General features: G+C 61.5%; 44 protein-coding genes (2 of these 44 only partly in view). 21 read left to right on the plus strand and 23 right to left on the minus strand.

Annotation, left to right across the window (positions count from 1 at the left end):
• The 3 genes from Q0Y02_RS10550 to Q0Y02_RS10560 form a co-directional block, all read left to right on the plus strand.
• On the plus strand, nucleotides 1-661 hold the end of the coding sequence (locus tag Q0Y02_RS10550; protein ID WP_297767778.1) for a hypothetical protein. It extends 941 nt beyond the left edge of the window; 661 of the gene's 1,602 nt are visible here — the last part of the coding sequence; its start codon lies beyond the left edge, outside the window; the stop codon is at nucleotides 659-661.
• A gap of 836 nt (nucleotides 662-1,497) precedes the next feature.
• Entirely contained in the window at nucleotides 1,498-4,767 is a 3,270-nt protein-coding gene (locus tag Q0Y02_RS10555) for a carboxyl transferase domain-containing protein (protein ID WP_297767781.1), read from the plus strand.
• A 410-nt stretch (nucleotides 4,768-5,177) separates the two neighbouring features.
• The gene (locus tag Q0Y02_RS10560) at nucleotides 5,178-6,503 is read left to right on the plus strand and encodes a Na+/H+ antiporter NhaC family protein (protein WP_297767783.1); all 1,326 of its coding nucleotides are present in this window, start codon (nucleotides 5,178-5,180) and stop codon (nucleotides 6,501-6,503) included.
• Here the strand turns inward: Q0Y02_RS10560 and msrB are convergent.
• A complete protein-coding gene (gene msrB / locus Q0Y02_RS10565) occupies nucleotides 6,486-7,547 on the minus strand; it encodes a peptide-methionine (R)-S-oxide reductase MsrB (RefSeq protein ID WP_297767786.1) in 1,062 nt (353 codons plus the stop codon). The genes Q0Y02_RS10560 and msrB overlap by 18 nt on opposite strands.
• A gap of 193 nt (nucleotides 7,548-7,740) precedes the next feature.
• Here msrB and Q0Y02_RS10570 point away from each other — a divergent pair, with 193 nt between their 5' ends.
• Complete coding sequence (locus tag Q0Y02_RS10570) at nucleotides 7,741-8,589, plus strand: DNA ligase (RefSeq protein WP_297767789.1); 849 nt, start codon at nucleotides 7,741-7,743, stop codon at nucleotides 8,587-8,589.
• Here the strand turns inward: Q0Y02_RS10570 and Q0Y02_RS10575 are convergent, their stop codons facing one another.
• The gene (locus tag Q0Y02_RS10575; protein WP_297767792.1) at nucleotides 8,590-10,590 is read right to left on the minus strand and encodes a bifunctional 2',3'-cyclic-nucleotide 2'-phosphodiesterase/3'-nucleotidase; all 2,001 of its coding nucleotides are present in this window, start codon (nucleotides 10,588-10,590) and stop codon (nucleotides 8,590-8,592) included.
• 66 nt (nucleotides 10,591-10,656) lie between these two features.
• Nucleotides 10,657-12,519: a hypothetical protein gene (locus Q0Y02_RS10580; protein WP_297767795.1), complete on the minus strand. Its 1,863-nt coding sequence runs from the start codon at nucleotides 12,517-12,519 to the stop codon at nucleotides 10,657-10,659.
• Nucleotides 12,520-12,732: 213 nt separating this feature from the next.
• Between Q0Y02_RS10580 and Q0Y02_RS10585 the strand changes: the two genes are divergently transcribed.
• From Q0Y02_RS10585 to Q0Y02_RS10595, 3 genes are all read left to right on the plus strand, one after another.
• The gene (locus Q0Y02_RS10585) at nucleotides 12,733-14,127 is read left to right on the plus strand and encodes a phospholipase D family protein (RefSeq protein WP_297767797.1); all 1,395 of its coding nucleotides are present in this window, start codon (nucleotides 12,733-12,735) and stop codon (nucleotides 14,125-14,127) included.
• 162 nt (nucleotides 14,128-14,289) lie between these two features.
• Nucleotides 14,290-14,730 (plus strand): thioesterase family protein, encoded by a 441-nt coding sequence (locus tag Q0Y02_RS10590; protein WP_297767800.1) that lies wholly within the window; start codon nucleotides 14,290-14,292, stop codon nucleotides 14,728-14,730.
• 205 nt (nucleotides 14,731-14,935) lie between these two features.
• Nucleotides 14,936-15,379 carry a thioesterase family protein gene (locus Q0Y02_RS10595; RefSeq protein ID WP_297767803.1) on the plus strand — a complete coding sequence of 148 codons (444 nt, stop codon included), beginning with the start codon at nucleotides 14,936-14,938 and terminating at the stop codon, nucleotides 15,377-15,379.
• Nucleotides 15,380-15,526: 147 nt separating this feature from the next.
• Here Q0Y02_RS10595 and pta read toward each other — a convergent pair whose 3' ends face one another.
• The 7 genes from pta to Q0Y02_RS10630 form a co-directional block, all read right to left on the minus strand.
• Entirely contained in the window at nucleotides 15,527-17,602 is a 2,076-nt protein-coding gene (pta, locus tag Q0Y02_RS10600; protein WP_297767806.1) for a phosphate acetyltransferase, read from the minus strand.
• A complete protein-coding gene (locus Q0Y02_RS10605; RefSeq protein WP_297767809.1) occupies nucleotides 17,602-18,801 on the minus strand; it encodes an acetate kinase in 1,200 nt (399 codons plus the stop codon). The genes pta and Q0Y02_RS10605 overlap by 1 nt, the downstream gene beginning before the upstream one ends.
• 245 nt (nucleotides 18,802-19,046) lie before the next feature.
• Nucleotides 19,047-20,027 (minus strand): NADPH:quinone oxidoreductase family protein, encoded by a 981-nt coding sequence (locus tag Q0Y02_RS10610; protein WP_297767813.1) that lies wholly within the window; start codon nucleotides 20,025-20,027, stop codon nucleotides 19,047-19,049.
• A gap of 203 nt (nucleotides 20,028-20,230) precedes the next feature.
• Nucleotides 20,231-23,320 (minus strand): penicillin acylase family protein, encoded by a 3,090-nt coding sequence (locus Q0Y02_RS10615; protein ID WP_297767816.1) that lies wholly within the window; start codon nucleotides 23,318-23,320, stop codon nucleotides 20,231-20,233.
• Nucleotides 23,321-23,689: 369 nt separating this feature from the next.
• Complete coding sequence (locus tag Q0Y02_RS10620) at nucleotides 23,690-24,535, minus strand: MerR family transcriptional regulator (RefSeq protein WP_297767819.1); 846 nt, start codon at nucleotides 24,533-24,535, stop codon at nucleotides 23,690-23,692.
• A gap of 168 nt (nucleotides 24,536-24,703) precedes the next feature.
• A complete protein-coding gene (locus tag Q0Y02_RS10625; RefSeq protein WP_297767822.1) occupies nucleotides 24,704-26,449 on the minus strand; it encodes an SDR family oxidoreductase in 1,746 nt (581 codons plus the stop codon).
• Nucleotides 26,449-27,132: a hypothetical protein gene (locus tag Q0Y02_RS10630; protein WP_297767826.1), complete on the minus strand. Its 684-nt coding sequence runs from the start codon at nucleotides 27,130-27,132 to the stop codon at nucleotides 26,449-26,451. The genes Q0Y02_RS10625 and Q0Y02_RS10630 overlap by 1 nt, the downstream gene beginning before the upstream one ends.
• 242 nt (nucleotides 27,133-27,374) lie before the next feature.
• Here Q0Y02_RS10630 and Q0Y02_RS10635 point away from each other — a divergent pair, with 242 nt between their 5' ends.
• On the plus strand, nucleotides 27,375-29,672 hold the full coding sequence (locus Q0Y02_RS10635) for a mechanosensitive ion channel domain-containing protein (RefSeq protein WP_297767828.1): 2,298 nt from the start codon (nucleotides 27,375-27,377) through the stop codon (nucleotides 29,670-29,672).
• A 284-nt stretch (nucleotides 29,673-29,956) separates the two neighbouring features.
• Here Q0Y02_RS10635 and Q0Y02_RS10640 read toward each other — a convergent pair whose 3' ends face one another.
• The gene (locus tag Q0Y02_RS10640; protein WP_297767831.1) at nucleotides 29,957-30,802 is read right to left on the minus strand and encodes a metal-dependent hydrolase; all 846 of its coding nucleotides are present in this window, start codon (nucleotides 30,800-30,802) and stop codon (nucleotides 29,957-29,959) included.
• Between the two features lie 86 nt (nucleotides 30,803-30,888).
• Here Q0Y02_RS10640 and Q0Y02_RS10645 point away from each other — a divergent pair, with 86 nt between their 5' ends.
• On the plus strand, nucleotides 30,889-31,869 hold the full coding sequence (locus Q0Y02_RS10645; protein ID WP_035245589.1) for a hypothetical protein: 981 nt from the start codon (nucleotides 30,889-30,891) through the stop codon (nucleotides 31,867-31,869).
• A 154-nt stretch (nucleotides 31,870-32,023) separates the two neighbouring features.
• Here the strand turns inward: Q0Y02_RS10645 and Q0Y02_RS10650 are convergent, their stop codons facing one another.
• Nucleotides 32,024-34,903, minus strand: a complete 2,880-nt coding sequence (locus Q0Y02_RS10650; RefSeq protein WP_297767835.1) for a GGDEF domain-containing phosphodiesterase — start codon at nucleotides 34,901-34,903, stop codon at nucleotides 32,024-32,026.
• Between the two features lie 183 nt (nucleotides 34,904-35,086).
• Between Q0Y02_RS10650 and uvrD the strand changes: the two genes are divergently transcribed.
• Both uvrD and Q0Y02_RS10660 read left to right on the plus strand, forming a co-directional pair.
• Entirely contained in the window at nucleotides 35,087-37,249 is a 2,163-nt protein-coding gene (uvrD, locus tag Q0Y02_RS10655; RefSeq protein ID WP_297767838.1) for a DNA helicase II, read from the plus strand.
• A gap of 110 nt (nucleotides 37,250-37,359) precedes the next feature.
• Nucleotides 37,360-38,505 (plus strand): TRAP transporter substrate-binding protein, encoded by a 1,146-nt coding sequence (locus Q0Y02_RS10660; RefSeq protein WP_273009165.1) that lies wholly within the window; start codon nucleotides 37,360-37,362, stop codon nucleotides 38,503-38,505.
• A gap of 222 nt (nucleotides 38,506-38,727) precedes the next feature.
• Here the strand turns inward: Q0Y02_RS10660 and Q0Y02_RS10665 are convergent, their stop codons facing one another.
• The 3 genes from Q0Y02_RS10665 to Q0Y02_RS10675 form a co-directional block, all read right to left on the minus strand.
• Nucleotides 38,728-39,123, minus strand: a complete 396-nt coding sequence (locus Q0Y02_RS10665; RefSeq protein WP_035249705.1) for an acyl-CoA thioesterase — start codon at nucleotides 39,121-39,123, stop codon at nucleotides 38,728-38,730.
• Between the two features lie 62 nt (nucleotides 39,124-39,185).
• The gene (locus Q0Y02_RS10670) at nucleotides 39,186-40,556 is read right to left on the minus strand and encodes a TRAP transporter large permease subunit (protein WP_297767844.1); all 1,371 of its coding nucleotides are present in this window, start codon (nucleotides 40,554-40,556) and stop codon (nucleotides 39,186-39,188) included.
• On the minus strand, nucleotides 40,556-41,101 hold the full coding sequence (locus tag Q0Y02_RS10675) for a TRAP transporter small permease subunit (protein ID WP_297767847.1): 546 nt from the start codon (nucleotides 41,099-41,101) through the stop codon (nucleotides 40,556-40,558). The genes Q0Y02_RS10670 and Q0Y02_RS10675 overlap by 1 nt, the downstream gene beginning before the upstream one ends.
• Nucleotides 41,102-41,402: 301 nt before the next feature.
• On the opposite strand from Q0Y02_RS10675, the gene Q0Y02_RS10680 reads away from it, so the two are divergent.
• The 9 genes from Q0Y02_RS10680 (at nucleotide 41,403) to arsH (ending at nucleotide 49,986) form a co-directional block, all read left to right on the plus strand.
• On the plus strand, nucleotides 41,403-42,449 hold the full coding sequence (locus Q0Y02_RS10680; RefSeq protein WP_035249897.1) for a substrate-binding domain-containing protein: 1,047 nt from the start codon (nucleotides 41,403-41,405) through the stop codon (nucleotides 42,447-42,449).
• Nucleotides 42,450-42,585: 136 nt separating this feature from the next.
• Nucleotides 42,586-43,974: a phosphate ABC transporter permease subunit PstC gene (pstC, locus tag Q0Y02_RS10685; RefSeq protein WP_035249711.1), complete on the plus strand. Its 1,389-nt coding sequence runs from the start codon at nucleotides 42,586-42,588 to the stop codon at nucleotides 43,972-43,974.
• Nucleotides 43,975-43,990: 16 nt separating this feature from the next.
• Nucleotides 43,991-45,259, plus strand: a complete 1,269-nt coding sequence (gene pstA / locus Q0Y02_RS10690; RefSeq protein ID WP_035249713.1) for a phosphate ABC transporter permease PstA — start codon at nucleotides 43,991-43,993, stop codon at nucleotides 45,257-45,259.
• 25 nt (nucleotides 45,260-45,284) lie between these two features.
• Entirely contained in the window at nucleotides 45,285-46,178 is an 894-nt protein-coding gene (gene pstB / locus Q0Y02_RS10695) for a phosphate ABC transporter ATP-binding protein PstB (RefSeq protein WP_035249715.1), read from the plus strand.
• Nucleotides 46,179-46,202: 24 nt separating this feature from the next.
• A complete protein-coding gene (gene phoU, locus Q0Y02_RS10700; RefSeq protein ID WP_084573518.1) occupies nucleotides 46,203-46,916 on the plus strand; it encodes a phosphate signaling complex protein PhoU in 714 nt (237 codons plus the stop codon).
• Between the two features lie 367 nt (nucleotides 46,917-47,283).
• Nucleotides 47,284-47,604 carry a metalloregulator ArsR/SmtB family transcription factor gene (locus Q0Y02_RS10705; protein ID WP_297767856.1) on the plus strand — a complete coding sequence of 107 codons (321 nt, stop codon included), beginning with the start codon at nucleotides 47,284-47,286 and terminating at the stop codon, nucleotides 47,602-47,604.
• A gap of 1 nt (nucleotide 47,605) precedes the next feature.
• Complete coding sequence (locus Q0Y02_RS10710) at nucleotides 47,606-48,103, plus strand: arsenate reductase ArsC (protein ID WP_297767859.1); 498 nt, start codon at nucleotides 47,606-47,608, stop codon at nucleotides 48,101-48,103.
• A complete protein-coding gene (gene arsB / locus Q0Y02_RS10715) occupies nucleotides 48,103-49,131 on the plus strand; it encodes an ACR3 family arsenite efflux transporter (RefSeq protein WP_297767862.1) in 1,029 nt (342 codons plus the stop codon). The genes Q0Y02_RS10710 and arsB overlap by 1 nt, the downstream gene beginning before the upstream one ends.
• 144 nt (nucleotides 49,132-49,275) lie before the next feature.
• Nucleotides 49,276-49,986 carry an arsenical resistance protein ArsH gene (gene arsH / locus Q0Y02_RS10720; protein ID WP_297767865.1) on the plus strand — a complete coding sequence of 237 codons (711 nt, stop codon included), beginning with the start codon at nucleotides 49,276-49,278 and terminating at the stop codon, nucleotides 49,984-49,986.
• Nucleotides 49,987-50,109: 123 nt separating this feature from the next.
• On the opposite strand, the gene Q0Y02_RS10725 is transcribed toward arsH, so the two are convergent.
• From Q0Y02_RS10725 to Q0Y02_RS10745, 5 genes are all read right to left on the minus strand, one after another.
• A complete protein-coding gene (locus Q0Y02_RS10725; RefSeq protein WP_297767868.1) occupies nucleotides 50,110-51,198 on the minus strand; it encodes an alanine/ornithine racemase family PLP-dependent enzyme in 1,089 nt (362 codons plus the stop codon).
• Entirely contained in the window at nucleotides 51,195-52,409 is a 1,215-nt protein-coding gene (locus Q0Y02_RS10730) for a DUF1611 domain-containing protein (protein ID WP_297767871.1), read from the minus strand. Before Q0Y02_RS10730 ends, Q0Y02_RS10725 begins: the two co-directional genes overlap by 4 nt.
• A gap of 178 nt (nucleotides 52,410-52,587) precedes the next feature.
• Nucleotides 52,588-53,508, minus strand: a complete 921-nt coding sequence (locus Q0Y02_RS10735; RefSeq protein WP_297767874.1) for a glutathione S-transferase family protein — start codon at nucleotides 53,506-53,508, stop codon at nucleotides 52,588-52,590.
• Nucleotides 53,509-53,577: 69 nt separating this feature from the next.
• Nucleotides 53,578-54,132 carry a YaeQ family protein gene (locus tag Q0Y02_RS10740; RefSeq protein WP_297768095.1) on the minus strand — a complete coding sequence of 185 codons (555 nt, stop codon included), beginning with the start codon at nucleotides 54,130-54,132 and terminating at the stop codon, nucleotides 53,578-53,580.
• 100 nt (nucleotides 54,133-54,232) lie between these two features.
• Nucleotides 54,233-54,784, minus strand: a complete 552-nt coding sequence (locus Q0Y02_RS10745) for a TMEM165/GDT1 family protein (protein ID WP_297767877.1) — start codon at nucleotides 54,782-54,784, stop codon at nucleotides 54,233-54,235.
• Between the two features lie 617 nt (nucleotides 54,785-55,401).
• Here Q0Y02_RS10745 and Q0Y02_RS10750 point away from each other — a divergent pair.
• Nucleotides 55,402-55,611, plus strand: coding sequence for a SlyX family protein (locus Q0Y02_RS10750; protein WP_035249734.1), 210 nt, complete (start codon nucleotides 55,402-55,404; stop codon nucleotides 55,609-55,611).
• On the opposite strand, the gene Q0Y02_RS10755 is transcribed toward Q0Y02_RS10750, so the two are convergent.
• The 3 genes from Q0Y02_RS10755 to Q0Y02_RS10765 form a co-directional block, all read right to left on the minus strand.
• Nucleotides 55,605-56,000: a hypothetical protein gene (locus tag Q0Y02_RS10755; protein ID WP_297767882.1), complete on the minus strand. Its 396-nt coding sequence runs from the start codon at nucleotides 55,998-56,000 to the stop codon at nucleotides 55,605-55,607. The two genes, Q0Y02_RS10750 and Q0Y02_RS10755, sit on opposite strands and share 7 nt — an antisense overlap.
• A gap of 77 nt (nucleotides 56,001-56,077) precedes the next feature.
• The gene (locus Q0Y02_RS10760; protein WP_297767885.1) at nucleotides 56,078-56,503 is read right to left on the minus strand and encodes a TM2 domain-containing protein; all 426 of its coding nucleotides are present in this window, start codon (nucleotides 56,501-56,503) and stop codon (nucleotides 56,078-56,080) included.
• Between the two features lie 137 nt (nucleotides 56,504-56,640).
• Nucleotides 56,641-57,671, minus strand: partial view of a PilT/PilU family type 4a pilus ATPase gene (locus Q0Y02_RS10765; protein WP_297767888.1) — the 3' portion only. Its footprint extends 91 nt past the window's final position; 1,031 of the gene's 1,122 nt are visible here — the last part of the coding sequence; its start codon lies beyond the right edge, outside the window — the gene reads right to left on this strand; the stop codon is at nucleotides 56,641-56,643.

The following is a 57,671-nucleotide window of genomic DNA, read 5'->3' on the forward strand; positions in this document are numbered from 1 at the left end:
TCTGTTGCAGCGATCACTTGCCGAGCGGCGTGCGGCTTGTGAAAGTAACGGTGGCGTCTTGTTTGCAGAAGAGGGTATCTGCTGGCGTGGTACTGTTGGCGGTAACGCTTATGTGTCGGAAAGTATCGAGCGCACGGCAAATGGAGAGTTGACGGGTAGCCGTACAATGCCAGATGTTAAAGTAAGAGGGAGTGGTGGCGGAAATAATGTTGCCTTGTCTTCGTCTGGTATGTCTCAATCCTCGTCAAAACGAGGCGGCGATGCGGCTGGTGCCACCGTAGGCGCTGATTGTGAGCCGATTAACCAGCAGGGAGTACGCATTCCAATGAAGCGAATTCCCAAACGCTATCATTGTTACAAATTTTCTGATGAGCGTCTGCTGGCTTGGCAAAAGGCGGATATGAGTGCCGGTGCCTTCTTTTATGAAGCAAGTAGTGAGCAGCGTGCGCGCAGTGATGCTTTGAATCGGTTGCAGGACAAGGCAATCAAGCAATGCAAATCGATGGGATTTGGTAGTAGTGTTAGTCTGTTCGATGAACAATTCAATGCCGGTGGACTTGTTCGGGGAAAGGCTAAAAATTGCTATAGCAATAACCGTATGGGAACAACGTTCTGGATGTGCGAAGCGGAAGGAAGTTTTCGCTGCGGTGAGCGGCAATGACGACACAAGCGTATGAGGGGGGCTTTACCTCATGCGCTCTTTTCTGACCTAAACATAGCTAACCGTTCCCATCCACCCGAATATTTCTGCCGATTGATAAGCCCCGCTCGTGCTCGACTCGAGTTCAGGTCTGAATGGCACTTACTTAAGTCCAAGCCTTTCATGCTGCTGACCGGTTCCATTCCCGTTGCTTTGGAGGATGGCCGTTCTTGCGTATATCGGCTTGTGCTTCATGTCTGGGCCGCGTCAGTAGTGGTGTAGGCTTTGGCCGTCGTTTGACCGCTCTCGGTTCAACTCTTCCCGAGCGAGGAACCTTGAGGGTCAAGTCTCCCATTTCCCATCATGGTTCTAGTTAGGGGCTCGTGGAGCCGTAGATTCTGGTTCAAGTAGTCCTGCCTCTTGTGCTTTTCTTGTGCCCAGCAACAGAGCCGCTTATTCCCAGCCCTATCATCCAAATAGTGAAACACCAAACAATTAGCTGTTTAACCCTCCTTGCACACCACTACATCAAGGCTTAGAAATGAATCTCTGATAACGAATAATCGGGGACACGCCGAGCGCCGGGCAAAGCTGGCGATAAATCAAGCGGTGAAAGTCCGCTGTTCGGTAAGGGCGATAGAAACAAGGGACACGCACCAATTTAACCAAGCTAAACCCTGACTTGCCGCCTCGCTAGACTTCGGTATACGGACTCAATGCTGACTTGATGGCCTTTTGAGCCAGCGAATCAGCATTAACCCAATGCATACATCTCCATGCACCCCGATCAATGCCATCGATAACCCCAACTGGCTACACTGTGGTCTTTGCCGTCGAATCTAAGACTGGAGTCCGCCGTGCCCGTCCCGTTTGCTGCCATCCTGATTGCCAACCGTGGCGAGATTGCCATTCGTATTGCCAATGCCTGTGCGGATCTGGGAATTCGTTCCGTGGGGGTGTTTGCGGAGGATGATCAGCACTCTCTGCACACTCGCCAGGTGGATGAGGCGGTAGCGTTGCTGGGCCGGGGTGTGCCGGCCTATCTGGATGGGGCGCAGTTGATCGCGGTTGCCAGGGAGCAGGGTTGTGAGGCGATTCACCCCGGCTACGGCTTTCTGGCCGAGAATGCGGAGTTTGCCGAGCAGTGTGCCCGGGCCGAGCTGACGCTGATCGGGCCGGGGGCGGAGACTCTGCGGTTGTTTGGCGACAAGGCGTCCGCCCGGGCGTTGGCGGCCCGTTGCCGGGTGCCGTTGGTGCAGGGCACGGAGCAGGCGGTGACGCTGGAGGAAGCCCAAGCATTTATGGCGTCGCTGGAAGGCAGTGGTGTGATGATCAAGGCCCTGAGCGGTGGGGGCGGGCGCGGTATGCGAGCGGTTACTGACTTGGTAGGGCTGGAGGCGGCCTTTCAGCGTTGTCAGTCGGAGGCGAAGGCCGCGTTTGGCAACGAGGCGGTCTATGTGGAGCAGTTGGTACCCGCCGCCCGCCATATCGAAGTGCAGGTGCTGGGCGATGGCAGCGGGGCGGTGAGCCATCTGTGGGAGCGCGACTGCACCTTGCAGCGCCGTCACCAGAAGCTGGTGGAGTTCGCCCCGGCGCCGGGTCTCGATGCTGGCCTGCGCGACCGCATCATCGATAGCGCGCTGACATTGGCTAGAGCGGTGAACTATCAGGGCATCGGCACCTTCGAGTTTCTGGTGGAGCCGGCGCAGAACCGTTTCTATTTCATGGAAGCCAACCCCCGGGTGCAGGTGGAGCACACGGTCACCGAGCAGGTCACCGGGGTGGATTTGGTGCAGAGCCAGATTCGGCTGGCGGCGGGGGCCAGTCTGGCTGACCTGAATCTGCTTACCCCACCGGCCTGTGATGGCATGGCGGTACAGCTGCGTCTCAACCTGGAAACCCTCAAGGCCGATGGCAGCACCGCGCCTTCGGCGGGCACCCTCACCGCCTATGAGCCCGCCAGCGGGCCGGGGATTCGGGTGGATGGGTACGGCTATGCCGGTTACCCGGTCAGCCCGGCCTACGATTCCCTGCTGGCCAAGTTGATCGTCACCGGCGCGGACTATCCCACGGTGCTGCAACGGGCCCGCCGGGCCCTGAAGCAGACCCGCATTGAGGGCGTGCAAAGCAATCTGCCGCTGCTGCAGGCCTTGCTGGCCAGCGATGCGGTGCAGGCCAACGCGGTGACCACCCGCTATGTGGAAACCCACCTGCCAGAGCTGTTGCGGGCGCTGCCCACTGACGTGACCCCGGACTTGCCGTCTGCCGACCCATCACCACAGACCGGCACCCTTGCCACCCCGGCGGGTTGCGAGGCGCTGACCAGCCCCACCACCGGCGTACTGGTGTCCCTGCTGGTGCAGCAGGGCGACACGGTGCAGGTGGGCCAGGTAGTGGCGGTGCTGGAAGCCATGAAGATGGAATTCGAGGTACGCGCCGCCATCGCCGGCCAGGTGCACAGCCTGGCCGCCCAGGAAGGTGATGCCCTGAATGAGGCGTCGCCGTTGTTGTTTGTGGAACCCGGTGAGGTGGCAGGGGACGCCATCGCCACGGAAGAAAGCGTGGACCTGGATCATATCCGCCAGGATCTGGCGGAGGTGCTGGATCGCCATCAGGCCATCAGCGATGCGGGCCGCCCCCAGGCGGTGGAAAAACGCCACAGCAAAGGCAAGCGCACCGCCCGGGAAAATCTCGACGATCTGCTTGATGCGGACAGCTTCCAGGAATACGGCGCCATGGCTCTGGCGGCCCAGCGACGTCGTCGCAGTGCCGAAGAGTTGCAGGCCATGAGCCCGGCGGATGGCCTGATCGGTGGCACCGGCACCGTCAATGCCGACCAGTTCGGCGACGAGGCCGCCCGGGTGCTGGCCATGAGCTACGACTACACCGTGTTCGCCGGCACCCAGGGGATGATGAACCACAAGAAGACTGACCGCCTGCTGCAGCTGGCCGGCCAGTGGAAGATGCCGCTGGTGCTGTTTGCCGAAGGTGGTGGCGGGCGTCCCGGCGATACCGACTTTGTCGGTGTGGCCGGGCTGGACTGCCATACCTTTGCCGCCATGGCCCGCTTGTCCGGGCAGGTGCCGCTGGTGGGCATCGGCTCCGGCCGGTGCTTTGCCGGCAACGCGGCCTTGCTGGGTTGCTGCGATGTGATCATCGCCACCAAAGACGCCAGCATCGGCATGGCCGGCCCGGCCATGATCGAAGGCGGCGGCCTGGGCCGGTTCACCCCGGAGCAGGTGGGGCCGGTGACGGTGCAGGCCCCCAATGGGGTGGTGGATGTGGTCGTGGAGGACGAGAAGGCTGCGGTGGCAGTGGCCAAACAGTACCTGTCCTATTTTCAGGGCCGGGTGAGCGACTGGCAGGCCGCCGACCAGCGCGAGCTGCGTCATCGTATCCCGGAAAAACGCACCCGGGTCTACGACATCCGCCAGGTCATCGACACCCTGGCGGACCGTGGCTCGGTACTGGAACTGCGCCGTGAGTTCGCCCCGGGGATGATCACCGCGCTGGTACGCATTGAAGGGCGCCCCTTTGGGCTGATCGCCAATAACCCGGGCCACCTGGGCGGCGCCATCGATGCGGTGGGCGGCGACAAGGCCGCGCGCTTTATGCAGCTGTGCGAGGCCTTTGGCCTGCCCATGGTGTCCCTGTGCGATACCCCCGGTTTCATGGTGGGGCCGGAGGCGGAGCAGCAGGCCACGGTGCGCCATGTGTCACGGATGTTTGTCACCGCCGCCAGCCTGACGGTGCCGTTCTTCACCCTGGTGCTGCGCAAGGGCTACGGTCTGGGCGCCCAGGCCATGGCGGCGGGCAGTTTCCATTCGCCGTTGTTCACCGCCGCCTGGCCCAGCGCCGAGTTCGGCGCCATGGGCCTGGAAGGGGCGGTGCGACTCGGCTTCGCCAAGGAACTGGCCGCCCAGCCCACAGCGGAGAAACAGCAACGCCTGTTCGACAAGCTGGTGGCCAAGGCCTACCAGCAGGGCAAGGCCCTGAACATGGCCAGCTTCCTGGAGATCGATGCGGTGATCGATCCCGTGGAGAGCCGCCAGTGGTTGCTGCGCGGGCTGAATGCGTCCGGGCATCGGGGAGGGAAGGGTGGTCGGCCGTTTGTGGATACGTTTTGAAAAGGCCAGCAGCGAGGTACGAGTTTCGAGTTGCGAAAACATGGCTACGAAGCCGCTGTAGGAGTTCCCTTCCAGGGGACGAACCGAGCGTAGCGAGGCGACAGAGATTCGAGCGGCAGCAATCATTTTGAAACCTGTCGAGCTCTGCCGTCCCTGATCGCCCTGCGGCCGATTCCGCGTTCGCACGCGGTTCGCGCCTCAAGAGGCGTTATTCGCTTTGCTCACCCTTCGGGCCGCACGGAACTACGTGCGTTACTCCGCTGCGCTCCGTTCCTACAGCGGCTTCGTAGATGACACCGGGATATCCTCCGTCTTTCGCTTGCAGGCAAGCTCCTACAGGTAGCGCAGGTACCGCCCCCGGCCGGGAATCTCTACACTGTTCGGAAATTACCGCTGATCCGGACTGATCCATGACTCAAGCCCCTGCCCGCGCCTGGCCTTTGTTGCCGCTGCTGTTTTTTATGGCGGTGTTTTTCGGTAGCGGGATCTATTACAGCCTGCAGGGCACCGAGTTCGCCTTTTACCAGATCAAGGCGCCGGTGGTGGCCATGGCGGCGATCGTGCTGGGCTGTGTGCTGGCGCGCCAGGCATTGAGCCGCAGTGTGGAGCGCCTGCTGGCAGGGATCGGCCATCCCAATATTATCCTCATGTGTTTGGTGTTCCTGCTGGCCGGGGCCTTTGCCAGTGTCAGCGACAGCATCGGCAGTGTGGATGCCACCGTGCAGTTTGGTCTGCGCATTATTCCTTCCGACTGGGTGTTGCCCGCCCTGTTTCTGATTGCCGGTTTTATTGCCACGGCCATGGGCACCTCCATGGGGACCGTCGCCGCCACCGCGCCCATTGCCGCCGGGTTTGCCCAGGCCACCGGGCTGCCCATGCCGCTGGCGGTGGGGGCCGTGGTGGGTGGCGCCATGTTCGGTGACAACCTGTCGATGATTTCCGATACCACCATTGCTGCCACCCGCAGCCAGGGCGTCTCGTTGAAGGACAAGTTCCGGGTGAATATCTGGATTGCCCTGCCGGCGGCGCTGGTGAACGTGGCGGTGCTGGTGCTGCTGGGCGGCGGTGACCATCAGGTGCAGGCGGAGCCTTTACAGCCCTGGCTGGTGTTGCCGTATCTGCTGGTCTTTGCCCTGGCCCTGAGCGGGCTGAATGTGTTGGCGGTGCTGATCATCGGCATCGCCGTGGCCGGGGTCACCGGCATGGTGCAGGGGGCGGGCTATGGGCTGGCCCAGGTGAACGGGGCGGTCTACAGCGGTTTCGAAAGCATGTTCGAGATCATGCTGCTGTCCATGCTGATCGGCGGGCTGTCACAACTGATGACCGATCAGGGCGGCACCCGCTGGTTGATCGAACGTATCCACGGCCTGACCCGCTGGCTGAAACTGCCGCTGCAACGGGCCGGGGAAGTGGGCATTGCCCTGCTGGTGGTGGTGGCCAATGTGTTCGTGGCCAACAACACCGTGGCCATCGTACTTACCGGGGAGATGGCCAGAGACATCGCCGAAGACCATGGCGTGGATCTGCGTCGCTCGGCCAGTGTGCTGGATATCTTTTCCTGCGTGGTGCAGGGGCTGATTCCCTATGGCGCCCAGGTGTTGCTGGCCTGTTCCATTGCCGGGCTGTCACCGCTGGAGCTGATCGGCGCCATCCATTACTGCTGGGCACTGGCGGTGGCCGGGGTGATCGCCATTGTCATCAACCGGCCACAGCTTCCCTCACTCAAACAGGGATAAATACTCCCCGTAACCCTGTTTTTCCATCTCGGCCTTGGGCACAAAACGCAGCGCGGCTGAATTCATGCACCAGCGCTGGCCAGTGGGCTCGGGGCCGTCGCTGAACACATGGCCGAGGTGGGAATCCGCGTAGCGGCTGCGTACTTCCGTGCGGGTGGCCCATAGCTTGTTGTCTTCCTCCAGCGTCACGAATGCCTTGTCGATAGGCTTGGTAAAGCTGGGCCAGCCGGTGCCGGATTTGTATTTATCCGTGGAAGAAAACAACGGCTCGCCGCTGATCACATCCACATAGATACCCTCGCCTTTATGGTCGAAGTATTCATTCTGGAAGGCCCGTTCGGTGGCGTCTTCCCGGGTCACCTGGTAGACCAGCTTGGGCAGTGATTTTTTCAGTACCTCATCGCTGGGGCGCTGGAACTGATCCGCCCCCTGCCAGCGCTGAGTGACCTGGTCGGTGAGCCAGGGGCGATGCTTCGGGTCGTCCCAGTGTTCCTGCAGAAACTGGTCGCGACCGGAGCGATAGCGGTAGTACTTGTACTTCAGGCTGTGGGTCTTGTAGTAATCCTGATGGTAATCCTCCGCCGGGTAGAAGGCGTCCAGCTCGGTAATCTCGGTGATCACCGGTTTGTCGAAGCGACCGCTTTCCTCCAGGGCCTTACGCGAGGCCAGGGCAGCGGTTTTCTCCGCCTCGGTCTGATAGAAAATCGCGCTGCGGTATTGCTGGCCGCGATCCACGAACTGGCCATTGGGGTCAGTGGGGTCCACGTGCTGCCAGAACCAGGTGAGCAGGTTGTCGTAGCTCACCACCGCCGGGTCATAGATCACCTTCACGACTTCCGTATGGCCGGTGCGGCCATGGGCCACGTCCTCATAGCTGGGGTTCTTCTCGTCGCCGCCGGCAAAGCCGCTGATGGCCTCGCTGACGCCATCGAGCTCTTCAAAATCCGATTCGGTGCACCAGAAGCAGCCTCCGGCAAAATAGGCCTCGGCGGCCAGTACAGGGGCGCTCAAGGTGAGAGCGGCAAGAAATAATAGTGTGCGCATGGTTGTTACCTCCTGAAGCTTGGATGCCCGACAAACGGATTTGTTGCAAAACCGGTGATCTCTTACGCACTGGCGCTGCGATTGCGCACAGAGCCGGGCCTGTCCTTCAGGCACAGTCTGGGGCCGCGAGCGAGAATAAAGGGAGAAGACCGTGAAAATACCGGCAAGACAAGGATGTCTGCGGGTTGGCCTGATGATGCTCATCTGCCTGCTGGTGACCGTGGCCCGGGCCAGCGAGCCGCCTTTGCAGCTGGCCAAAGTGTACCAGGCCGGGATGGATCTGCAGGGCTACTGGGTCAGCGAAAAGCTGGACGGGGTGCGGGCCTACTGGGATGGGCAGCAGTTGCTGTCCCGGGGCGGCAATATTATCGCCGCGCCGGACTGGTTCCTGCGCGGTTTTCCCGCGCAGCCTTTGGATGGCGAGCTGTGGATGGGGCGCGGCCGCTTTGCCCAGGTGTCGGCAGCGATCCGCCGGCTACAGCCGAAGGCGCAAGAATGGCGGCAGATCCGCTTTATGGTGTTCGATCTGCCGGCCAGTGGCGTGCCATTCAGCGAACGGGTGGAAAAGATGCGTGGGCTGGTGGAGAAAACCTCCTCCTATCACCTGACCATGGTCGAACAGCGACGGGCCACGGACCACGGTGCCCTGCTGGCACGCCTGGATCGGGTACTGGCGGTCGGCGGAGAGGGCTTGATGCTGCATCACGGTGACAGCTTCTACAAAGCCGGCCGCACGGCGGCGCTGCTCAAGGTGAAAACCTTTCAGGATGCGGAAGCAACGGTGGTGGATTACAGCGAGGGGAAAGGCAAATACCAGGGCCAGGTAGGGGCGCTGGTGGTGAAGACCGGGGATGGTCGCCGTTTCAAGCTGGGCAGCGGCCTCAGCGATCACGAGCGGGCGGACCCGCCGCCGCTGGGCAGTACCGTGACCTATAAATATTACGGCCTGACGGCTACCGGGTTGCCGCGCTTTGCCAGCTTTCTGCGGGTAAGAAACGACGAGCCGGCGGCGCCGGCTCGTCGGGTGTCGCAGTCCGATTGATCAGGGCTGCAGGTTCAGTTCGTAGATGGCTTCGTTGCCACTGTCATCCAGTAGGCTGGCCATGAAGCTGCCGCCGGCCCCGGCCACTGCGTCGGCCACGAAGTTTTTGGCGCGGTCGGTGTTGGGTACCCGGAAGACGATTTGCAGATCACTGCTGTAACCCAGGATCGGTGCAAACGACCAATTGTTGTCGGCGGTGGGGGTCACCGGGCTGTTGGCCTGGATATAGTTGCCAACCACCTGGCGGTTTTCGTCCGGAGATTCGATCACCACATGGTCGCCACCGGTGCCGGCAAAGTGGCCGCCGGTGGCACGGTAGTTGTTGCTGGCGATGAGGAATTCCTGGGTCGGATCGATGGCGGCGCCGTCGAACTGCAGGTCAACGATGCGGGTGCCGTCGCTGATCTTGGCGCAGTCACGATCGTAACGGGCCGGTTCGGTCACATCGATCTGGTAGGTGACGCCGTCGATGACATCGAAGTTGTAGGTGGGGAAGCCACTGAAGTCCACCAGCTCCTGGCGGTCGGCGGTATCGGTGATCTGGAAGAACTGGGAGGCGGAACATTCCAGCCACTGTTCCAGTTCGGCACCGGTGACTTTTACCGCCATCAGGGTGTTGGGGTAGAGGTACAGGTCGGCAATGTTCTTCACTTGCAGTTCGCCGGCCGGCACCACGGTGAAGCTGCTTTCCTCGGCGCAGACCCCGTCACGGTCACAGGCCTTGAACGGGGCCGCAGCGGATAGCACCGGCAGACCATCCAGCTCGGTGCCGACAATAGCGTCTTCCACATAGGCCTTCTGGGCATCGCTGACGATCTGGATGGAAGGATCATCTTTCACCACCGCCAGGAAGCTGAAGATGTCATCGGTAGATTCGCCGATCACCTGGCCCATGTAGTCCAGGGTGGCGTCGTGGTCGGGTTTAACCAGGGCAGTCAGGGCCGCATCGGCCTCACCCTCCGGGTCCAGGGCCCGGGCCTCCACTTTGCTGTCCACTACGGTCCAGCTTTCGCCGTCTTCATTGAGTGCCAGGCTCAGGTCGATGATACCCAGGTGGCTGCCCCAGTAGCCGGGCATCACTGAGGGCACGCCCTTGATGGTGCCTTTTTCCAGGTCCACGTTGGCGGTGCCGGCAAAGCTGTCCGAGGGGAAGGTCAGGTGGCTGTGGCCGAACATGATGGCGTCGATGCCGTCCACGTCCGCCAGGTACCAGCTGCTGTTTTCTGCCTTGGCCTCTTCCGAGTAGGCGGTGGTGTTGATGCCGGAATGGGGAATGGCGACGATGATGTCCGCCCCTTCCGCCTTCATCTGTGGCACCAGTAACTCCGCGGTGGCCTTGATGTCTTTGGCGGTGACCTTGCCCTCCAGGTTCTTCTTGTCCCACTGCATGATTTGCGGCGGCAGGAAGCCGATAAAGCCCAGGGTTATATCGTGGGGGTTGCCGTCCCGGTCGTAGACCGTCTTGGTGATCAGCTTGTATTGGTCGAAGTAGGGGGTGCTGCCGTCGGCGCTGAACACATTGGCGCTGATGTAGGGGAAGGCGGCGTCGTCCACGCTTTCGGCGAGGAAATCCAGGCCGTAGTTGAATTCGTGGTTGCCGTAGTTGCCCACGTCGTAGGCCATTTCATTCATCACCTTGTAGACCGGGTGCACTTCGCCGCTGGTGAGCCCTTGCGCCTGGCGCCAGTCGCCCATGGGGCTGCCCTGGATCAGGTCGCCGTTATCCACTAACGCAGAGTTTTCCGGGTGGGTGATTTCGGCACGGGCCTGCTTGACCAGCATGGCGGTACGCACCAGGCCATGGCCGTTATCTACGCTGTCGCTGTAGTAGTTGTAATCCATCACGTTGGCGTGGATGTCGGTGGTTTCCATCAGACGCAGATCCACCCGTGGGGTGGTGTCCTGTTGGGCGGGGGTGTTGTCGTTATCGCCGCCGCAGCCGCTGAGCAGGGCGCCGCCGGCCAGAGACAGGGCCAGCAGGGATCGCAGTGAAGCCTTCATGGTGTTTCCTGTGTTTGGGTTCAAGGAAGGGCGGCGCGAACGCCGCCGAGAATTTTTTAAAACGAATCAGGGGCAGTTGCTGATCACGGTGAGTGAGCTCACCGATTCCAGGCTGGGGTAGCTCATGTAGAGGTCGCGCACGCCGTCCACTTCCAGGGTCTGGCCGACCATGGCCGGGTTGTTGGCGGGGCTGTACTCGGCGCGTTGGTCGGATTCCAGCTTCACGTAGACGCTGGTGCTGCTGTTCAGGTCGCCCAGCTCCAGGGCGTAGGGGTCGTTAACCCCGCCGATCACTTCGCCCACCACGGTGAGGGGGGTGCCCTGGCTGCTGGCGTAGGCATCGCTTACCGACACCGCGCCGCTGCTGCCACAACTGCCGCCCCCGCTGCTGCCATCTACCAGTTGCATGTCGGTGACGTACTCGATGCTGGGCTCGCCCATGTAGACGTCACGCTCGCCGCTCACCTGCAGGGTTTCACCGATCACCGACGGGTTGTTCTGGGGACTGAAGTCATTGCGGTACTGGCTGTCCAGTTTCACGTAAAGGGTGGCGCTGCCGGCACTGTCCTCGATTTCCAGAGCGTACTCGCCGTTGATGGCCTGGGTGATCACCCCTGACACGGTGACGGTGATGCCGGTGGGTTCGGCCAGTGCCTCGCTCACGGACAGCACCTCACCGCCGCCGCCAGTGCTGCCACCGGGGCCATCCGGAGCACCGTAGGCGCCGTAGTCAAAGGTGCTGGCATCCCAGGGGTTATAGCCACCGGAGGGGGTGTTCCAGGGCTGGCCGTTGTCCGGGTCGTCCAGCTCTTCGCTGGCCATGGGGGTGGGTGTGGCGGTGCCGGCCGGGTGGGCGCTGCTGTTGAACTGGGTGTAGCTTTCCGGGGTGGCCAGCCAGTCGATCAGGTTAATGCTGAGCTGGGCGGCGTTGCCGGCATCGGTCCAACCCGGGTAGGTGCTCTTGGTGTTGCCGTTGTCCTGGCGCTTGTACTTGGGCGAGGCATCTTCGATGGGGCTGGAGTCACCGATAAAGGCGGCCTTGCCGGGGCCGGATTTGGCAATGGCCACATAGGGGCCTTCGGCGGTGCCGCCGAAATAGAGCCCGGAATCCACCGCGTGGGTCCAGCGGCTGGGGCTGTCGCTGGTGGAGAAATACACCAGGCCCTTGGCCCGGTTCGGGTCGGTGATCGCCAGGGTGGCGCCACCGGCCATCAGTACCGGGCCCACACCGGTGGTCAGTCCCTCTACCTGGCTGGCCGGCTCGATGCCGCTGGCGCCGCTGTGCCAGTCGATGGCATTGAAGCGAAAGCGAATGCCGAACTCCTGGGCCAGCCAACCGCTGGCGGTACCGGGATTGCGCAGGTCGCCGTAGCTGCCGCCCACATTGAACTGGGACAGGGTGGAGCGGTTATAGCCGTTGAACACTTCGGTGCTGTCCCAAGTGTTCAGGTTACGGTCGGCGTTGTAGTGGTCAGCCACAAAGAAGATGCCCTTGCCGGCGGCCACAAAATTTTCCAGAGCCTGCAATTCTGATTGGGTAAAAGGGCGGTTGCTTTCCGCCAGTACCAGCACATCCGCGTGGCTGATAGCGGTATAAGTGATCACTGCTTCATTGGCATTGCTGTTGGCGGTGGTGGGGGTGGTGTAGTCATCCACGAACTGGATAACGCCGTCGCTGTTCTTGTCCACGCCCCGGTATTCCTGCACCGTATAGCCTTCGGCCACCAGCGCATCGGCGAAGTCGGAAAAGGCGCCGTCGATCACCCAGTCCGCGTTGCCCTCGGTGCCACCGTGGGATACATCGAACAGCACCACCTTGCCGTTGTCGTTGGAGCCGGGTGTCTTGATGGGGGCGGGGTAGTTCCACTGGTAGGCTTGGGCCGATCCCAGTGAGGTGGCCAGCAGGCCGGCGAAGAGAATTCGCTTCATGAGTGTTCATCCCTGAGCAGTAAATGGAGTGCCCAGAGGGTGGCGGTGCGACAAGTCCCGGCGGTAAAAAACCTGTGAATTTTCGGTGAACACTGTTCGTTTTATGGCAGGGTAGGCACTACGATCAAAAACAGGAAAATCGTCATGGGCCGGTCATGGTCGGGTCATGGAGACAGTCGATAGAGAGGTGCGGGTGAACAGGGAGATAACAGCGTGAGTGCGGTGACCAGCCCGATGATGCTTTCCTCCCTGTCGCTAGTGGCTGACAGCGATCAGGCCTTTACCCTGCGCATCACCCTGGCCCGCCTGGCCCGGCGGACGCTGGATGTGCAGTACTACATCTGGGATGACGACACCACCGGCAAGCTGCTGATCTACCGGGTGCTGGAGGCGGCACGCCGGGGGGTGAAAGTGCGCATGTTGCTGGACCACGCCAACCAGCTGGGCCGGGATGTGAAGTGGGCGGCGCTGGATGCGCACCCCAATATCGAGGTGCGCCTGTTCAACGCTTTCCGGGGGCGCTACAAGCATTTCCTGCAATGGCTTCATCACATGCCGTTGCTGAATCACCGCATGCACAACAAGGCCTGGATCGTGGATGGCGAACGGGCGCTGGTGGGTGGCCGCAATATTGCCGATCACTATTTCGGCGTGAATGCGTCCACCAACTTTCGCGATCTGGACCTGTACGCCTGTGGCCCCATCGTCGCTGATACCCAGGCGGCGTTTGACTGCTACTGGGACAGCCCGCTGGCCATGCCCATGAAGACCCTGCGTCGTTACCGGGAGTCGGCGGCGGAGCGTGTCTGGCAGTGGCTGCGACAATGGCGCCGCTCCCTGAAAAACTACCCCTACCTGTTTCCCCAGTACGAATCCTTCTTCACCGATTACCTGGCAGGGCAGGATCGCCAGTGTGTGCAGGCCCATGCGGTGTTGCTGTTCGATAGCCCCGACAAGGCGGCTGGAGTAAAGCAGACCCTGATGGGGGATCAGCTCGCCCACCTGCTGGCCCGGGACGATCATCAGGAACTGCTGATGGAGGCCAGCTATTTCATTCCCGGCGATGCCTTTGTGGCGGAACTGGCGGAGATGAAACAGCGCGGTGGTCGCGCGGCGGTGCTCACCAATAGCCTGGCCACCAATGATGTGATTGCGGCCCACGGTGCCTATGCCCGTTATCGCGATGGTCTGTTGAAAGCCGGGGTGGAGCTGCATGAGCTGACGCCCAACGCCCGTGCCCTGCATCGGCAGGTGCGGTTGTTCAAGGGGCGCTCCCGGGCCAGCCTGCATACCAAGGCCATGGTGCTGGACCGGCGCGAGGTCTTCGTGGGCTCATTCAATATCGATCCACGATCGGTCCATCTCAATACCGAGATGGGCTACTACGTGGTGTCTGAAGAGCTGGGCCAGCAGGTAGCGGCCTTTATCGAAGAGGGGCTGGCGCCGGAAAACAGTTATCGGGTCGACAACGAACAGGGCACACTGACCTGGGCGGGGGATGGCCCTGACGGTCGTCCGCTAGTGCGTCACAACGAACCCGACGTGACGGTGTGGCGGCGCATGCTGGCATGGTTACTGTCGCTATTGCCCATTGAGCGAATGCTGTAAGGCCGGCAAGCTCGAGCAACGCCAATGACCATCTTATTGCCACTGTAGGAGCCATGCTTGCATGGCGAACAATGCACCATTCGCCATGCAAGCATGGCTCCTACAGTCGCTTCGTAGAGGGATCTTCTGGCGGCCCTGCATTAAAAATTTTTGGAGAGTGTCATGTCCCAGCCGTTCTGTTTCCGCTTTCGGGTTCGTTACAACGAATGCGATGCCCAGCAAGTGGTGTTCAATGCCCGTTACGGGGACTATGTGGATCTGGCCATGACCGAATTCATGCGCGCCATGGGCTGTGACTACAACCAGTTGCTGGCGCAGGGGCTGGATAATCAGGTGGTGAAGCTGACCACCGAATGGCAATCCTCGGCGCGCTTTGACGATGTGCTGGACGTGTTCGTGTCACTCCAGCATCTGGGTAATACCTCCTTCACCCTGGAAGCGGATATCCGCCACGCGGACGAAGGGCGAGCCATTGCCCGCGCGGAGGCGGTGTACGTAATGATGACCACGGAACCCTTCGCAAAAACCCCGGTGCCCGACGATTTTCGCGAGTTGCTGCAGGCCGGAGCGCCGGGTGTGGTGATTGATCAGAGTGGTCGATAAAGAGCAGGAAAAATTGAACTGGGCCGCTGATGGCCGTGACTGTCGTCCGGTCTCCTGGTAGTGCGCCACAAGCTACCCTTCGTTATGCAAGCATAGTCTTCGGTGCGCTCACTCTTCGGGTCCCGACTGCGCTACGTTCTGTTCCAGCAATCGCTTCGTAGAGTGATCTTCGGGCAGCCCTTTATTAAAAGTTTTGGAGAGTGTTATGCCCCAGCCGTTTTGTTTCCGCTTTCGGGTTCGCTATCAAGAATGTGATGGCCAGCAAGTGGTTTTCAATGCCCGTTACGCGGATTACGTGGACCTCGCCATCAAGGAATTCATGCGCGCACTGGGGTGCGAATACAGTCAGTTGCAGGCGCGAGGGCTGGATAATCAGGCCGTGAAGCTGACCCTGGAATGGCAATCCTCGGCGCGTTTCGACGATGTGCTGAACGCGTTCGTGTCAGTGAAGCAACTGGGCAATACCTCTTTCACCCTGGAAGTGGAAATCCGCCACGCGGACGATGACCGCGCCATTGCGTCTTCGCAAGCGGTGTACGTGATGATGACCAACGAACCCTTTGAAAAGACACCGGTGCCGGGCGACCTGCGCGAATTGTTTCAGGTCGGGGCACCGGGTGTGGTGATTGATCAGAGTGGCCGTGGCTGATGATGCCTCAGCGGTAGGCGCGGTGATCGTGACGTAGGGTGGATTAGCCGCAGGCGTAATCCACCATGCTGTCCTCTGCGAATCATCACCACCCTGAAAAAGGTGGATTACGCCTTAGGCTAATCCACCCTACGCCATTTTGTTGCGTTACAGGTCCGCCGCCTGAATGGCGGTGAGGGCGATGGTGTAGACGATGTCGTCCACCAGGGCGCCGCGGGACAGGTCGTTCACCGGTTTGCGCAGGCCCTGCAGCATGGGCCCCACGCTGATGCAGTTGGCGCTGCGCTGCACCGCCTTGTAGGTGGTGTTGCCGGTGTTCAGGTCCGGGAAGATGAACACGGTGGCGCGGCCGGCCACCGGGCTGTCCGGGGCCTTGGCCTTGCCGACGCTGTCGATGGCGGCGGCGTCGTACTGCAGCGGGCCATCCAGCAACAGATCCGGGTTGGCCTCGCGGGCCAGGCGGGTGGCATCGCGGACCTTGACCACATCGTTGCCGGTGCCGGAATCGCCGGTGGAGTAGCTGAGCATGGCCACCCGCGGGGTGATGCCGAAGGCTTTTGCCGAGGCGGCGCTCTGCCGGGCGATCTCCGCCAGCTGCTCGGCGTCCGGGTCCGGGTTGACCGCACAGTCCCCGTAGACCAGCACCTGCTCGGGCAGCAGCATGAAGAAGATCGACGACACCAGGTTGTATTCCGGGGCGGTCTTGATCAGCTGCAGGGCTGGGCGGATGGTGTTGGCGGTGGTGTTGATGGCGCCGGATACCAGGCCATCCACTTCGTCCAGCGCCAGCATCATGGTGCCCAGCACCACGGTATCTTCCAGCTGGGCGCGGGCCATGGGGGCGTTCAGGCCCTTGTTGCGGCGCAGCTCTACCATGGGTTCCACGTACTGTTCGCGAATGCTGTCCGGGTCGAGAATTTCCAGGCCTTCCGGCAGGGTGATGCCCTGGGTGCGGGCCACGGATTCCACCGCGTCCCGTTTGGCCAGCAGCACGCAGCGGGCAATGCCGCGCTCCTGGCAGATGGCCGCCGCCTGTACGGTGCGCGGTTCGCTGCCTTCCGGCAAGACAATGCGTTTGTTGGCTTCGCGGGCACGCTGCACCATGCGGTAGCGAAATGCCGGCGGTGATAGGGTCAGCTCGCGGGGGCTGCCGCAGCGTTCGCGCAGCCATTCATGGTCCAGATGGCGGGCCACAAAGTTGGTCACTTTCTCCACCCGCTCGCTGTCGTCCACCGGGATTTCCCGGTTCATGCGATTCAGGTTGGTGGCGGTTTCGTAGGAGCCGGTGTCCACCGTCATCACCGGCAAGCCCGCATCCAGGGCGCTCTGGCACAGGCGCATTACCCGTGGGTCCGGCTGGAAGCCGGTGCACAGCAGCAGCCCGGCCAGGGGCACGCCGTTGCTGGCGGCCAGGCTGGCGGCAACGATGATGTCGTCCCGGTCGCCGGGGGTCACCACCAGCACCCGTGGCTGGAACAGCTCCACGGTATTGGGCAGGGCGCGGGCGCAAAGCACGATCTTTTCCATGCGCCGGTGCTCGTCATCGCCGGCATGCAGCACGGTGGCGCCGAGCAGCTTGGCCACGTCGCGGGTGCGCGGAGCGTTCAGTTCCTCCTGCCAGGGCACGCAGCCGAGCAGGCGCAGGTCGCCTTTTTCCAGGGCGGGAAATTGCTGCTTGAGTTGCTCCGGCAGGTTGTCGTCATGGACCTTGTTGAGCACCACCCCCAGCACCTTGTCATTACGGCTGCCGCCAAACTGGCGGCAGTGGATTTCCAGGCTGTCGGCCAGGGTGGACACGTTACCGTCTTCCGGTGCCGCCACCAGAATCACGTCCGCCCCCAGGCTGCTGGCCAGTGCCGCGTTAAGACGAGCGGCATAGCTCACCGTGCGCGTGGGCACCATGCCTTCCACCACCATCACGTCCTTGCCTTCGGCGGCCTGATGAAAGCGCTGCACGATCTGCTCCAGCAGGTCGTCGAGCTGCCCGTCACCAAGGTACTTTTCCGTCTGCTCCAGGGGCATGGGCGCGGGCGGTTCGATGGAGAAGGTGCGGGTGATCAGTTCACTGGATTGTTCCGGGCCGGTGTCGCCGGGGTGGTGCTGGGCGATGGGCTTGCAGAAGCCGATCTTCAGGCCGCCCTGTTCCAGGGCGCGCAGTAGCCCCAGGCTGGTGGAGGTGAGGCCCACGCCGAAGCCGGTGGGGGCAATAAAGTAGATCTGCATTATGTCTCCTTATTGGCGCCGATGGCGGCCAGGGTTTCCTGGGCGATCTGGCGTTCCTCGTTGGTGGGCACCACCAGAATGCGGGGGCTGTTGTCGGCCTGGATTTCGCCGCTGGTGCCGCCCACGCAGCGACGGTTGGCATCGTCGTTGATGGCAAGCCCCATGAGCCCCAGATGGGCCACGGTCTTGGCCCGTACCAGCGGCGAGTTCTCGCCAATGCCGCCGGTGAAGATCAGGCCGTCCAGCCGGGTCAGGGCGCAGGCCTGACCGGCCAGGGATTTGGCCAGCCGATAGCAGAACACCTCGATGGCCAGGGTGGCGCCCTCGTGGCCTTCGTTGCTGGCCTGTTCCAGGGTGCGCATGTCGTTGGATAGCCCGGACAGGCCCAGCAGGCCGCTTTCCCGGCTCAATACCTGGTCGGTGTGTTGGGCCGACCAGCCCCGTTCCCGTTCCAGAAAAGCGTGCAGGCTGGGGTCCACATCGCCGCTGCGGGTGCCCATCACCAGCCCTTCCAGGGGCGTGAAGCCCATGCTGGTGTCGCGGCTGTGGCCATCCTGCACGGCGCAACTGGAGCAGCCGTTGCCCAGGTGGGCAGACAGCCAGCCACTGGTGTCCACCGGTAACCCGGTGAGGCTCGCAGCCCGACGGGTGACATAGCAATGGCTGGTGCCATGGAAGCCATAACGGCGAATGCGCTGTTGCTGATACAGCTCGATGGGTAGCGCGTAGCGGTAGGCGTGTTCGGGCAAGCTCTGGTGAAAGGCGGTATCGAACACCGCCACCTGGGGCAGGTCGGCAAACAAGGCCCGGGCGGCGTCGATGCCCAGCAGGTTGGCAGGGTTATGCAGGGGCGCCAGCGGGCTGGCGGCGCGGATCGCCGCCAGGGCGTCGTCATTCAGTAGGCCGGCGGCGGTGAACTGTTCGCCGCCGTGGACCACCCGGTGGCCGATGGCGGCCAGCCGATCCCCGGCGTAGGCCTGCACCCGGGGCAACAGGGCCTCCAGTGCCTGGCGGTGATCCGCGTCGGCCAGGGGCTCTTCCTGTTGCTCGCCATCCTGCTCCCAGCGCAGTACTGCCTCTGGGCTGTTCAGTCTTTCTGCCAGCCCTTCCAGGGGAAACTCGCTGCTGTCTTCGTCCACCAGGGCGAACTTGATGGACGAGCTGCCACAGTTGATTACCAGTACCAGCGGTGTGCTCATTCCTGCCTCCTTGCCATAGCGAGCTTCCACTATATACAAGGTAAGGCGGAGCTGTATCACCGGGTTGGTGGCGTTAGTGTATGCAGGGTGAAGCTGAGGGGCGAGAGCGGGGAATAATCGATGCTTGTATCGCGAATGAAGGCTGTGTTGCCAACATCTTCGCGATGCAAGCATCGATTATTCGCTACGCTCACCCTTCGGGCCGCCCTCCGGGCGTTACTCCGCTTCGCTCCGTTCCCACAGGGTCAGGTGCCGGCAATATCCAGTACCACTTTGCCTTTGGCGGTGCGTGAGGTGAGCGCGGCCAGGGCCTGCTCGTATTCCTCGAACGGGAACACCTGGCTGATGCGCGGGTTGATCTTGCCCTGATTGAACAGCTGCATCAGTTCCATGATGTTCTGGATGTTGGTCTGTGGTTCCTTCTGGGTGAAGGCGCCCCAGAACACGCCGATGATGGAGCAGCCTTTCAGCAGCGCCAGGTTGGCGGGGATCTTGGGGATATCGCCAGCGGCGAAGCCGACGATCAGCAGGCGGCCGTTCCAGGCCATGTTGCGGATGGCCGCTTCGGTGAACTTGTCGCCCACCGGGTCGTAGATCACATCCACGCCTTTCGGGTAGCGCTGCTTGAGCGCCTCTTTCAGGTCTTCTTCGGCGTAGTTGATCAGGTCATCGGCGCCGGCCTCTTTGGCCACTGCCAGTTTCTCGGCGCTGCTGGCGGCGGCGATCACGGTGGCGCCCATGGCCTTGCCCAGCTCCACGGCCGCCAGGCCCACGCCGCCGCTGGCACCCAGCACCAGCAGGGTTTCCCCGGGCTGGATGTTGGCGCGCTGTTTGAGGGCGTGGTAGCTGGTGCCGTAGACCATGGAGAAGGCGGCGGCGGTGTGGTCATTCATGCCGTCCGGCACCGGGATCAGCTGATTTTCCGGCACCAGGATTTCCTCCGCGAAGGCGCCGTAGCCGGTCAGGCCCATGACCCGCTGGCCGGCTTTGAAACGCTGAACGCCTTCGCCAACAGCCAGCACTTCACCGGCCATTTCGCCGCCTGGTGAAAACGGCAGCTCCGGCTTGATCTGGTACTTGCCTTCAATGATCAGGGTGTCGGGGAAATTCAGCCCGGCGGCCTTTACCCGTACCTTTACCTGGCCTTTGCCCGGCTCGGGGGAAGGGATGTCGTCGATGACCAGCGTATTCGCCGGCCCCAGTTCCTTGCACAAAATCGCGCGCATGTGGTGCTCTCCCGGAAATCAGTTTTTTATGTGTAGGAGACGCTAACGTCGTTGGGGGGATTAGACAAATGCATGGGGTGGATGGGGGGAAATAAAGGCGGCTTATAAAGAATTGTAGGAGCCATGCTCGCATGGCGAATAGCCCTGGGGATGGGCTATCGCGAGCAGGTTCGCCATGCAAGCATGGCTCCTACAGAGGGGGCTTACCGATGCCCGGTGAACTCCACCACCTGCTGGAAGGTGGGGCGGTTTTGCCAGTGGATGGCGGGGACCGTGGCCAGGCCGATGGCGCGGTGCTGGATCTGGTCCTGGCTTTCGTCCACGTTCCAGCTGTCCATGCTGGCGATGCCGCCCAGTTGCTCGATGGCCTGGTTGAGGCTGTCGGCCAGCGCGCTGCGGCAGGTGGCCAGGGCATCGCTGTCGGCGCAGCGCAGGGCCCGGTAGGGGCTGGCGCTGTTGCCCGCAGCCTGTTCCAGCACCCGTTCCAGATAGCCGTAGTAGCCATTGTTGTAGGCGGAGCCGCCGGCACCGGGTTTGTTGTCCCGGCCCATCAGGGACAGGTTGCGGCCATCCACGTCTTCCACCGCGGTGATCTGTGGCAGCAGGGTGTCGATCATCAGCGGGTACCAGGCATCCATCAGGGCCACGGCGGCTTCCTCGTCGTAGTTGCCGTCACCGTCCCGGTCCCGGCGCAGGGCACCATTGGTTACCCAGTCCTGCATCAGGCGGATGGCGCTGTCCTGATCGCCGGTGACCGGTGCGCTTGCCAGCAACGCCAGGGCGGCGGGGACGATTTCCTGGCCGCGCAGGTCCACGGTGGCGGCATCGCCCATGGCTTCCACCATGCGCGCGCGGGTCACGCTGCCTTCCTGCACCAGTTGCTGCAGGCGCACGTCGAGGATGTCGTTGCGGTGGGCGGAGCCATAGGGGGCATGGGCGTCGGCGGCCCACCAGTCCCGCGCCGGACGGTTATTCCAGCTGGCCAGGTAGCCACGCGGCGGGTTGCTCTCCTGGGGGTGGGCCTGTTGCGGAATAAAGCCGTTCCAGTCGTACTGGCCGTTACCCCAGCTGGGCAGTTCCGGGTGGATACCGTTGGCCCGTTGCGGGTAATCACCGGAGTGGAAAAAGGCGATGTCCCGGTCATCGATATAGAACCAGTTGAAGCTGCCGGTGGTGTTGTGGAACACATCGTAGAAGCTGTCTACGTCGTGCACGTCATTGCGGCTGGCCTGCAGGAACGGCAGGGCGGTATCCAGCTCGGCAAAGTAGGTGCTGCGCTGGCGGGTCACCGCCACGGGCAGGCCGGACACGGTGGCAAAGCCGATCACCGGGCCGTATTCCTCGGTGCGGATTACCCGGCGGGTGACCGCTTCGTTCTGACCCACCGCTTGCGGGTCGGTGGAAGAGGCCAGGTTCCAGCGGGCCACCCATTGCTCGTCGATCACATCGAAGGGCTGACACTGGCCGTTGACCTGGTAGCCGCCTTCACCGTGGGCCGGGGGCTCGGCCGGTTCACAGCGCTGCACTACCCGTACGTCGGTGAGGTCGGAGCTGCCGGAGGTGGCGCTCCAGGCGAAGTCCGGGCCGCGCCCGATGACCACATAGGGCAGGCCGGTGAAGGTCATGCCGCGGGTGTTGATATCGCCACCATGGACGGCCATTTCCAGCAGCAGCTGGGGTACAAAGTAGCTGGTCTGCGGGCCGAACACGGCCAGTGGTTGGCCGCTGGCGGAATGCTCCGCATTCAGCAGCAGGGCATTGGACATGACGCTGGGGAAGCCGTCGCGCAGCCCCTGGATACCGGTTTCGATGGCGGCGATGCGCTGCATGGCCTGTTGTTGCTGTTGCTCGGAGAGCGTCTCGTGACGAGTCCAGAGTGCGGGCAGCTGGCGGGTCAGGTTGGCCCACTGCTGTGACAGGGCCTGGCCGCCATCGTCCAGGAAGGACAGGGACAGGATGCCGCCGAGCAGATCGCCCACGGTATCCACCAGGCCGCCGACCACACCGGTGCCGGGCAGGGCCGGTACATTGCCCAGCGCTTCGGGACACTCGGGCTGGCCGGGGCGGCCGCAGGGTTCATGGCTGAGCGGGTCAAAGGTCTGGAAGGAGCCGGCATCGAACAACACCGCGCCGGGGAACTGGCCGGCCAGCTCGCCGCTGAGCGGGCAGATCTCCGGCAGGGTGGGGGGTGACTGGGTGGCGAAGGATGTGGTGGTGGTCACGGAGGATTCCGGATCGGTGCCGTGGCGCAGGTCCTTCCACAGGTCGCAGGCGATCTCCTTGCTGCCGGTCTGGGCTTCCAGGGCCTGCAACAGCAACACATTGTTGTGCTCGTTGCCGCCGCCGCCGGCGAAGATACCCTGGATCAGGGTGGCGATGGCGACCACGTCTTCAATCACGAAAGGTTCCAGTTGTACCCCCAGGGCCACATATTCCACCGGCACTTGCAGCAGCCCGCTGCGGGCGTCGGCCACGTACTGGTTGAGGCCGGCCACATAGTTGGTGGCGTCGTCGAAGACCTGGGCGCCGTCATCACCGAAACGGGCGATGGTGTTGGCGATCATGGTGGTGCGGTCCTCTTCCCGGTAGGGCGCATTGACGGCGATATCCTCATCGAAGGAGAAGTCCGCCGGTCCCAGAAAACGGGACAGCTCGCCACGCCCGGCGCGACGCAACACATCCAGCAGGAACAGGCGGTCGGCGGCGGTCACATAACCGACACCGAACAGGGCATCGCGGCGGGACTCACCGAAAATGTGCGGCACCCCGAAGTTGTCGCGTTTGATATCCACCTGATAGCCGGCGGCATCCAGTGTCTGTTCGCTTTCCCAGTTGCCCGCTTGCGGAGCCAGTAGTGGGGCCGCTTTGAAATAGTCGCCGAGCTGGTCATCGGTCAGCCCGGGTTCGCTGCGCACCAGGGCATCGTAGAGACCCAGCTGATCGTCGAAGTGAGGCTCCTTGCTGAGGGCCGGCACCAGCCCGGTTTCCGCCACCAGGTCGTCGAACAGGGTGCTGAGCAGATCCCCGAGACCGGGAATGTCTGCGCTCAGATTGGCAACGCCGCCGATGTCATCCTGACCCGGGGGCAGGATGTTGAGTACCGTGCCGTAATCCGCAAAGGGAGCGGTGACATTGGAGGGGCGCGGTTCCGGGCCTGTCGGCACTTCCGGTGTTGGCGGATTGCTGGGTGTGGGGGTGTTGCTGACAGGTGCCGGGTTGCTGGAGCCTCCGCCGCCGCAGGCGGCAAGCAGGCTGGTGCTCAGCAAGGCACTGAGTAACAGGCCGGGTTTCATGATGCTCTCCTCGGGACATTATTGTTTTGGTCGGCGAACACTGTTCGCACTAACGTCCCAAGATTGGCATTCCCGCGAGTATGAAAGGAGCCCCGGCAACAAAACAGCAAGAAAAGCCTACCGGCGACTAATCATGTATCGGTGTGTAAAGGAGGGAGGGGCATTGCTGTAGGAGTGTCGCTGGCGGCGCGAACCGGAACGCAGTGCATAAACCCAAAACCTGAAGATCTGTATTTACCACAGAGGGCACAGAGATCACTGAGGAAAAACAGGGTTTTCTCTGTGTGCTCTGTGCCCTCTGTGGTGAAAAGGCTTTTGATCTTGGGTTCGGCTATCGCGCCGCGAGCGACGCTCCTACGGAGAGGGGGGTCAGATATTCTTTTCGATGTGCGCCAGCACGTTGGCCAGGCGGTCGACCAGAATCTTGTTGATGCTCTTTTCCAGTACCCGGCCCAGCTCGTCGCTGACTACTGCGTCGGCCAGTGGACGGATGCGGGTGATGAAGTCGGCCAACTTGGGCACGTCTTCGCCTTCCGGCAGGGCTTCGTCACCGTACTTCTCGTCCACCAGGTGGTGGATGATCATGCCGATGAAACGCTCGGCCAGCTTGTCCACTTCCTCGCGGACCAGGGTCACGTGGGTGAGCACCGCGTCCAGGGGCACGCCCGCTTCGCTGAGTTCCTTGCCGGCGTTGTAGATGCGCGGGTAGGGAATGCGCAGGCGCATGCCCTCGGGAATGATGTAGCCCAGCTTCACGGCCTTGGTCATCACTTCCGGTGTGATGTCTTCGCCGAAGTCATCCAGCAGTTCCTGATAGTCCAGGTAGGACGGTACGCTGGGGGTCTGCCAGGAGGTGACCGCCACTTCCAGGCCGAGAATATCGTTGAGCTCGCGGCCCTGTTCCCAGGCGCTGAGCAGGTCGCGGATATTATTCAGGGTGTAGCCGCGCTCCAGCAGAGCGCCGATGATTTTCAGGCGCGCCAGATGCACATCGGTATAGATACCGGTGCGGCCGCGTTTTTCCGGTGGCGGCAGAATGCCGCGGTCCTGGTAGGCACGCACATTACGCACCGTGGAGTCGGCCTCGCGGGCCAGTTCGTCGATGGTAAATTCCTTGTGGTTGCCGGCTTCGGCCTGAAGCGCGCCTGTCACAGGCTGGGTGTATTTCTTCAGGCTGCGAAGGATTGCGGCGGGATTGCGGTCACTGGTTTTCATGCCCGCGATGATAGCCCGCTTTTTGCACAGGCGCCACAGCCCACAGTCGTTGCAGGTTGGTGATTTAAGACATAAACGTGACGGTGGTCACTTGCGCAGAGGCTGCAATGCAAGAGCAGGGGCAAGGGAAGCGATGTCTGGCATCGCTTCCCATAAAAACAATCGGGCTCAGGGGGTAATGTCCACCAGAGCCAGATTGCGGGCCAGGGACGGGGTGAAGCGTCCCAGCCATTGCATGCCCCGCGCCTCCGGGCTTACCGGCACCACCGCGCGGTTTTTCTCCACCGCCTCGACGATGGCCTGGGCCACCCGGTCCGGAGTAAAGGCGCGGCGTTGATAGAAGGTGTGCGCGTGCTGGCGGCGCCGTTCCTGTTCCTCGTTGTCCACGCCCACAAAACGGGTATTGCGGGTGATGGGGGTATCGATGATGCCCGGGCAGATGGCGCTGACGCCGATGCCGTGGTCGCCCAGTTCGGCGCGCAGGCATTCGCTGAACATCAGCACCGCACTCTTGCTGGTGGCATAGGCAGGCAACATGCGCGAGGGCATAAAGGCGGCGGCGGAGGCCACGTTGACGATATGCCCGGCACGGCCCTGGTCGATCATCTGGCGGGCGAACAGGCGGCAGCCATGAATGACGCCCCACAGGTTCACGCCCAGCACCTGCTGCCAATCCTTCACGCTGGTATCCAGCAGCGAGCCGGACAGGCCGATGCCGGCGTTGTTGACGACGATATCCGGTGCGCCCAGTTCCTTTTCCACCCAGGTCGCCAGGGCTTCCATGGAGCGGGTGCTGCTCACGTCGCACTTGCGGCTGAGCGCATCACCGCCTTCGGCGGTGATGGTGCGGGCGGTGGCAGCAGCGGCCTCGGTGTTGATATCGGTGCATACCACCAGGGCGCCGCGACGGGCGAAGGCCAGGGCGGTTTCCCGGCCAATGCCGGAGCCGGCGCCGGTAATCACCACCCGCTTGCCGCTGTCCGGGCCTTTTATCTGGTTGGCGCTGACTTCACTGCGTTGCAGCGGGCCGGAGGCGGGGGTGCCGTCGATGTGCTGAATAAATTCACGAATCCAGTCGGCGGTTACGTCCGGGTGTTGCAGCAGGGGGCCCCAATGGCCGCAATCCAGCTCCCGACGCCACAACCGGTCGGTCCACTGCGCCAGGTCTTCCAGCATGGCCGGGCGCACATAGTTGTCCTGGCGGGCGACAATCAGTTGTACCGGCACTTTGGTGTGTCGCTCGCGGGGCTTGAGCAGGCAGGGCAGCATGTTGGCCCGGTACAATTCGATGCCGTGGGTGCCGTCCTGGAGCTGGGTGGCACTGGGTTCACTGTCCAGGTTTTCGGTGCGGCGCAGCACTTTCGGCCAGGCCTTGGCCAGGCCGGCTTTCCACAGGGCCGGGGCCAGTACCGGTAATTGAAACGCGCCGATGTACCAGGAGTGGGACAGCTGGTTCAGCACAACGCCGATTTTCTGTTCACGTAGCCGGGCCTTCATCCACTGGCCCACGTGGTCCAGGCAGGGGCCGGACAGGGTGGTGTAGGAGGCGATACGGTTTTCGGCATCCGGGTCGGTCACCGATTCCCAGGTCTGGATGGAGCCCCAGTCGTGGCCCACCAGGTGTACCTTGTCGTTCGGGCTGACGGCGTCCATGACGGCATGCAGATCGTCGCGCAGTTCACGCAACTTGTAGGCGGCACGACCTTGCGGCACGGAAGAATTACCGGCGCCGCGTACGTCATAGGCGACCACTTTGAAATCCCGGCTCAGTCTCTCGGCCACCTTTTCCCAGACGTGATTGGCGTCCGGGTAGCCGTGCACCAGGATCACCGTGGGGCTCTTGTCCGCACTCCAGGTGCGTACGGCCAGATCCACGCCATCACGGCTTACCGTTGTATCGCGCCACTGCACCATCAGGCTGCTTCCTCTTGTTTGTCGTTATTGCTGTTGTCGAGCAGGTGGGCCGGGGTGGCGGTCAGCCAGCGCGGGCCCTGGTCGTCCATGAGCAGAAATTCACTGCTGGCGACACTGTGTTGGCCATCGCTCAGGGTCAGTTGCCACTGCCATAGACCCGCTATCAGCGGGGCTTCGTCGATGCGGTTGCCCTCTGGCAGGGTGCCGGTAAGTGGCACCAGCCGGTAATGCTGGCGCAGGCCGGGGAACTGGCTGGCCAACTGCTGCGGGGTTTCACCCTGATGGAGAGTGCGCGGCAGTTGCTCGCGGATGTCACGCAGCCGCGCGTGCAACGGTGCCAGCACGGAGGCCGGGCCGCTGAGGCTGGCTTTGGCGACATAGCCGTTCTGCACCGCATCGCAACGCAGTATATAGCTCATACCGATCCGGTAGCGGCGCTTTCCCGGTCTGTTCAGGCCAAAGCGACGGCGTGTTGGCTGGCCGGCAAAACGCACCCTGGGCGGGCGGGCCGGATCAAACAGTTGATGGGCGCGCAGCCAGTCGCGGATAAGCAGCTCACAATCCTGTTCGCTCATGCCCGGTTGCAGGGATGCGGCGATAATCTGCAGGCATTTGTCGGCCTGCTCCCGGTTGTGGAGATAAGGGGCCAGAGCCTGGGAAGCCGGGGTCCAGAATGCGCTCATTAACGCCTCCGCCATGTTGTTATGGAATGGAGTCCGATAATTACAGTGGACAATGTCACGGTCAACCGGTGCGATTGGCATTCCCTTGCCGGTAATACCTCCCCAGGGTCAATGCGGCGTGACAATTGCGGTACAGAGCGTTCGCGTGATCTTCACAATTTCCCGGGCCTCCCTTGTTAAGGTGTGCGTCTGAATATGCTTCACACATAGCGGTTGACCCGGCAAAGGCCGGCACTAAGGAGATGAGTGTGCGCCATCAAGCCCAGTCGTTGCGGGGCCTGACAGCCCTGCTTTCCCTGTTGTTAGTGATGCTGACGACAGCATTGCCCGCCCAGGAGGCGCCTTCTTCGGGCCAGGATTATGCAGAGCTGGCGACGCTGCTGGAGAATGATGCCACTCGCCAGCAGCTGATCGATCAGCTGCGCGGTCTGCAGGCTGCAGCCAACCCTGCCCCACTGGGGCTGGAGAGTGAGGTTCCGGTCAGCGACATTGCTGCCCAGTCTCCCAGCGGGCAAACCGCCGAACAGGTATCCCTGGCCCGCCGCATGGCGGCGGCCACCGGCAATCTGGCCGGTGACATGGGGCGCCAGTTCACGGCATTGAGTGGTCTGGTTGGCGGCTGGTTCGTCAGTGATGACAGTGCCGTAGAAGCGGCTGCCACCACTTCGGTGGACATGAAAGCGGTCACCGCTGCGTTGTTGAATCTGGCCATTCTGGTGGTGATCACCTTTGCCGTGTTCTGGGTGCTACGAATGCTGGCGGGTTCCGCCTCTGGCCGGCTCAGCAACTGGGCCCGGGGCGGTTCGGAAAAGCTGGCCATTCTGCGCACCACGGTGGCCGTGGCGGTCGCCGCGCTGCTGGATATCATCGTGGTGGCGCTGGCCTACCTGGGCGGTACCTTCGTGGCGCCGGTGCTGACCGAGCAGCTGGGGGCGGATGCCACCCGGCTGGCCCTGTTCCTGAATGCCTTCCTGATCGTGGAGCTGGCCAAGGCCGGTCTGCGCATGTTCTTTTCCTCCCAGTACGAGGGTCTGCGGATGCTGCCGGTGGCGGCGGAGCAGGCGCGCTACTGCAACCGGTTTCTGGCCCGGGAAGCGGGATTGATCGGCTACGGCATGCTGGTGTTGGTACCGGTGCTCAACTTCAACCTGTCTCCGGCCGTTGGCAGTGGGGCTGGTACCCTGATCATGCTGGTGGCGCTGGCCTATGCCGCCATCGTGATTGTCCGCAAGCGGCAGGTGCTGCGTGAGGCTCTGACTGAGCGTGCCAATGCCAGTTACGGCCCCCTGCGTCTGTCGCTGCTGTTGCTGGCGCGCATCTGGCACTGGTTGGCTCTGGCCTATGCGCTGCTGGTGTTTGCGGTCACCGTGCTGCACCCGGAAACGGCGTTGCCCTATGTGGCACTGGCGACACTGGAGACCCTGATTTATGTGGGTGTCGGGCTGCTGGTGTCGGTGGCGCTGGGACAGCTGATCGGCAAGGAAATCCAGCTATCCGACCGTCTCAATGCCAGCATGCCGCGGCTGCAGGCCCGGGTGAACACCTATGTGCCCACCGGCTTGAAAGTGATCCGCGCACTGATCCTGATCCTGGTGGTGGTACTGTCGCTGGATGCCTGGGAGTTCTATGACCTGGCCGCCTGGTATGCCACTACGGCGGGTGCGCAGACGGTTTCCGCACTGATCGATATCCTGATTATCCTGGCGCTGGCGGCCCTGGTGTGGGTGCTGCTGGCGAGCCTGGTGGAGCACAAGTTCAGCCCACGCGAGGACAGCACTCCTGCCGAGGCAGCCCGCGGCGAGACACTGCTGGGGCTGTTCCATACCACCATGGCCATTACCATCATCATCATGACGACGATGATCGTGCTGTCCGAGATCGGTATCGAGATCGGTCCGTTGATTGCCGGCGCCGGTGTGCTGGGTCTGGCCATTGGTTTTGGTGCCCAGAAGCTGGTTCAGGACGTGATCACCGGGATCTTCATTCAACTGGAGAATGCCATGAACACCGGCGATTTCGTCAGCGTGGGTGGCAATTCCGGTACCGTGGACCGGGTGGGGATCCGCTCGGTGGCCCTGCGGGATCTGTACGGCACCTACCACATCGTGCCGTTCTCCTCGGTGGATGCGGTGTCCAACTTCACCCGTGAATTTGGTAACCATGTGGGCGAATACGGCATCGCCTACAGAGAGAGCATCGATGATGCCATCGTTCAGTTGGAAGCCGCATTCGAAGAACTCAAGGAAGGGGCCCACAAGGACAATATCCTGGCGCCGATGACGGTTGCCGGGGTTACTGCCCTGGCAGACAGCTCGGTGAATATCCGTGTGGTGATCAAGACCACGCCGGGGAACCAGTGGGCCGTGGGTCGTGCCTTCAATCGTCTGGTGAAGATGTACTTCGACAAGGCCGGCATCGAGATCCCGTTCCCCCATACCACCCTGTACTTCGGCGAAGACCGGGACGGCAAGGCACCGGCGGGCAACATCCGCCTGGCCGACGAGCGGGTGGTGTCTACTCAGGATGGCAACGAGGGGTAAGACAGGCGCCTGCCACGGCAGGCGTTGTTGAACATCATTTTTTCACCACAGAGGGCGCAGAGCACGGAGGAAAACCTTTCCTCTGTGCTCTGCGCCCTTTTTGATGATGCTGCCTTTGAATCCCGGAACGTTGCCATTGATTGCGTAGGGTGCACTGAGCTTAAGGCGAACTGCACCAATCCGGCGTTTGCAATGTTGCGGGGCGTTTGCGGCCAAAAAAAAGGGCCGGCATAAATGCCGACCCTGGAGTCACCGGAAAAGGGAGAGCTCGGTGATGGAAAGCGTCAGGCGGCCTCCTCCTTGAGGAGGTCGCCCAGCAAGGCGTCAAAGTTCTTCAATTGTTCGCTGTTGTCGTGATCCCAGGGGTGGAAACCGGGCTTAAACCAGTCGAACCAGGGTTTGGTGATATTGCGGAAAATACCCTTCTTGCCCCAGGTATGCTTCGCCACTGCGCGCCAGCCTTTCAGGTCGGTCAGGCCACCCTTGATACGCACGTTGTGCACGTAGAAGGGAATCATCAGGGCAAAGAAGATGCCGGTGGCGGCCACCAGGGTGCCGCTGCGCAGGGCATAGGCGCCCAGGTTGCTGTCGTCGCCGATGGCTACCTGGTACACGTCGAAGGCCACTGCCTTATGTTCCGTTTCTTCCAGGGCATGCCAGTTCCAGATGGCCTTGTAGCCGTCGTCGGCCCCTTCCAGGATTTCCGGCAGATCGAGCAGGCCGCCACCGAGGATGGCGGTCAGGTGTTCCAGCGCCACCGTGGCGGCCAACTGGAAGGATTGCGGGGAATAGTCCTGCACGGCTTTCAGCAGGCGGGCCACGAAGGCTTCCTGGGCGTACAGGGGAATACCTGCCTGGGCCACGAAATCGTTGTACTCTTCGTGCTCACGACCGTGCATGGCTTCCTGGCCGATAAAGGCAGTAACGGCCTTTTTCAGCTCGGGATCCGTGATCTGGTCACGGTAATTGCGTACGCTGTCGATGAAAAAGCGTTCCCCCACCGGGAAAAACAGGCTCATGGTGTTCATGAACTGGCTGACATTCAGACCGTCCCGGTGCCAGGTCAGGGCCTTGGCCGGGTTCAGGTTGAATTTCAGATTGCGGCGGATGGGAAGAATCGAGATCGCCATGGTGCGTACCTCCGTAACTGTTACATCATTCGATGATACAATTGCTGTGTAACACAGCAAGTTTTTTCCACCGGGAAATGAAAAAAATGGCTCATGATAAACAGGAAGTTGCCAATCGTTTACTGGATGGCCTGATTGACCACCTGCTGGCCACACTGTCGCCGGGGCAGCTGGACGGGCTGATCGAGCAGGAGCTGGATTACGCGTTGGATGTGGCCACCCGCTACACCCTGAACGACTGGGTCAGCGCCGAGCAGATCCGCATTACCGCCCAGAAATATGCGGCGGAAATGGACATCAGTGGGGCCATCCCCGAGCTGGTCGGTGACATGGTGGAGCAGTTCTACGACCACGGTATACAGAGTGACCGCCTCATCGGTGATGTGGTGGACGAGGATGTGGTCATGGCCCTGCTCGACAAGGTGCTGGAGATTCCCCTGTCCCGTCAGAGCATGGCCTGGTTGGGTCGTAACCCGGTGCTGCTGGCGTTGCTGGCCGGTGGCGCCCAGCTGGGGCTGAAAACCCTGCTGCACCAGGGTTTGCCGCCAGCGCTGCACGAGCAGCTGCGCAAGCGCCTGCCGGCCCGCTGGCTGGGCAGCCTGGAAGTGCGTTTGCAGGAGTGGTTGATCAAGCGCACTGAACAACTGCTCAGTGACCCCTGGCTGTACCGGGATGAAAACCTGGACGAGTTGCGTGAGCTGGTGCTGGTGGCCTGGCAGGAATTCTCACTGCGCCCGGTTGCCGAGCTGCGCGAACTGATCAGCAGCGAGGATATCCAGGAATTGTTCGTGATCGGTTTCGAGTACTGGCGCGATCTGCGTCATACCGACTACTTCATCGCCATGCTGGAGTCCGGGGTCAACGCCTTCTTCGACAAGTACGGCGACACCACCCTGATGGACCTGCTGGACGAATTGGGCGTCACCCGCGAACTGATGCTCGACGACGCCCGCCGCTTCCTGCCCCCGGTCATGGAAAAACTGCGCGCCGAAGGTCTGCTTGAGGCGTGGCTGCGCAGACATCTGGAGGGGTATTTTCAGCGGCCGGAGACGCTCGAACTTCTTTAGTGAACAGTTAACAGTGAATAGTTAACAGCCACGCGATCAGCGTTGGGCTGTATCTGAAACGCAAGAGGCCGCGCCCAGAATATGGGCGCGGCCTCTTGTGTTTCAGACCCCACGGCGAGATCGCCGCGCGCTGTTAACTGTTCACTATTAACTGTTAACTATCCAACGCCTTCCTATACGCCTGCGTATGCAGCAACTCCACCAGCTCTTTCTCCGGCACCGGGCGGCTGATCAAAAAGCCCTGGATGCTGTCGCAGTGCATGTCGCGCAGGATGCTCAGGTGGGCTTCGGTTTCCACCCCTTCGGCGACTACGTTCATCTGCAGGCTGTGGGCCATGTCGATGATGGCGCGGGTGATGGCAGCGTCGTCCGGGCTCTTGTCCAGATCCATGATGAAGGAACGGTCGATCTTCAGGGTATCCACCGGGAAACGCTTCAGGTAACTCAGTGAGGAATAGCCGGTGCCGAAGTCGTCCAGGGCCAGCTCGATGCCACGGGTACGCAGCTGCTGAAGCAGTTCGATGTTCTGCTCCATGTCTTCCATGATCAGGCTTTCGGTGAGCTCCAGTTCCAGCAGGTGGGCGGGCAACTCGGTGCTTTCCAGTACCCGGTCGACGATCTCGGCCACATTGCCCTTGCGGAACTGGTGCGCCGACAGGTTCACCGATACACAGATATTGCCCAGCCCCTGTTTGTACCACTGGTGGGCCTGGCGGCATGAACGTTCCAGCACCAGCTCGCCAATGGCGGAGATCAGCCCGGTTTCCTCGGCCAGGGGAATGAAATCCGCCGGCGGCAGCAGGCCCATGGTCGGGTGTTGCCAGCGCACCAGCGCTTCTACTGAGGTAATGCGGTTGCTGGCCAGGTCCATCTTCGGCTGGTAATAGACCACGAATTCGTTCTTGAAGATGGCCTTGCGCAGGCTGGTTTCCAGGGCCAGCTGTTCCACCGAGGCCACGCGCATGTTGCTGCGGTAGAATTGGAAGTTGTTACCGCCGCTGCGCTTGGCCTGGTACACCGCCATGTCTGCCTGATTGATCATGCTCTGGGCTTCCTTGGCGGTGTCCGGGAACACACTGATGCCAACGCTGGCGCCTAGCAGCAGTTCGTGGCCATCAATCATGAAGGGCTTCTTCATGGCATTGATCAGCTTCTGGCAATGCTGGCTGATGGCCCCTTCGCCGCCGTGGTTTTCCAGCAGCAAGGTGAATTCGTCACCGCCCACCCGGGCGAGATTTTCTTCGCCACCGGCGTGCTGGCCCATGCGCTCGGCGGCGGCCTTGAGCAGACGGTCACCGATTTCATGGCCCAGGGATTCGTTGATCGGTTTGAAGCGGTCCAGGTCGATCATCAGCAGCGCCACCTTTTCCCGGTTCAGTCGTGCCAGGGTCAGGGACTTGTGCAGGTGTTCGCGGAACTGGGTGCGGTTGGCCAGGCCGGTGAGGCGATCGTAATTGGAAAGGAACTGTAGCTGCTGTTCCGTTTCCTTGCGGGTTGTCAGGTCGGACATCATGCCGACAAAGCGGATCACCTTTTTGTGTTCGTCGCGAACCGCACTGACCTGAAGCCATTCCGGGAAGGGCTCGCCATTCCGGCGGGTTTCGTTGATTTCCCCTTCCCAAAAACCGTTCTCTTTCAGGGCGGCGGTAATCATCTTGTAGGTGTCGCGGTTGGCGGCGGTTTCCTGATGATCCAGCACCTGCTTGCCCAGCACCATGGATTCGCTGTAACCGGTAATCTGTTCGAAGCGCGCATTCACCGCCAGGAAACGGAACTTGTGGTCGAGGATGAAGATGCCTTCTGGGGCGTTGTCGAACACGGTGGCGGCCAGCCTGAGCTGCTCCTGGCTCTGGCGGTCTTCAGTGATATCCCGGCGGGTGCCGATCATGCGCAGGGCGCGGCCCTGATCAGACCATGTCACCACCCGGCCCTCGTCCTCGATCCAGCGCCAGCTGCCATCCGCATGGCGCAGCCGATACACCGCATGGTAACGGTCATCCTGGCCTTTGAAGTGGGACACCATGGCGCGGCGGATGCGGGTCAGGTCTTCCGGGTGAACCAGGGTTTCCAGATCGCCAAAGAAGTTCTTGAAGTAGGCGCCGTCGTAGCCCAGCAGGCGGTCGAAGTTGGTGTGGTAGTTGCGACCGGTATCCAGCATCCAGTCCCACAGGCCGATATTGCTGGCTTCCAGCGCCAGTTCCAGCCGTTCACCGGTGGCCGCCAGGGCCTGGTTGGTTTCGCCCAGGGCCCGGGTGCGCTCCTGCACCATGGATTCCAGTCGCTCGTTGGTTTCCTGCAGGCGCTGGCGGGCTTCCTTGCGTTCGTAGATTTCCTGGGCCAGCTTCTCGTTGAGTGCTTCCGCGTCGCTGCGAGCCCGGTTCAGATAGTCGATCAGCGAGCGGTTGCTGGCCTGCAGCATCATGGCCTGGTGGCCGGTCTGATTGATGCGTCGGGCGGCGAACAGGAAGAACAGCGCCAACAGGAACATCAGCAGCATCAGCGACAGCTGGCCATGGGCCTGGGTTTCCGAGAGCCGCAGCATGCCGGGACCGAGCAGCATCAGCAGATATAGAAAAACGGTGGGGAAGTGACTGCTATAGGCGGCCAGGGCCATGGTGCTCAGGCCCAGTCCCAGGCAGGCAATGGTTAGCTGGGCGGCCAGCATGTCGCTGGCAAACAGGGTATCCAGTGGATTGAACAGGTAACCGGCCGCGCCCAGGATTAGCGGGGTGCTCAGGGCGATGGCAGAAAGAATGCGACGGCAATGGGGGGTGGCCAGGTCGTCGCGCAGACGCCGATGGCAGAGGGGCAGGGCGATCATCTTGCCGACCTGAACGGCAGCCACCAGGCCCAGCCAGATCAGCAGGTGCTGGCGGGGAATGGGTGTGCTCCAGTAGGCCCATACCAGTGTGACGGCACTGGCGATTTCCAGCAGCATCAGTACCGCAATGCCACTGAGTAACAGTTGGCACTGTTCAGTGACCACGCCATTGAACGGCGGAGCGGTTCGGGTTTGCGGAGACTGCGAAGACACCTTGATTATTATCCTCTGGCTTTTAGCCGAGTGTTTTTCTTTGTCAGTTTACCTATCGGCGATGCCAAGGGAAACCGCCATCTCACTATCGATAGTGGCGTATTGCCATGTCACAGGGATTCCTCTGGCCGGGTTCAGTATGCAGGCATCGCGCCAGCGGACATTCTGCTAAACTCCCGCGCCATGGATGACGTAACTTCCCTTATTGATGGCCTGAACCCGGCCCAGCGCGATGCGGTGGCTGCCGATGACCGACATTTATTGGTGCTGGCCGGTGCCGGCTCGGGCAAGACCCGGGTGCTGGTGCACCGCATCGCCTGGCAGATCGCCACCGAGCAGGCCTCGCCGTTCGGTATTCTGGCGGTGACCTTTACCAACAAGGCCGCTGCCGAAATGCGCGGGCGTATCGAGCAGCTGCTGGACATGTCCGCCGACGGCATGTGGGTGGGCACCTTCCACGGCATTGCCCATCGCCTGCTGCGCGCCCACTGGCAGGAAGCGGGCCTGCCCCAGGGGTTCCAGATCATCGATGCGGATGACCAGATTCGTCTGATCAAGCGGGTGATCAAGGAACTGGGGCTGGACGAGCAGCGCTGGCCGGCCCGTCAGGCCACCTGGTTTATCAACGGTCAGAAGGATGAAGGCCTGCGTGCCAAGCACATGGACGCCAATGGCGACCTGTTCGTGCAGACCATGCAGAAGATCTACTCCGGCTACGAAGAAGCCTGCGAGCGCAGTGGCCTGGTGGATTTCAACGAAATGCTGCTGCGGGTGCTGGAGCTGTTCCGCGATAACGATGGCCTGCGTGGCCATTATCAGCGCCGCTTCCGGCACATTCTGGTGGACGAGTTCCAGGATACCAACAGCATCCAGTACGCCTGGCTGCGGTTGCTGGCCAACGACGATAACGCCGTGACCATCGTCGGTGATGATGATCAGTCCATCTACGGCTGGCGCGGTGCCAAGATCGAGAACATCCACAAGTTCAGCCGCGATTTCCCGGATACCCGCACCATTCGCCTGGAGCAGAACTACCGCTCCACCGGCACCATCCTGAAAGCCGCCAACGCCGTGATCGGTAACAATGCCGACCGGCTCGGCAAGGAACTGTGGACCGAGGGCAGCGACGGCGACCCGATTCGCCTCTATGCCGGTTTCAATGAAGTGGACGAAGCCCGCTTTATTGCCGGGCGGGTGGAGAAGCTGTTTCAGGAAGGCACCGCACGGCGGGAAATGGCGGTGCTGTACCGCTCCAACGCCCAGTCCCGGGTACTGGAAGAAGCCTTTTTGCAGGCCGGCATTCCCTACCGCATTTACGGTGGTCAGCGCTTCTTCGAGCGTGCCGAGATCAAGAATGCCCTGGCCTACCTGCGTCTGCTCAGCCATCGCGATGCGGACGCGGCCTTCGAACGGGTGGTGAATACGCCCACCCGGGGCATCGGCAACAAGACCCTGGAAAGCCTGCGCGAGCTGGCGCGTCAGCGTGGCGTGTCCCTGTGGGCGGCGGCCCAGGCGCTGATCAGTGAGCAGTTACTTACCGCTCGTGCCACCAATGCCCTGGCGGTGTTCCTGAACCTGGTGGTGCAGCTGGAGCAGCAGTGCGACGGCCTGTCGCTGGCGGAAACCACCGAACACGTGATCGAAGCCAGCGGCCTGGTGGATTTCCATGGCAAGGAAAAAGGCGAAAAGGGCCAGCAGCGTCTGGAAAACCTGCGCGAACTGGTCTCTGCCACCCGGGAATTCGGTGACGAGGATGAAGACTCCGAACTGGACAGCCTCACCGCCTTTCTGGACCACGCCGCTCTGGAATCCGGCGAGGGCCAGGCCGACGCCCACGAGGACGCGGTGCAGATGATGACCCTGCACTCCGCCAAGGGCCTGGAGTTCCCGGCGGTGTTCATCTGTGGCATGGAGGAAGGTCTGTTCCCCCACCAGATGTCCAGCCAGGAGCCGGGCCGCATGGCCGAAGAGCGGCGTCTTTGCTACGTGGGCCTGACCCGCGCCATGCGCGAGTTGTACCTGACCCATGCGGAAAGCCGTCGTCTGTACGGCAATGAAAACCACAATCCGCCCAGTCGCTTCCTGCGCGAGATCCCCGCCGAGTTTCTGGAAGAAATCCGCGCCCGGGCCGGCTTCAGCCGGCCGGTGGGCGGCGCGTCGCGGCCGATTCGGGAAACCGAGTCCAATGGCATCAACCTGGGCGCGCGGGTATTGCACCCGAAATTCGGCGAAGGCACCGTATTGCACTTCGAAGGCCAGGGCCCCAACGCCCGGCTGCAGATCAATTTTGACGGCGCCGGCACCAAGTGGCTGGTCAGCCAGTACGCCCGGCTGGAAGTGATATAACGCCGAATGCCTGAGGCAGGACGCTACACCAGCGTCCTGCCTCAGGCATCCGGCGAGAAAAATAACCCGAAAGCGGCAGTGTGCTGCCGCCCTTTATCGGAGGAACTACCTTGGATCGTCGTAAATTTGTTTCCGCCCTGGGTCTGGGGTTGGGTGGCCTGGCGCTGGCCGGCTGCGAACAGAAAGATTGCCCGCCCGTGGACGGTCAGGCTGCCGCCGGCACGCAGCCGGAAAAGAAAAAGCCCGAACAGCAGACCTACGAATGGAAAATGGTCACCACTTGGCCGAAGAACTATCCCGGCCTGGGGGCTGGCGCCAACCGCTTTGCCAAGCGGGTGGAAGAGATGTCTGCCGGGCGTATCAAGATCAAGGTCTATGGCGCCAAGGAACTGGTGCCGGCCTTTGAAGTGTTCGATGCGGTGCGCCAGGGCAGCGCCGAGATGGGTCATGGGGCCGCCTACTACTGGAAAGGCAAGCACCCGGCCACGCCGTTCTTTACCGCCGTCCCCTTCGGGCTTACGGCCCAGGAAATGAATGGCTGGTTGCACCATGGTGGCGGTCAGAAACTGTGGGACGATCTCTACGCTCAGTTCAATCTCAAGCCGTTTGCCTGTGGCAACACCGGCACCCAGATGGCGGGTTGGTTCAACAAGGAAATCAACAGCGTGGAGGACCTGAAGGGTCTGAAGATGCGTATGCCGGGCCTCGCCGGAGAGGTGCTGGGCAAGGTGGGTGCCACGCCAGTGCAGTTGCCGGGTGCCGAGGTGTTCACCTCCATGCAGACCGGTGCCATTGATGCGGCGGACTGGGTCGGCCCCTACAACGATCTGACCTTTGGCCTGCACCGGGTCGCCGAGTACTACTATTACCCGGGTTGGCAGGAGCCGGGCCCGACTCTGGAACTGACCATCAACAAGACGGTATGGGACAGCTTGCCGGCGGACCTGCAGGCGATCATCCGTTACGCCGCCCAGTCGGAAAACCAGGACATGCTCGACGAGTACACCGCCCAGAACAACGCGGCCCTCCAGGAGCTGGTCAACAAGCACGGGGTGAAACTGCGCCGGTTGCCCGATGATGTCCTCAAGGCACTGAAGGAGGCCAGCGACGAGGTGATCGAAGCGCTTGTGGCCGACAACAGCGAAGCGCGCAAGGTGTACGAGTCCTACCGCAGGTTCCGCGACGAATCCGTGGAATACATGGCGGTGGCCGAGCAGTCGTATATGAACGTGCGGAGTGAGTTAGCCAAGGGTTGAGCGGAGACTGCTCTAGAGAAAACCGAACCCCAGCCGTAGGAGCGTCGCTGGCGGCGCGATAAAAGACCAGGATCAAAAGCCATTTCACCACAGAGGGCACAGAGCACACAGAGAAAAACCTTTCTTTTCCTCAGTGATCTCTGTGCCCTCTGTGGTAAATACCGCTTTTCAGGTTTTGGGCTATCGCGCCGCCAGCGACGCTCCTACGGCGGCAGGCCTTGGTCAATCCCTTGGCACCGCCCGGGTCCGCCCGGTGTCATCAATCGCGACAAAGGTGAAATGCCCTTCGGTCACTTTCGACAGGGTGCCGGTGTCTTCGCGGATCCACACTTCCACCAGAATCTGCATGGAGCTGCGGCCCACATCCTGCAACTGGGTGTAGCAGCTGACTACAGCGCCCACCGGCACCGGGCGCAGGAAGGCCATGGAATCAATCGCCACGGTGGCCACCCGGCCACGGGCTTTCTTGCGGGCGGTGACAGCACCGGCCAGGTCCATCTGCGATACCAGCCAGCCACCAAAGATATCGCCATTCCAGTTGGCGCTCTGCGGCATGGCGATGGTCTGAATGGCCAGGGTGCCGATGGGCTGGGGCATGTCGTCGGTGTTATCGGTCATGTTTGTTATCCGTAATATTTTGAGCCGGTTTGGAGTCTATACACAGCCGCGCCGAAATTCATTTACCCGTACAGTTGATCAGGAAGCCAGGTGGCCAGTTCCGGGAACAGCGCCAGTATACCCAGCATCAGCAGCTGGATAATGATAAAAGGTATCACGCCCTGGTAAATCTGCGCGGTTTTTACCTCTGGCGGCGCTACGCCGCGCAGGTAAAACAGGGCAAACCCGAAGGGTGGGGTCAGAAAACTGGTTTGCAAGTTCAGGGCGATCATTACCCCCAGCCAGATCGGGTCCAGACCCATGGCCAGCAGTACCGGGCCGACAATGGGCACCACCACAAAGGTAATCTCGATAAAGTCGAGGATAAAGCCGAGCAGAAAGATCAGCAGCATCACCAGCAGGGTGGCGCCGATCACCCCACCGGGCAGGCTCTCGAACAGGGCATGGACCGCTTCCTCGCCACCGAAACCGCGAAACACCAGGGAAAACAGGCTGGCGCCGATCAGGATCATGAACACCATGGCGGTGACCCGGCTGGTGGCGCGCACCACCTGGCCGAGAATCTGTCCGTTCAGGTGCCGGTTGCCGGCCGCCAGCAACAGCGAACCAAACGCGCCCACGCCGGCGGCTTCGGTGGGGGTGGCCTTGCCGGTGAGAATGGAGCCCAGCACCGCCGCAATCAGCAGCAGCGGCGGAATCAGGCCGCCCAGCAGGGGGCGCCAGCCGCGCGGCTCGCCATCATTGGTCTGAAACGCGGGTGCCCACTGCGGTTTCAGCAGGCTGATGGCTACCACATACAAGAGATACAGGCCCACCAGAATCAGGCCGGGAATCAGCGCCCCGACAAACAGATCGCCCACGGACACCGTGTCCAGGGACCACAGCCCCTGCTTGAGCTGGGCTTCCTGATAGGCGTTGGCCAACACATCGCCAAGCAGCACCAGCGCAATGGAAGGGGGGATGATCTGCCCCAGGGTGCCGGTGGCACAGATCAGCCCGGTGGACAGCTGCGGCTGGTAGCCCTGACGCAGCATGGTGGGCAGCGACAGTAGCCCCATGGTCACCACGGTGGCGCCGACGATGCCGGTGCTGGCGGCCAGTAGCGCCCCTACCAGAATGATGGCCACGCCCATGCCGCCGGGCAGGCCGCCGAACAGCTGGCCCATGCTGGCCAGCAGCTTTTCCGCCACCCGGGATTTCTCCAGCATCACCCCCATGAACACGAACAGTGGCACCGCCATCAGGGTGGTGTTGTCGATGATGCCGAACAGCCGGTTGGGCACAAAGGTCAGGTCCGCCGGGCTGAACGTGCCGGTCACCATGCCGGCGGCGGCGAACAACAGGGCGGTGCCGCCCAGTACAAAGGCCACCGGGTAGCCGCTGAGCAGCACCAGGCAGACCACCACAAACATGAGCAGGGGAACCCATTCCATCACAGGCCCTCCCCGGGATGGTCCTGGGGCGCTGGCGGTACTGCCCCCAGCAGAGTCAGGCTGTGGCGCAACAGCTCCGCCAGAGCCTGCACGGTGAGCAGGGCGGGCAGGATCAGCAGCAGGGTTTTCAGCAAATAGACAAAAGGCAGGCCGCCATTGGCGGAGGTTTCCTGCTCACGCCAGCTACTGATCACATAGTCCAGCGACAGCCAGAAAATGGCCGCACACACCGGCAACAGCAGGAACAGGGTGCCCAGCAGATTGACCCAGGCCCGGCCCCGGGGGCTGAAGCGCTGGTAGAGCACATCCACGCGCACATGCTCGTCCTCGGCCAGGGTATAGGCAATTGCCAGCATAAAGAGGCTGCCGTGCAGATAGGTGAGCGATTCCTGAAGGGCGATATTGCCGATGCCGAAGCCATAACGCAGCACCACCACCAGCACCGTGCCCAGTACCAGCAGCAGGGCCAGCCAGGCGCTGCTGCGGCCCACCAGGGTGGTAAAACCGGCCAGACGTTGCTGCCAGCGTAATAGTTGTTGTGTCATAAAAACCTGTGCCCCGGGAGACTGGCTCCGGTGCCATCTGTGATACGGATGCATCCCGCGAAAACCCGCATTATACGGGGGCTGCCGGCTAGAACCAGAGTATCGGGCGGGATTGCCGGTAAAACTGACAGATCACAGGGGCGCAATGATCCTGTAATGTTGCTGTCATAAACCCTCTCTAGCATGCGCTGTGCTGAAACATGAACTGGTTTGCAAAGATTGCAAGAACAAAACCGGGGTGGGGTCAAACCTGACAAGCGCCGGTGCCATGTAACTAGGAGGCTTAACCGTGAACTTCAAGATGAAAGCAACTCTGGCAGGTGCCGCCGCTGCACTGGCCATGGCCAGCGTACCGGGTACTGCCATGGCGCGTGACACTATCTCCATCGTGGGTTCCTCCACGGTATATCCGTTCGCCACCGTGGTGGCCGAGCGTTTCGGTCGTACCGGCAACGCCACCCCGAAAATCGAATCCACCGGTTCCGGCGGCGGCATGAAGCTGTTCTGCCAGGGCGTTGGTACCCAGCACCCGGACATCACCAATGCGTCACGTCGCATGAAGAAGTCCGAGTTCGAGCTGTGCCAGAGCAATGGCGTGAAAGACATCACCGAAGTGAAGGTCGGCTACGATGGCATCGTTATCGCCAACTCCGTGAAGGGCGAGCACATCGATCTGTCCCTGCGTGACATCTTCCTGGCCCTGGCCAAGGATGTACCGAACCCGGATGGCAGCGAAGAGCTGGTTGCCAACCCTTACAAGACCTGGAAAGACGTGAACCCGGCGCTGCCCAACACCGAAATCGAAGTACTCGGTCCGCCGCCGACTTCCGGTACCCGTGATGCCTTCAACGAGCTGGCCATCGAGGGTGGTTGCAAGACCTTCCCCTGGCTGAAGGCCATCAAGAGCGAAGACAAGTCCAAGTACAAGGCCATCTGCCGCAGCGTTCGTGAAGACGGTGTTTATGTGGAAGCCGGTGAAAACGACAACCTGATCGTGCAGAAACTGGAAAAGAACCCGGCCGCCTACGGTGTGTTCGGTTACTCCTTCCTGGATCAGAACCGCGGTGTGGTACAGGCTGCCAACGTGGATGGTGTTGAGCCGACCTTCGAAGCCATCGGCTCCGGCGACTACCCGGTATCCCGCTCCCTGTTCTTCTACGTGAAGAAAGCCCACGTGGGTGTGGTACCCGGTATCGAAGGCTACGTGAAAGAGTTCACCAGCGAGAAAGCCTGGGGCGACCAGGGTTACCTGGGCGAGAAAGGCCTGATCCCGCTGGGTGATGACCTGCGCAAGAGCATGGCCAAGCAGGCCCGCAGCCTGAAGTCCATGACTGGCGAAGAGTTGTAAGGGAATAACAAAAAGCATGGATGCTTTCGGCCCGGTGGTGTTTGCCACCGGGCTTTTTCGCCCCTGAAAAACCTGTATTTGTTCCACCAAGATCATTGCGGTGATTTTGTTTGAGCAAATCCGATCGGAGTACTACATGCAAACCGGAAACCTGCTGTTACTGCTGGTGGTGATGGTGGCTGGCGCCTACTTTGTGGGGCTTCGCCGCTCCTACGCGCTGGCCCGTCCCCTGGGGGGGATTCGCCACCTGCACTCGCTGCCGTTTTACTTTGCCATGCGTTCGGCCATGTGGTGTGCCATTCCTGCTCTGGTGGTGCTGGGCCTGTGGCTGGCGTTTGATGACAGCATTATCCGCCAGCAGGTGCTTGCCGGCTTGCCGGCGGAGCTGCAGCCGACGGATGCGTCCAGCTATAACCTGACGCTCAGCAAGATCCAGAACGTGGCCAGCGGTGCGCTGCCTGCTAATTTCGTCGAAGCGCCCATTGCTGCCGCGGCAGAGAACCTGCAGGCCCTGCGCCAGACCAGCGCCATGGCCCTGACCGTGGTGATTATCGTGCTGTGCATGTTCGGCGGCGCCTGGGCCTGGCTGAAAGTGTCACCGCAGTTGCGCGCTCGCCAGCAGGTGGAGCGGGTACTGCAGACCCTCTTCATGCTGTGTGCCACGGTGGCGATCCTGACCACCGTGGGCATTGTGCTGTCGGTCCTGTTCGAATCCATCCGCTTCTTCGGCAAGGTGCCGGTCACCGATTTCCTGTTCGGGTTGCAGTGGAGCCCACAGACTGCCCTGCGCGCCGATCAGGTAGCGTCCGGCGGTGCCTTCGGTGCCGTGCCATTGTTCATGGGCACCATGCTGATTTCCGCCATTGCATTGCTGGTGGCGGTGCCGGTGGGACTGATGTCCGCCATCTACCTGGCGGAATACGCCAGCAACCGGGTTCGTACCGTGGCCAAGCCGGCACTGGAAGTACTGGCCGGGGTGCCCACTGTGGTGTACGGCTTCTTTGCCGCCCTGACGGTGGCGCCTTTCATTCGTGGCATGGGCGAATCCATCGGCCTGGATGTGGCGTCGGAATCCGCTCTGGCTGCCGGCCTGGTGATGGGCATCATGATTATCCCCTTCGTGTCTTCCCTGGCGGACGATGTGATTACTGCCGTGCCCCAGGCCATGCGTGATGGCTCCCTCGGGCTGGGCGCCACCAAGAGCGAAACCATCAAGAAGGTGATTTTCCCGGCGGCCCTGCCGGGCATCATGGGCGGCATCCTGCTGGCCGCCTCCCGGGCCATTGGCGAAACCATGATCGTGGTGATGGCCGCTGGCCTGGCGGCCAATCTGACCGCCAATCCGCTGGAAGCGGTGACCACCATCACCGTACAGATTGTGACTTTGCTGACCGGCGACCAGGAATTCGACAGCGCCAAGACCCTGGCGGCCTTCGCCCTGGGCCTGATGTTGTTCATCACCACCCTGGTCATGAATATCTTCGCGCTGCATATCGTGAAGAAATACCGCGAGCAGTACGACTAGGAGCCGGAGAGAGACCATGAGCGAAACCACGGAAAAAGTTCGCAAGACGCTGGCCCGGCGCTACCGGGCCGAGAAGCGCTTCAAGGCATTTGGCATCGGCTCCATCGGCATTGGCTTGATGGCCCTGGTGCTGCTGTTCACCGACATTATTGGCAAGGGTCACAGCGCGTTCTTCGAGTATGAAGTCCAGCTGCCGATCACCTTTGACGCCGAGGTGCTGGATGTCAGCGACCCCCGCGACGAGGATGAACTGAACTACGGTAATTATCAGGGGGTGATCCGCGACGCCCTGGCAGAGCGCTTCCCCACCGTGGAAGGACGCCAGGATACCCGGGCGTTGAACCAGCTGGTGAGCACCGGCGCCGGTTATGCCCTGCGCGATATGTTGCGCGAAGATCCTTCCCTGCTGGGCGAGACCCGCACCCTGTGGTTGCTGGCCGATGACGACGTGGACCTGTTCCTCAAGGCCAGTGAAAAGCAACGCGAAGACAGCCGCCTGAATACCAAGCAGCAGCAGTGGGTCGCCGAGCTGGAAGCCTCCGGGGAAACCCGGATGGTATTCAACCAGTCCCTGTTCAGCTACGGCGATTCCCGTGAGCCGGAACAGGCCGGTATTCTCGGCGCCATTCTCGGGTCGCTGTTCACCATGATTGTGACCCTGGTGTTGAGTTTTCCGGTGGGTGTGGCCGCGGCGATCTACCTGGAAGAATTTGCCCCGAAGAACAAGTTCACCGATTTCATTGAAGTGAACATCAACAACCTGGCGGCGGTACCGTCGATCATCTTCGGCCTGCTGGGTCTGGCGGTGATCATCGGCCTGTTCGGCCTGCCCCGCTCGGTGCCACTGGTGGGCGGTATCGTACTGACGTTGATGACGCTGCCGACCATCATCATTTCCAGCCGCGCCGCCATCAAGGCGGTACCGCCCAGCATTCGCCAGGCGGCCATGGGGCTGGGGGCGTCGAAGATGCAGGTGGTATTGCACCATGTGCTGCCGCTGGCGCTGCCGGGCATGCTCACCGGTGCCATCATCGGTATGGCCCAGGCCCTGGGTGAAACCGCACCGCTGCTGATGATCGGCATGGTGGCCTTTATCGTCGATCTGCCCGCCGGCCCGCTGGATGCTGCCACGGTACTGCCGGTACAGATCTACCTGTGGGCAGACAGCCCGGAGCAATCTTTCGAAGCGTTGGCGTCCGCCGCGATCATGGTGCTGCTGGCCTTCCTGATCACCATGAACACCCTGGCGGTGGTACTGCGCAAGCGTCTTGAGCGGCGCTGGTAACGGACCGGTAACGAGGATTTGAGTGATGGAAACCGCACAGCAACTGGACAAACCGTCTCTGGGCAACAATGATGCGGCCAAAGACAAGGCCATAAACGAGCGTGACGCAATGACACAAGACACTCCCTATCCCGATCAGACCGTGGGTCAGCCCTTTGTGGACAACCCGAAAATGCGCCTGCGTGATGTGGAGGTGTTCTACGCCGATAATCAGGCTATCCATGGCGTCAGCCTGGATATCGGCAAGAACGAAGTGGTCTCGCTGATTGGTCCGTCCGGTTGCGGCAAGTCCACCTTCCTGCGCTGCCTGAACCGCATGAACGACACCATTGATATCTGTCGGGTGAAGGGCGATCTGCATCTGGAAGGGCAGGATCTTTACGACCCGAAACTGGATGTGGTGGAGCTGCGTGCCCGGGTGGGCATGGTGTTCCAGAAACCCAACCCGTTCCCCAAATCCATCTACGATAACGTGGCCTATGGGCCGCGCATCCATGGCCTGGCCAACAAGAAATACGACCTGGATGAGATCGTGGAAAACAGCCTGCGCAAAGCCGGCCTGTGGGATGAGGTGAAAGACCGCCTGCATGCGTCCGGCACCGGCCTGTCCGGTGGCCAGCAGCAGCGTCTGTGTATTGCCCGCACCATCGCGGTGAGCCCGGAAGTGGTGCTGATGGATGAGCCCTGCTCCGCGCTGGACCCCATCGCCACTGCCAAGATCGAAGAGCTGATCAGCGAACTGAGCGAGTCCTACACCATCGCCATCGTTACCCACTCCATGCAGCAGGCCGCGCGGGTGTCACACCGCACCGCCTACTTCCACCTGGGTCGTCTGGTGGAAATGAATGACACCGAGACCGTGTTCACCAAACCGGAACACGATCTGACGGAAGCCTATATCACCGGGCGCTTCGGCTAAGCGCCGCTCGGAGGAAAACAGATCATGGATCGCATGCATTTTGGTGAGCACAGCTCAACCCAGTTCAATGAGGCGCTGGAATCCATCCGCAACAATCTGATGGAGATGGGTGGCCTGGTGGAAAAGCAGGTAGTGGATGCCTTGCAGGCGTTGCTGCATGCGGATTCCGACCTGGCCCAGAAGGTGCTGGAGACGGAAGACAAGGTCGACAAGCTGGAAATGCTGATCGACGAGGAATGCACCCGGGTACTGGCTCTGCGCCAGCCTGCGGCCTCCGACCTGCGTCTGATCATTGCCGTCACCAAGGCCGTCTCCGACCTGGAACGGATCGGCGACGAATCGGCCAAGATTGCCCGCATGGGCCAGCAGCTTGCGGAAGAGGGCGAGTCCCCCCGTGGCTACGTGGAAGTGCGGCACATTGGCAACCACGTGCGCAACATGCTGCGCGATACCCTGGACGCGTTCGCCCGTTTCGATGCCAAGAAAGCCCTGGCCGTCGCCGCTGAAGACAACGAAGTGGACATGGAATACCGCAGCGCCATGCGTTCGCTGGTGACCTTCATGATGGAAGATCCGCGCTCTATTACCCGGATCCTCAACATCATCTGGTCCCTGCGTGCTTTGGAGCGTATCGGTGACCACGCCCGCAACATCGGCGAGCAGGTCATCTACCTGGTGGAAGGCAAGGACGTACGCCACATCACCGTGGACGAGATCGAAGCCAAGCTGAAGAAGTAAAAGACAGCTGCGAGCTACGAGCTTCTAGCCACGAGCAAAACCCTGCTACGTTGCCGCTGTAGGAGGGTCGCTTGAGACGCGAACCGAGCGCAGCGAGGAAATCGCCCGCAGAAGCGAGTGACGAGTTTCGAGTAACGAAAAGCAAAACCGGTTTTGATCTTCGAAACTCGCTTCTCGCAACTCGGAACTTTGCATCATCGCGCCGACAGCGACGCTCCTACAGGACCCTTATAAAGGCTGTGCCCGTTTCGGGCGCGGCCTTTTTCGTTTCGGGCATCGTCACAAAACCTTCCCGCATTGAGCCTTGTATCTTGCAACGTGCGTCTTTAATATCCGTATTTCCGAATATACGAATACAGGGCGGCCCATGCTCACTCCCACCCAGCTCTGCAAATGCCTCGGCGATGATCTTCGCTTGAGTCTGGTCTGTCTGTTGCACGGTCAGGGCGAGGTTTGTGTGTGTGATTTGGTGGATGCGGTCAGTGCGCCGCAGTCCACCGTGTCCCGGCATCTGGCCCAGTTGCGCCAGTGTCAGCTGGTGGTGGCGCGGCGCCAGGGCACCTGGATGCATTACCGCATCAACCCGGAGCTGCCCGCCTGGGCCCAACAGACGTTGGCGAATCTGGTATCACCGGCCTGCGAGGCCCTGTCTTTGACCCTTCCTGTCCCTGCCTGCTGCGAGAACTGACATGCAACTGCAACCCGTGACGATTCTGGTGCTGTGCACCGGTAATTCCTGCCGTTCCATTATCGGCGAAGCGTTGATCAATGCCCTGGGCGAAGATCGTTTTCGGGGGCTCAGTGCCGGCAGCCATCCCACCGGTCAGGTGAATCCCGGGGCGCTGGCGGTGCTGGCCCGCCATGGCATTACCCCGGCTAACCCGGCCTCCAAGTCCATGGACGACCTGGCCGATGAAGATATTGATCTGATCATCACCGTCTGCGACAGCGCTGCCGGAGAAGCCTGCCCGGTGTGGCTGGGGGATGTGCCCAAACTGCATTGGGGTCTGCCGGACCCGGCCCATGTGCAAGGCACGGACGAGGACATTGCCGCCGCCTTTGAGGCTACCTACCAGCAACTGGAAAAACGTCTTCAGGCACTGTTCGCGGTGTCGCTGGATGACCTCAATGAGAAAGGCCTGGTGGCCAGCGGTGAGCAAATCCACCGGGACCTGGAGGACCACTGATGCCGTTTTTTGAACGTTACCTCAGCGTCTGGGTGGGCCTGGCGATTATTGCCGGGGTCGGCCTGGGGTTGGCAGTGCCGCCCCTGTTTCAGGCGGTGGCCGCGTTTGAGTACGCCCACGTGAATCTGGCGGTGGCGGTGTTCATCTGGGTGATGGTCTACCCGATGATGATCCAGATTGATTTCACCGCGATCAAGAAAGTGGGACAGAACCCACGGGGGTTGCTGCTCACTCTGGTGATCAACTGGTTGATCAAGCCGTTCACCATGGCGGCGCTGGGCTGGCTGTTCTTCAAGGTATTGTTCGCCGGCTGGGTGGACCCGCAGACTGCCACCGAGTACATCGCCGGCATGATCCTGCTGGGCGTGGCGCCCTGTACAGCCATGGTGTTCGTGTGGAGCCACCTGACCAAGGGCGACGCTAACTACACCCTGGTGCAGGTGTCGGTGAACGACATCATCATGGTGTTTGCCTTTGCCCCTATCGCCGCCCTGCTGCTGGGTGTCAGTGATATCACCGTTCCCTGGGATACGCTGTTGTTGTCCGTGGTGCTGTATGTGGTGCTGCCGCTGATCGCCGGTTTCCTCACACGCCAGATGCTGGTGGCTAAAGGTGGCGAGGCGAAAGTGGAAAGCTTCGTTGGGGCGCTCAAGCCGATCAGCGTCATGGGTTTGCTGGCCACGGTGGTGCTGCTGTTCGGCTTCCAGGCGGAAACCATCCTCGCCAAACCCATGGCCATCGTGCTGATCGCTATCCCGCTGCTGATCCAGACCTACGGCATCTTCGTGATTGCTTACTGGGCGGCTCGTCGCCTGCGGCTGAAACACAACGTGGCCGGCCCTGCCTGCCTGATCGGCACCAGCAATTTCTTCGAACTGGCGGTGGCCGTGGCCATCAGCCTGTTCGGTCTGCACTCCGGCGCGGCGCTGGCCACGGTGGTGGGGGTGCTGGTGGAAGTACCGGTGATGCTGACCCTGGTGGCGATCGTGAATCGCACTCCCCACTGGTTCGAAGAGAGCAATGAATAGTTAATAGTGAATAGTTAATAGCGAAATCAAAACCGTTTGTGATCAAGGGTTCGTCATTCCCACAGAGGCCCTTCGGCCACTTGTGGGAAGCGATGCCTGCATCGCGAAGACGGCCTCCATTATTGCGAAAGAAGTCACCGTGCCATGAAAGATATGCCTAACCTCGATAACGATTGTTTCCAGGTCCCGACTACCGACAGCGTATTCCGGGATCAATCGTCCACCCACAAGCCGCGCATCCTGTTGTTGTACGGGTCCCTGCGCCAGCGTTCCTTCAGCCGATTGGTGGTGGCCGAGGCGGCGCGTCTGCTGGAGGCCATGGGGGCGGAGCCGCGGATTTTTCATGCCGATGGCCTGCCGCTGCCGGACAGTGAAGATGCCAGCCACCCAAAGGTGCAGGAACTGCGCGATCTGGTGACCTGGAGTGAGGGGATGGTGTGGTGCTCGCCGGAGCGCCATGGCGCCATGACCGGCATCATGAAAGCGCAGATCGACTGGATTCCCTTGTCCCTGGGCGCAGTGCGTCCTACCCAGGGAAAAACCCTGGCGGTGATGCAGGTATGTGGCGGCTCGCAATCGTTCAATGCGGTCAACCAGCTGCGCGTGCTGGGCCGCTGGATGCGCATGCTCACCATCCCCAATCAGTCGTCGGTGCCCAAAGCGTTTCTGGAATTCGATGAAAACGATCGCATGAAAGCCTCAGGCTTCTATGACCGTATTGTTGATGTGATGGAAGAGCTGGTGAAGTTCACGCTGCTTACCCGCGACCGCAGCGACTACCTCACCGACCGCTATTCCGAGCGCAAGGAAAGTGCTGAAGAACTGATGAAGCGAGTGAATCAGCGCAGCCTGTAGGTCGTAAAGATTTTTTTACCACAGAGGGCACAGAGGACACGGAGATAAACATTTTCTCGGTGGGTTTGGAGTCCTCTGTGGTAAAACCGCTTTTCCGCCTTTTATCTTTTCGACAACCGCGCACTACTTCCGGTGCTGGGTGACCGGCTTGCCGCGGATCATTTTCTTTTCCACGAACGGTGAGGTCATGGCGCGCACCAGGGCGCTGTAGTTGACGCCGAAACGCACTTCGTCCCCCACCCGCAGGCGCAGTTTGCCGCAGTCCAGCAGCAGGTGATCGCCGCTGGCGCCGAGAATGGTCAGACCCTCGGGTGCAAGCAGTCCGTTCGGGTCCAGATCCTGTTCCCCCACCGCCAGAATCGCCCGTGTCATGTCGCCGCTATCGGTGGAAACCACGTCGCCGCCGAAGGCGGTTTCGGCCAGCGTGCCCCAGGGCAGGGACGGTTTGGTTTTCGACTCGATTACTTCCGCCACCAGGGTGATGGCGTCGGTGTGCAGGCCGTCAACGGGCTGACGATGCAGGGGCTCGCAACCGAGCAGGATGGCTTCGCCGAGGCGCAGATGGTTGATGCGGCCGGTGGCGCTGTTGCCCAGTGCCCAGTCCAGGTTGGCGGAATTGCCGCCGGAAACCAGTCGCAGCTGGATACCCAGCGCGGTTTCCACCTCGCCGGCCAGGGTCGACAGGGCGCCCATGTTGTCCGCATCCGGGGCCATGCCGCTGTGGCAGGCCAGGTTGGTGCCGATGCCGGTGAGCTCCAGGTTGGGCAGCCGCACCACTTCGCGGGCGGCGCTGATCAGATCTTCAGGGAGAATGCCCTCACGCAGATCTCCCAGTTCCACCATCAGCACGATACCGTGGCTGCGTTCGGCTTCCTCGGCGGCGGCGGACAGTCGGCGTACCACCGACAGTTCGGTGTTGAAACTGATATCCGCGTTGCGTACCACCCGCTCCACCTGGCTGAGCATGGGCGAGCGGATCAGCATGATGGGGGCAGAAATGCGCTGCTGGCGCATGGCCTCGATATTCTCGATGCGCGAATCCCCCAGCCCGCTCATGCCGGCGCGCAACATGGCCTTGGCAATGTCCAGGGAGCCCAGTGCCGCCTTGGTGACGCCGGTGACGGCGATGCCCCGGTCGCCCAGGTCTTCCACCAGCATGCGGGCATTGTGGCTGATCTTGTCCAGATTGATGTCCAGTCGCGGCGCGCTCATTGCGGCGCGCCTGTCAGTTCTTGGCGCAGGGCAGGAAAGGCGGCAAACACCATCTCCAGCAGGTGCCGGGCCGGCCGGTTCAGGGCGTCGGTGACCGGGATGCCCAGTTCCTGGCCGAAGCGGACCATGGCCAGGCTGACCTGGTCGTCATCCATGTGCTCGTGGTTGAGGGTCATGCCGATCACGCGGGTGTCGGCAAAGGTCTCGATCAGGGTGATTTCGTCCGCCGGGTTCGGCATGGCCATGTTGTCGAAGTCGCAGCGGGACGTTCGCCCGGGCGCATGCTGCAGCACCACCGCCTGCGGGCAGGCGCCGCGCAGAATAAAGGAGGTGGTAGAGAAGGCCGGGTGACTCAGGGCGCCCTGGCCTTCAATGATGATCACGTCCGGCTGCTCGTTGTTAAATGCCTCGACGATGGTGGCTTCCAGTTCGCCGGCACAAAATTGCGAGGGTACTGAGTCCAGCGCGACACCGTAACGGGCGCCCTGGATCAGCCCGGTCTGGCCGGTGCCTACCATTACTGCCTTGAGGCCGATGGCATTGAGGGCGGCGGTGAGCACGGTGGCGGTGGTGCGTTTGCCGATGGCGCAGTCGGTGCCCAGTACGGCAATGCGTGGGCAGGTGACCTGATGGATGCTGCCGCTGAACATGCGCAGAAATTTCTTTGGCCGGGGTCGGCGCACATCGACGATATCCACCTTGTGGGCAATGCGGGCGGCGGCGAATTCCGGGTCGTCGTTGAGAAATTCATGCAGGCCGTTAACGATGCTCATGCCCTTGCCCATGGCGGCCAGCACCACCTCGCGCTGGGCGTCGGAGAGCAGGCCGCTGGCCGGCGCCATGCCGAAAATCAAAAAATCCGGGAGCGTCGTTGTTTGACTGAGGGCGTCGTCCATGTCGCGGCATACCGGAATACCGTTGGCGGTGCCGTCCAGAATCATGCCGCTGTCGAGCCCGGCCTGGGTACTGTCGATCACTGACAGCACGGTATATTTTTCCGAGTGACGAATCAGGCCGTTGGCGGTTTTGCCGTCGATGTCACCGAACTGGCCTTCGCAATAGATGATCGCGGTGGCGGTGCGGTTGCTGGTGGGGTGGGGCAGGGTGTGGGCGTTATGCAGGGCGGGGTCGGGCAAGGAGGAAGCGCTGGTGGGTGGTGCCTGGGCGGAATAGGGGCGTGGACGCAACGAAATCGGGGAAACGGTACTCATGGTGGCTCCTCTGGCGGCACTAAGCTTAGAGGGGCAATGGCGATGAGGTCGGCCTGAGGCACCGTAAAACAGCGAGAGGACCCCACTAAGCGGTGGGGTGAAACGGCGCACACAGTAGCACGGATGCGGCCCGGGCGTGGGAATTATACCGGTGGCATCCGCACTGCTGGATGAAAAGTCAGACCGCGCGGATCAAAAACCCCTGACGCGGCAGGTGCACATGTACCCGGCCCACGGCATCCTCGTCCCGCGCCACGATCCAGCGCTCATTGGTGCTGGCCACCAGGGTGCCTTCTACCGGAATGCGCCCGTAGTCGTTCGGGACCACGCTCACGGTCTTGCCGATCAGCGCCTGGTCCTGGGTGGAATCGGGCAGTGGACGGGGGGTGGCAGCACGGGCCTGCTCCAGGGCCTGGTCGGCACTGATCTCGGTGCTGTTGCCCTGGCCATAGGCCTGCAGGCGATCCATCCAGGCATTGACCTTGGGAAACCGTTTGAAGCGAGGCTGTTCGGCCAGGTCACGCTGGAACCACAGGCTGTGGTAGGCGGAGAAATCACCGGCGTTTGGGGTGTCGCCAAACAGGAAGGGGTGTGATTCCAGCTTCCCTTCCAGATCGGTAAGATGCGCTTCCACCATGCGCTTCATCTGTTTCGGGCTGTTGGTTTTCACCTTGGCCTTGCTGCCCATGGCGATGCGGTCCCACAACAGGCGGCCGAGATCCAGCAGCGAGGATTCCTTGAGCACCTTGCGCAGCAGGGTCAGGTTGCCGGCGGAAATAATGCAGGCGAGAAAGATATCCAGGTCCACCCGGGCGACAAAATCCTGCACGTTGACACCGGCGTTGCTGGCGATCAACTCCGGCTTGCCGGCCAGCGCGGCGATCTCCGCGCCGATAATGCGCGTGTCACAGAATACATCGGCGCCGTTTTGTGCCACCGGAATTTTCCGGTAGCCACCGGCCAGGGGAGCCAGCATCGGGCGCGGCGGCATTTCCCGCACGGTGACCGATTGCCAGTCCAGACCGGCATAGCCGAGCATGGCCCGTACCTTTTCGGAAAAGGGGGACAGGGCGTAGTGGTGCAGAATCAGGTCTGACATGGGGGCTCCGTGGTCAAAGAAATCGCGGCGACATTACTAACATGGGGCGCTTGTGCACCGCGTGAAGATTTAGTGATGGGGGCTGGCACCGAACCAGGTTGTCAGGCCCATCTCCATGGATTGCTCGGTGCTGCCGAACCAGATTTGGCCATCCTGAATCATGCATTGCAGTTGCATGGTGCGCTGCATCAGTGGCGCCAGGGTTGCTTCGCTGTCCGGGTCCACATGCACGATGTGCAGGTTGCTGAAGCGGGTCACCTTGTTCTTCATGCTCTCCCACCATACCTGTGGTGCCCGGGCGCCATAGGTGTAAAGCGTCACCTGTCGCGCCAGGCCGCACGCCTTGCGCAGGCGCTTTTCGTCTGGCATGCCCAGCTCGATCCAGTGTGCCAGGGTATCGTCCGGGTTGCGCTGCCACAGGTCCGGCTCGTCGGTGCTGGACAGGCCACGGGTAAAGGTCAGGTCTTCGTGGGCATTGAGGGCAAAGGCCAGCAGCCGCAACATCATCCGCGATTCGGTTTCCGACGGGTGCAGCGCCACGGTCAGATTATGGGTGGCGTAGTAGTCCCGGTCCATGTCAGACACGGTCAATTCGGCTTTGTAGATAGTGGCGGTGAGGGCCATGGGGTGGGACTCGCAAACAGGCAGCACGCAACACGCGTGCACGCAAAAAACGGATTGTATCAGGCTTTATGCGTGTCGCGTGGCGCCTGTTCAATCAGGCTTACAGCAACGCCCACATCCCGAAGCCGACAAACAGCACGGCACTGATTCGGTGGGCCCAGGTTTCCAGTTTGTCGCCGCCGAACTGATGCGCCAGCCAGATCACCGGCAGATTGGCGGCGATCATGCCCAGGGTGGAGCCGCCCAGCACCGGCCAGAACTGATCCTTGAACTGTACCGCCAGGGCAATGGTGGCGAACTGGGTCTTGTCACCGATCTCGGCAATGAAGAACAGCACCAGAGCAGTCAGGAAGGGGCCGAAGCGGGGGTTCTCATCCACTTTCTCATCGCCGTCCGGGATCAGCATCCACAGGCCCAGGGCGATAAAGCTGATGCCGAGAATCCAGCGCAGCCAGTCGCCGGGAATGGCGCCGGCCAACCAGTCACCAAACCATACCGAGGCGCCATGGTTAAGCAGGGTGGCCACCACCACGCCAGCCAGAATCGGCCAGGGCTTGCGGAATTTGAGGATCAGGGCCAGGGACAGTAGTTGGGTCTTGTCGCCAATCTCGCCGAGGGCAACCAGCAGGAAAGAGCTGAACAGGGCTTCCATGAACGTTTCCAGAGGGGCGGGATTGCGACACAGAGACACCACCGGTCAATCCCGCCCCAGCGGAATACCAGTGATGTCTCAGGTCTCGTCAATCCTGGGGGAGCCTCTGACTACTTCCTTGCGTACTCAGCGTGTCCTGAAGCGTGCAGCTGTTGTGTCTTGTCTCGACGGCAAGGGTGGTTCCCTTTCCTAGAGGCAAGGCGCAGCAGATGTGCGCTTCAGGGCACGCCCTTCGGGGCTTTCATGCTGGCCCGCACTCGTCGTTGCGCTTTCTCTACAGGCAACCAGCCTGCCTTCAAAAGCGCGTCTAGATTGCGAACCAGCATGAAAGCCTGAGCATGCAAGGAAGTAGTCAGAGGCTCCCTAGACGCGGACGCGGCCACCATGCGCATGCGGCGCAACTATGTTGATGACCGCCAAGGGGTGAAAACCGAGCGACTACTCCCCCAAGACGGGGCAAACCTTAGCGGCAATATTGTTTTCGGGCAAGTACAATGGGGCCAATGTTAATGACGCGGATTGTAGGAGCTATGCTTGCATGGCGAACCGTCGAAGGCGATCACCGCAAGCAGGTTCGCCATGCAAGCAGCATAGCTCCTACAGAAAGAGGGTATTTCATGAGCGACGCAGAACGGCTGGTCGATATCGAAACCAAACTGGCCTACCAGGAAGACCTGGTCCAGCACCTGAACAAGGTGGTCAGTGATCAGCAGGGAAAAATCGACGAGCTGGAAAAGGTGTGCCGCAAACTGGTGGACCGGGTGCTGGATCTGTCCGAGGAAATGGCGGCGTCACGTATCGAGGATGCACCGCCGCCGCATTACTGAGGGTTGTCCCACAGGGCCTTGGCCTGCGTCGCGGAAAGCGGCTCCTTTTCCCAGATGATGGCATCATGAGCGCCTGCCCCGAAAGCAAGATCCTGCAGCACCCGTGTTTCTACCTCACAAAGACCGCCTTCTGCCTTGTCCCGCGGGTGCATGATAAGGCGATAGCTTTTCAATCTGGATCCGCCGTTCATTTGCCCGAGCGTGGCTCGCAACAGTGTTTCGGCAACAAGGAAATGGCCGACCAACAGTCGTGACGTACTAAAGGCATCTGTGGCAGGAAAACGTCGCGACTCCCCCGGGTTGTCCAGGGAGGTGATGACGTAGCGATTTTCGTGGATCTGGACGTAGAAGTCTTCAGAGAACCATCGGCGAATGGCGGCCAGCAGCATAGGGTGGCTCTATTACAGTTGCGGGATAGCTGGTGGGGTAGAAAGCGGAGCAGGCCGGCGGCCTGCTCCAGGTGTGATCAGGCAGGAACCGGCTCGCCCTGAGCGGTTTCGCCGTTGCGCTCGGAGACCTGGCCGTTGAGGGTGAACAGGTCATAGAGCACCCCGAAACCGAGCAGGCCCAAGGTCAGAAGGTAGAGCACCCCGGTGCCGATCTTGCCCATGTAGAAGCGGTGGGCGCCGAAGATACCCAGAAACAGCATCAGTACCCAGGCCACGCTGTAATCGGTCTCGCCGGTCTTGAACTGGTTATTGGCATCCCGATTCATGCCCGGAATCAGGAAGGCATCCACGATCCAGCCGATAAAGAAGACCCCGGCGGTCAACATCCACAGCAGGCCGGTGAGCTGACGACCATAGTAGAAACGGTGGTAACCGAAGATACCGCCGAAAAACCACAGCAGATAGCCGATGGGTGTCAGGTGCGTTTCTTTTTGTTGTTGCATGGGTTTTCCCCTCCATTGGTAAAGTAAAAAAGCGTCCCTGCTATCGCGGGGTTGGGCGCGGGCGGGCAGGGCCCATCAGTCCGTAATGAGCTCCCCCGCGCAACTATTAACTATTCATTGTTAATTATTAACTGTCGTTACTCGGTGTCCTCGATGCTCAACCCTCGCGTGGCGATATCCAGGCTGGAGGCATCGGTTTCGTTGCCGAGCTTGATCATCAGGCGCAGATCATTGGGGGAATCCGCGTGCAGCATGGCGTCTTCGTAGGTGATCTCGCCCACGGAGTAGAGGTCGTAAAGGGCCTGGTCGAAGGTCTGCATGCCCTGTTCCCGGGACTTGCTCATCAGCTGCTTGAGCATGTGCACTTCGCCCTTGCGGATATGGTCCTGCACCAGTGGTGTGCCCAGCAGTACCTCGATGGCAGCGCGGCGACCCTTGCCGTCCGGGGTGGGAATCAGTTGCTGGGCGACGATGCCTTTCAGGTTCAGGGACAGATCCATCCACAGCTGGCCGTGACGATCTGCCGGGAAGAAGTGGATGATCCGGTCCAGCGCCTGGTTGGCGTTGTTGGCGTGCAGGGTGGCCAGACACAGGTGGCCGGTTTCCGCGAAGGCGATGGCCTTGTCCATGGTGTCCGGGGTACGGATCTCACCGATCAGGATCACATCCGGCGCCTGACGCAGGGTGTTCTTCAGGGCGACATCAAAGGACTCGGTATCGATACCCACCTCACGCTGGGTGACGATGCAGCCCTGGTGCTGGTGGATGAATTCGATGGGGTCCTCAATGGTGATGATATGGCCCTTCGAGTTTTTGTTGCGGTGGCCGATCATGGAAGCCAGCGAGGTGGACTTACCGGTACCGGTGGCCCCCACGAAGATCACCAGGCCCCGCTTGGTCATGGCCAGTTCCTTGATCACCGGCGGTAGACGCAGGTCGTCCACGTTGGGAATCTTGGTTTCGATGCGGCGCAGCACCATGGCCACCAGGTTGCGCTGGTAGAAGGCGGACACCCGGAACCGGCCGATGCCCCGGGCGGAGATGGCGAAGTTGCACTCGTGGTGGGCGACGAATTCCTTGCGTTGCTGTTCGGTCATGACGCCAAACACGATGTCCCGGGTCATGTCCGGGGTCAGCGCGCTCTTGGTCACCGGCAGGATCTTGCCGT

Origin of the sequence: uncultured Alcanivorax sp., assembly GCF_947258575.1 — a bacterium.
Classification (GTDB): domain Bacteria; phylum Pseudomonadota; class Gammaproteobacteria; order Pseudomonadales; family Alcanivoracaceae; genus Alcanivorax.

What these genes read in the sequence shown, in the direction of transcription:
- Q0Y02_RS10760 (WP_297767885.1), bottom strand. Translation starts at nt 56,503, where the DNA reads ATGCAACAACAAAAAGAAACGCACCTGACACCCATCGGCTATCTGCTG.
- Q0Y02_RS10755 (WP_297767882.1), bottom strand. Translation starts at nt 56,000, where the DNA reads ATGCTGCTGGCCGCCATTCGCCGATGGTTCTCTGAAGACTTCTACGTC.
- Q0Y02_RS10635 (WP_297767828.1), top strand. Translation starts at nt 27,375, where the DNA reads ATGAGTGTGCGCCATCAAGCCCAGTCGTTGCGGGGCCTGACAGCCCTG.
- Q0Y02_RS10610 (WP_297767813.1), bottom strand. Translation starts at nt 20,027, where the DNA reads ATGCGCGCGATTTTGTGCAAGGAACTGGGGCCGGCGAATACGCTGGTC.
- pstB (WP_035249715.1), top strand. Translation starts at nt 45,285, where the DNA reads ATGGAAACCGCACAGCAACTGGACAAACCGTCTCTGGGCAACAATGAT.
- Q0Y02_RS10665 (WP_035249705.1), bottom strand. Translation starts at nt 39,123, where the DNA reads ATGACCGATAACACCGACGACATGCCCCAGCCCATCGGCACCCTGGCC.
- Q0Y02_RS10725 (WP_297767868.1), bottom strand. Translation starts at nt 51,198, where the DNA reads ATGAGCGCGCCGCGACTGGACATCAATCTGGACAAGATCAGCCACAAT.
- Q0Y02_RS10580 (WP_297767795.1), bottom strand. Translation starts at nt 12,519, where the DNA reads ATGAAGCGAATTCTCTTCGCCGGCCTGCTGGCCACCTCACTGGGATCG.
- msrB (WP_297767786.1), bottom strand. Translation starts at nt 7,547, where the DNA reads ATGCGCACACTATTATTTCTTGCCGCTCTCACCTTGAGCGCCCCTGTA.
- pstA (WP_035249713.1), top strand. Translation starts at nt 43,991, where the DNA reads ATGAGCGAAACCACGGAAAAAGTTCGCAAGACGCTGGCCCGGCGCTAC.
- phoU (WP_084573518.1), top strand. Translation starts at nt 46,203, where the DNA reads ATGGATCGCATGCATTTTGGTGAGCACAGCTCAACCCAGTTCAATGAG.
- Q0Y02_RS10735 (WP_297767874.1), bottom strand. Translation starts at nt 53,508, where the DNA reads ATGTCAGACCTGATTCTGCACCACTACGCCCTGTCCCCCTTTTCCGAA.
- Q0Y02_RS10705 (WP_297767856.1), top strand. Translation starts at nt 47,284, where the DNA reads ATGCTCACTCCCACCCAGCTCTGCAAATGCCTCGGCGATGATCTTCGC.
- Q0Y02_RS10560 (WP_297767783.1), top strand. Translation starts at nt 5,178, where the DNA reads ATGACTCAAGCCCCTGCCCGCGCCTGGCCTTTGTTGCCGCTGCTGTTT.
- Q0Y02_RS10740 (WP_297768095.1), bottom strand. Translation starts at nt 54,132, where the DNA reads ATGGCCCTCACCGCCACTATCTACAAAGCCGAATTGACCGTGTCTGAC.
- pstC (WP_035249711.1), top strand. Translation starts at nt 42,586, where the DNA reads ATGCAAACCGGAAACCTGCTGTTACTGCTGGTGGTGATGGTGGCTGGC.
- Q0Y02_RS10615 (WP_297767816.1), bottom strand. Translation starts at nt 23,320, where the DNA reads ATGAAACCCGGCCTGTTACTCAGTGCCTTGCTGAGCACCAGCCTGCTT.
- arsB (WP_297767862.1), top strand. Translation starts at nt 48,103, where the DNA reads ATGCCGTTTTTTGAACGTTACCTCAGCGTCTGGGTGGGCCTGGCGATT.
- Q0Y02_RS10670 (WP_297767844.1), bottom strand. Translation starts at nt 40,556, where the DNA reads ATGGAATGGGTTCCCCTGCTCATGTTTGTGGTGGTCTGCCTGGTGCTG.
- Q0Y02_RS10640 (WP_297767831.1), bottom strand. Translation starts at nt 30,802, where the DNA reads ATGGCGATCTCGATTCTTCCCATCCGCCGCAATCTGAAATTCAACCTG.
- Q0Y02_RS10570 (WP_297767789.1), top strand. Translation starts at nt 7,741, where the DNA reads ATGATGCTCATCTGCCTGCTGGTGACCGTGGCCCGGGCCAGCGAGCCG.
- Q0Y02_RS10595 (WP_297767803.1), top strand. Translation starts at nt 14,936, where the DNA reads ATGCCCCAGCCGTTTTGTTTCCGCTTTCGGGTTCGCTATCAAGAATGT.
- Q0Y02_RS10710 (WP_297767859.1), top strand. Translation starts at nt 47,606, where the DNA reads ATGCAACTGCAACCCGTGACGATTCTGGTGCTGTGCACCGGTAATTCC.
- Q0Y02_RS10750 (WP_035249734.1), top strand. Translation starts at nt 55,402, where the DNA reads ATGAGCGACGCAGAACGGCTGGTCGATATCGAAACCAAACTGGCCTAC.
- Q0Y02_RS10730 (WP_297767871.1), bottom strand. Translation starts at nt 52,409, where the DNA reads ATGAGTACCGTTTCCCCGATTTCGTTGCGTCCACGCCCCTATTCCGCC.
- Q0Y02_RS10620 (WP_297767819.1), bottom strand. Translation starts at nt 24,535, where the DNA reads ATGAAAACCAGTGACCGCAATCCCGCCGCAATCCTTCGCAGCCTGAAG.
- arsH (WP_297767865.1), top strand. Translation starts at nt 49,276, where the DNA reads ATGAAAGATATGCCTAACCTCGATAACGATTGTTTCCAGGTCCCGACT.
- Q0Y02_RS10625 (WP_297767822.1), bottom strand. Translation starts at nt 26,449, where the DNA reads ATGGTGCAGTGGCGCGATACAACGGTAAGCCGTGATGGCGTGGATCTG.
- Q0Y02_RS10605 (WP_297767809.1), bottom strand. Translation starts at nt 18,801, where the DNA reads ATGAGCACACCGCTGGTACTGGTAATCAACTGTGGCAGCTCGTCCATC.
- Q0Y02_RS10745 (WP_297767877.1), bottom strand. Translation starts at nt 54,784, where the DNA reads ATGGAAGCCCTGTTCAGCTCTTTCCTGCTGGTTGCCCTCGGCGAGATT.
- Q0Y02_RS10630 (WP_297767826.1), bottom strand. Translation starts at nt 27,132, where the DNA reads ATGAGCGCATTCTGGACCCCGGCTTCCCAGGCTCTGGCCCCTTATCTC.
- uvrD (WP_297767838.1), top strand. Translation starts at nt 35,087, where the DNA reads ATGGATGACGTAACTTCCCTTATTGATGGCCTGAACCCGGCCCAGCGC.
- Q0Y02_RS10680 (WP_035249897.1), top strand. Translation starts at nt 41,403, where the DNA reads ATGAAAGCAACTCTGGCAGGTGCCGCCGCTGCACTGGCCATGGCCAGC.
- pta (WP_297767806.1), bottom strand. Translation starts at nt 17,602, where the DNA reads ATGCAGATCTACTTTATTGCCCCCACCGGCTTCGGCGTGGGCCTCACC.
- Q0Y02_RS10645 (WP_035245589.1), top strand. Translation starts at nt 30,889, where the DNA reads ATGGCTCATGATAAACAGGAAGTTGCCAATCGTTTACTGGATGGCCTG.
- Q0Y02_RS10590 (WP_297767800.1), top strand. Translation starts at nt 14,290, where the DNA reads ATGTCCCAGCCGTTCTGTTTCCGCTTTCGGGTTCGTTACAACGAATGC.
- Q0Y02_RS10675 (WP_297767847.1), bottom strand. Translation starts at nt 41,101, where the DNA reads ATGACACAACAACTATTACGCTGGCAGCAACGTCTGGCCGGTTTTACC.
- Q0Y02_RS10575 (WP_297767792.1), bottom strand. Translation starts at nt 10,590, where the DNA reads ATGAAGGCTTCACTGCGATCCCTGCTGGCCCTGTCTCTGGCCGGCGGC.